29 protein-coding genes and 1 pseudogene (1 of these 30 running past the window's edge) are annotated in these 57,671 nt (G+C 59.4%); 10 read left to right on the plus strand and 20 right to left on the minus strand.

All coding sequences use genetic code 11. The features are described from left to right. From CKF42_RS02965 to apbE, 3 genes and pseudogenes are all read right to left on the minus strand, one after another. Nucleotides 1-1,021: pseudogene (locus CKF42_RS02965) on the minus strand (multidrug ABC transporter permease/ATP-binding protein); the annotation flags it as partial. Between the two features lie 96 nt (nucleotides 1,022-1,117). Beyond that, a complete protein-coding gene (gene alkB, locus CKF42_RS02970; RefSeq protein ID WP_009089090.1) occupies nucleotides 1,118-1,759 on the minus strand; it encodes a DNA oxidative demethylase AlkB in 642 nt (213 codons plus the stop codon). Further along, nucleotides 1,759-2,808 carry an FAD:protein FMN transferase ApbE gene (apbE, locus tag CKF42_RS02975; protein ID WP_111207485.1) on the minus strand — a complete coding sequence of 350 codons (1,050 nt, stop codon included), beginning with the start codon at nucleotides 2,806-2,808 and terminating at the stop codon, nucleotides 1,759-1,761. Before apbE ends, alkB begins: the two co-directional genes overlap by 1 nt. A gap of 171 nt (nucleotides 2,809-2,979) precedes the next feature. On the opposite strand from apbE, the gene CKF42_RS21200 reads away from it, so the two are divergent. Together CKF42_RS21200 and CKF42_RS02980 are read left to right on the plus strand one after the other, a co-directional pair. Further along, the gene (locus tag CKF42_RS21200) at nucleotides 2,980-3,090 is read left to right on the plus strand and encodes a hypothetical protein (RefSeq protein WP_009089087.1); all 111 of its coding nucleotides are present in this window, start codon (nucleotides 2,980-2,982) and stop codon (nucleotides 3,088-3,090) included. 152 nt (nucleotides 3,091-3,242) lie between these two features. Further along, nucleotides 3,243-3,434: a hypothetical protein gene (locus CKF42_RS02980; protein ID WP_111207486.1), complete on the plus strand. Its 192-nt coding sequence runs from the start codon at nucleotides 3,243-3,245 to the stop codon at nucleotides 3,432-3,434. A 17-nt stretch (nucleotides 3,435-3,451) separates the two neighbouring features. Here CKF42_RS02980 and ompC read toward each other — a convergent pair whose 3' ends face one another. The 6 genes from ompC to CKF42_RS03010 form a co-directional block, all read right to left on the minus strand. Continuing rightward, on the minus strand, nucleotides 3,452-4,570 hold the full coding sequence (ompC, locus tag CKF42_RS02985; RefSeq protein WP_058957776.1) for a porin OmpC: 1,119 nt from the start codon (nucleotides 4,568-4,570) through the stop codon (nucleotides 3,452-3,454). A 598-nt stretch (nucleotides 4,571-5,168) separates the two neighbouring features. After that, entirely contained in the window at nucleotides 5,169-6,338 is a 1,170-nt protein-coding gene (locus CKF42_RS02990; protein WP_046102252.1) for an HlyD family efflux transporter periplasmic adaptor subunit, read from the minus strand. After that, on the minus strand, nucleotides 6,335-8,476 hold the full coding sequence (locus CKF42_RS02995) for a type I secretion system permease/ATPase (RefSeq protein ID WP_111207488.1): 2,142 nt from the start codon (nucleotides 8,474-8,476) through the stop codon (nucleotides 6,335-6,337). Before CKF42_RS02995 ends, CKF42_RS02990 begins: the two co-directional genes overlap by 4 nt. A gap of 16 nt (nucleotides 8,477-8,492) precedes the next feature. Next, nucleotides 8,493-9,848, minus strand: a complete 1,356-nt coding sequence (locus CKF42_RS03000; RefSeq protein ID WP_111207489.1) for a TolC family outer membrane protein — start codon at nucleotides 9,846-9,848, stop codon at nucleotides 8,493-8,495. Nucleotides 9,849-10,150: 302 nt separating this feature from the next. Further along, nucleotides 10,151-12,049, minus strand: coding sequence for an Ig-like domain-containing protein (locus CKF42_RS03005; protein WP_111207491.1), 1,899 nt, complete (start codon nucleotides 12,047-12,049; stop codon nucleotides 10,151-10,153). 350 nt (nucleotides 12,050-12,399) lie between these two features. Next, a complete protein-coding gene (locus CKF42_RS03010; RefSeq protein ID WP_111207493.1) occupies nucleotides 12,400-30,120 on the minus strand; it encodes an Ig-like domain-containing protein in 17,721 nt (5,906 codons plus the stop codon). A 739-nt stretch (nucleotides 30,121-30,859) separates the two neighbouring features. Between CKF42_RS03010 and CKF42_RS03015 the strand changes: the two genes are divergently transcribed. The 3 genes from CKF42_RS03015 to rcsB are packed head-to-tail and all read left to right on the plus strand — an operon-like array spanning nucleotide 30,860 to nucleotide 35,343. Next, nucleotides 30,860-32,014: an MFS transporter gene (locus CKF42_RS03015; protein WP_111207495.1), complete on the plus strand. Its 1,155-nt coding sequence runs from the start codon at nucleotides 30,860-30,862 to the stop codon at nucleotides 32,012-32,014. 19 nt (nucleotides 32,015-32,033) lie between these two features. Beyond that, a complete protein-coding gene (rcsD, locus tag CKF42_RS03020) occupies nucleotides 32,034-34,691 on the plus strand; it encodes a phosphotransferase RcsD (RefSeq protein WP_009089070.1) in 2,658 nt (885 codons plus the stop codon). Between the two features lies 1 nt (nucleotide 34,692). Further along, the gene (gene rcsB, locus CKF42_RS03025) at nucleotides 34,693-35,343 is read left to right on the plus strand and encodes a response regulator transcription factor RcsB (protein WP_009089068.1); all 651 of its coding nucleotides are present in this window, start codon (nucleotides 34,693-34,695) and stop codon (nucleotides 35,341-35,343) included. A gap of 43 nt (nucleotides 35,344-35,386) precedes the next feature. Here the strand turns inward: rcsB and rcsC are convergent, their stop codons facing one another. After that, nucleotides 35,387-38,239 (minus strand): two-component system sensor histidine kinase RcsC, encoded by a 2,853-nt coding sequence (gene rcsC, locus CKF42_RS03030; protein WP_111207497.1) that lies wholly within the window; start codon nucleotides 38,237-38,239, stop codon nucleotides 35,387-35,389. 816 nt (nucleotides 38,240-39,055) lie between these two features. Further along, nucleotides 39,056-41,722: a DNA topoisomerase (ATP-hydrolyzing) subunit A gene (gyrA, locus tag CKF42_RS03035; RefSeq protein WP_111207499.1), complete on the minus strand. Its 2,667-nt coding sequence runs from the start codon at nucleotides 41,720-41,722 to the stop codon at nucleotides 39,056-39,058. A 177-nt stretch (nucleotides 41,723-41,899) separates the two neighbouring features. Here gyrA and ubiG point away from each other — a divergent pair, with 177 nt between their 5' ends. From ubiG to yfaE, 4 genes are all read left to right on the plus strand, one after another. Then, on the plus strand, nucleotides 41,900-42,625 hold the full coding sequence (gene ubiG, locus CKF42_RS03040) for a bifunctional 2-polyprenyl-6-hydroxyphenol methylase/3-demethylubiquinol 3-O-methyltransferase UbiG (RefSeq protein WP_009089062.1): 726 nt from the start codon (nucleotides 41,900-41,902) through the stop codon (nucleotides 42,623-42,625). Between the two features lie 494 nt (nucleotides 42,626-43,119). After that, nucleotides 43,120-45,405 carry a class 1a ribonucleoside-diphosphate reductase subunit alpha gene (nrdA, locus tag CKF42_RS03045; protein ID WP_111207501.1) on the plus strand — a complete coding sequence of 762 codons (2,286 nt, stop codon included), beginning with the start codon at nucleotides 43,120-43,122 and terminating at the stop codon, nucleotides 45,403-45,405. A gap of 75 nt (nucleotides 45,406-45,480) precedes the next feature. Beyond that, the gene (nrdB, locus tag CKF42_RS03050) at nucleotides 45,481-46,611 is read left to right on the plus strand and encodes a class Ia ribonucleoside-diphosphate reductase subunit beta (RefSeq protein WP_009089058.1); all 1,131 of its coding nucleotides are present in this window, start codon (nucleotides 45,481-45,483) and stop codon (nucleotides 46,609-46,611) included. 2 nt (nucleotides 46,612-46,613) lie between these two features. Then, nucleotides 46,614-46,874, plus strand: coding sequence for a class I ribonucleotide reductase maintenance protein YfaE (yfaE, locus tag CKF42_RS03055; RefSeq protein WP_009089055.1), 261 nt, complete (start codon nucleotides 46,614-46,616; stop codon nucleotides 46,872-46,874). 256 nt (nucleotides 46,875-47,130) lie between these two features. On the opposite strand, the gene CKF42_RS03060 is transcribed toward yfaE, so the two are convergent. Next, nucleotides 47,131-48,327, minus strand: a complete 1,197-nt coding sequence (locus tag CKF42_RS03060) for a nicotinamide mononucleotide deamidase-related protein YfaY (RefSeq protein ID WP_111207503.1) — start codon at nucleotides 48,325-48,327, stop codon at nucleotides 47,131-47,133. Nucleotides 48,328-48,524: 197 nt separating this feature from the next. Further along, entirely contained in the window at nucleotides 48,525-48,836 is a 312-nt protein-coding gene (gene elaB, locus CKF42_RS03065) for a stress response protein ElaB (protein WP_009089050.1), read from the minus strand. Nucleotides 48,837-49,170: 334 nt separating this feature from the next. Between elaB and CKF42_RS03070 the strand changes: the two genes are divergently transcribed. Further along, nucleotides 49,171-50,829: a glucan biosynthesis protein D gene (locus CKF42_RS03070; RefSeq protein ID WP_033736167.1), complete on the plus strand. Its 1,659-nt coding sequence runs from the start codon at nucleotides 49,171-49,173 to the stop codon at nucleotides 50,827-50,829. Nucleotides 50,830-50,861: 32 nt separating this feature from the next. Here the strand turns inward: CKF42_RS03070 and CKF42_RS03075 are convergent, their stop codons facing one another. The 7 genes from CKF42_RS03075 to nuoI all read right to left on the minus strand — a co-directional run. Then, nucleotides 50,862-51,320, minus strand: coding sequence for a GNAT family N-acetyltransferase (locus CKF42_RS03075; RefSeq protein ID WP_111207505.1), 459 nt, complete (start codon nucleotides 51,318-51,320; stop codon nucleotides 50,862-50,864). Between the two features lie 128 nt (nucleotides 51,321-51,448). Then, nucleotides 51,449-52,906: an NADH-quinone oxidoreductase subunit NuoN gene (gene nuoN, locus CKF42_RS03080; protein ID WP_046102270.1), complete on the minus strand. Its 1,458-nt coding sequence runs from the start codon at nucleotides 52,904-52,906 to the stop codon at nucleotides 51,449-51,451. A gap of 6 nt (nucleotides 52,907-52,912) precedes the next feature. Beyond that, nucleotides 52,913-54,433 (minus strand): NADH-quinone oxidoreductase subunit M, encoded by a 1,521-nt coding sequence (nuoM, locus tag CKF42_RS03085; RefSeq protein ID WP_009089040.1) that lies wholly within the window; start codon nucleotides 54,431-54,433, stop codon nucleotides 52,913-52,915. Nucleotides 54,434-54,643: 210 nt separating this feature from the next. Next, complete coding sequence (gene nuoL, locus CKF42_RS03090; protein ID WP_009089038.1) at nucleotides 54,644-56,479, minus strand: NADH-quinone oxidoreductase subunit L; 1,836 nt, start codon at nucleotides 56,477-56,479, stop codon at nucleotides 54,644-54,646. Then, nucleotides 56,476-56,778, minus strand: a complete 303-nt coding sequence (nuoK, locus tag CKF42_RS03095) for an NADH-quinone oxidoreductase subunit NuoK (RefSeq protein ID WP_003854236.1) — start codon at nucleotides 56,776-56,778, stop codon at nucleotides 56,476-56,478. The genes nuoL and nuoK overlap by 4 nt, the downstream gene beginning before the upstream one ends. Further along, the gene (gene nuoJ / locus CKF42_RS03100; protein WP_009089036.1) at nucleotides 56,775-57,326 is read right to left on the minus strand and encodes an NADH-quinone oxidoreductase subunit J; all 552 of its coding nucleotides are present in this window, start codon (nucleotides 57,324-57,326) and stop codon (nucleotides 56,775-56,777) included. The genes nuoK and nuoJ overlap by 4 nt, the downstream gene beginning before the upstream one ends. Nucleotides 57,327-57,336: 10 nt before the next feature. Beyond that, on the minus strand, nucleotides 57,337-57,671 hold the 3' portion of the coding sequence (nuoI, locus tag CKF42_RS03105; RefSeq protein WP_009089021.1) for an NADH-quinone oxidoreductase subunit NuoI. It continues 208 nt past the right edge of the window; the window shows 335 of its 543 coding nt (coding positions 209-543); its start codon lies beyond the right edge, outside the window; its stop codon occupies nucleotides 57,337-57,339.

Here is a 57,671-nt window from a genome sequence, read left to right on the forward strand (position 1 = left end):
GCCCGACCTTAAAGCCGTTGTCGCCGTAGTGGAAGGAGACATCACGTAACTCCAGCGTCTGCCACGCCGCGGTGGCGGCTGGCGCGTGGAAGCCGGGCTGATAAGGAGCGAGATCGAAGGCGTTAAGCTTACGGAACGCCACCTGCGCGCTGAGCAGCGTAGGCAGCGCACCGACCGCCGAGAGCAGCGGCGTGCGCAGAAACAGCAGCGTCAGGGAGAAGGTCGCGGCGACGGCCGTGTCAGCCCAGCCCAGGCTGTTAGCCATAAAAAAGACGATGCCGATAGCGCCTAAGGTCATGATGTTCGACCAGTTAACCGCACTGAGATGATAGGTGTCGGCCCGCACAATATGATGACGCCAGGCGCGGGCATCTTCCTGATAAACCGTGTCGTAGACCTGCTGAGCGCGCGACCGGTTAAGCTGCAGCTCTTTACGCCCCTCTATCACCGTCTGGTAATCGCGATAGAGGCTATCTTCGATGTCCCGCAGCTTCGCCATATGCTGATAGACCCGCGAGACCAGCAGCCAGCCGCCCACCAGCGTGACGGCCATCCAGAGACTGGTCACCAGTAACATCTCCGGAGAGAGCCAGGCGAGATAGATCGCCGAACCGAGGGTAATGATGACGCCCTGAAACAGCTCCGGCAGCCGCACAAAGGCCAGCGTAATGGCGCGCACATCGCTGGTCAGCCCGGCCAGCAGCTGGGCACTGCCGAGTTGCTCAATGCGCTCAACCCGGGTGTCGAGAATACGTTTGATAAATTCACCGCGCAGCCGCCAGACAAATTGATGGCCGAGCGTTGTCAGCGCCAGCTGCGAGGCGAGCGTGACCGCCATCAGCACCACCAGCTGCAACAGGAACTGCGGCAGCACCGCAAAAGAGGTGTTGATGGCGACAATCATTTCGCGGTTGATGAAGGCGATCATCCCGATGCCCAGCACTGCGCTTAACAGCGTCAGGGCAATCACCCCAATGAAAGGCCAGCGGAACTGGCGAAAAACAACGTGTAGCAACGTCATGCAGGCAATCCAGCAGTCAAAAAACAGCCTGCAGTGTAATGGGATGCGGAATGATAGCAATAGTTATTCTCACCAGGCCGTCCCGCGCCCCAGGGCTCAGAAGGCGCGGCGGAACGTGAGGTTATAACGCCAGGCGCCCACCAGCGGATGCACGCCGGGCTTGAGCGGCAGGATACCGTGATAACGCAGGCGTGACGGCCCGCCCCACACCACAATGTCGCCATGTTCCAGCAGCACCCGCTGAGTAGCGTCGCCCCGCTCAAAGCCGCCAAACTGAAACACGGCCGGTAGCCCCAGCGACACGGAGACAATGGGCTGGCGCATATCTTTTTCATCTTTGTCCTGATGCAGCGTCAGCTTTGCGCCCGGTTCATAGCGATTAAGTAAACAGGCATCCGGATTGAAGCCGGGAAAGCCCGCTTCAAGGGCGGCCTGTTGCGCCAGGGTGCGAAACAGGGGCGGCATCGGGGGCCAGCGGCGGCCATTAAGATTGTCCTGCTGCTCATACTGATAGCCGCGCGAATCCACCGACCAGCCAAAGTCGCCGCAGTTGGTCATCGCGACCGACATGCGGTGCCCGCCGGGCGTAATGCGATGGGCAAACGGATTCTGTTCTGCAATCGCCATCACCTGCTGATAGAGCGTTTCCGCATCCTCACGCGCGCGGCGGCGCAGGATCACGGCGCCTTCTGCCAGCGGCTCCTGCCAGGGTTGCTCTTCACTAAAGAGATCTAACATCAGGGTTCTCCGGTCGTTTCAGCGGGGATCAGGAAAGCAGCAAACTGCGGCGACATCCAGCTGACAAATTTATCGCCCTGTTTGCTGATCAGATAGACCGCCAGATGCTGTTCGAGTGCCAGCGCTTTGGCTTTCTCCGTGCCGAGTACCATCAGGCCCGTATCCCAGCCATCCGCTTCCAGCGCCGTGGTGGCAATCACCGTGGCGGAAACCAGCTTATGCTCAATAGGCCGTCCGGTAACGGGATCGATGACATGAGAAATCCGTTTGCCGTCCAGTTCATAATAGTTGCGATAGCTGCCGGAGGTGCTGATGCCGTGCCCCTGCAGATCAACGCGCGCCTGAACGGCATTCTCGCGGTCGGTAGGTTTCTGGATCGCCACCCGCCAGGGCTGCTGCTGCGCATTCAGCCCGCGGCTCAGCACCGCGCCGCCCACCGACACCAGATAGTTGTTGATGCCGAGCTGCTCCATCAGTCGCGCCAGATGATCGGTCGCAAAGCCCTCGCCGACGGTTGAGAGGTCAACATAGAGCCCCGGCAGATCTTTCTGCAGCCACTGTCCCCCGGCGCCCTGCACCACCCGCAGATGCTGCAGACCGGTCTCCGCCCGGGCGGCCACGATCTGTGCAGCATCGGGCGTGTGGACGGGCTGTTTCGTCGGGCCGAAGCCCCACAGATTGACCAGCGGGCCGACGGTGATATCCATCGCGCCACCGGTTTTACGGCCAATCCGCAGTGCGGTGGTGACAATATCTGCCATGTTTTCACTCACCGGCTGCGGTGTGAGATCGCGGCTTTGGTTAAAGCGTGACAGCGCGGAGTCCGGCTTCCACGTCGAGAGTTCCGCATCGTCAGCATCCAGCCGCTGCTGAATACGCTGCTGCAGTTCCGCCTTGCGCGCCTGATCGACACCCGCAAGGCTCACCCGCCAGACGGTTCCCATCGTTTTCCCTTCCAGCACCAGCGCCGGTTCAGCCGCAGGTTTATCGCAGGCCACTAATGACAGTGCCAGCACTGCTGTAAGCAGCAGATTAGTCTGATAACGCATCCTTCCTCACTTGTAACACTTTATTCCGACCTGCTACAAAGCATAAACTTCGGGTAAAGACGCTTAAAGAGAGTTGAATCTCTCTGTTAAGCCCCTCAAACTTGACCCGTCATCTACCCTCTGCCCGCCTTTAATCAGGCGATCGACATTCATTTAATAAAGGAGCAGCAGATGATCTATCTGATTCTCGCCATTGCCCTGGGGCTGTTTGTTTTCAGCACCTATAAAGTTCTGCATCAGCGTCGTCATCGTCACATGCTCCCTTCCCGGCCGCGCCATTAACAGGCTGCACTGCACCGCCGTGGGGCAATCTGCTCCCGTCAGGCGCAGCAAGTGTATCAAAGCAGGCGTAAAGTCTGTGGCTGTGAGAGCGGTTAAGCTGGCATGAATTCTGCACTGTTGAAACAGTGTTTATCTCTGATGAGAGGTGCAGAATGAAAAATTCCGGATGGCAGGCAGCCTGGCAGCACTGGCTGAGCTTTTCAGCTTTCACCCTGGCGGGTGTAGCCTTTGAAGGTGCGCGATTTGGCAGCGTGGTATCGCCAGAAACCACGGTGGCGGAACCGGCAAAATGGCGCAAGGCTGACGTGATCAGCCCACAGGGTCACGCAGGAGCGCAGCGGTAACTGCGCTCCCTGTTGACTCAGAACTGGTAAACCAGACCCAGTGCCACCACGTCGTCGGTGTTGATACCGGCTGCGTCGGTGAAGTCGTTGTCGTCCAGCAGGTTGATCTGGTAATCAACGTAGGTGGACATGTTTTTGTTGAAGTAGTACGTCGCACCGACATCAACATATTTTTTCAGGTTCTGTTTGCCCCAGTTCTGCACATCGGTGCCGCGTGAGGTCACGTAGGCCAGAGAAGGACGCAGGCCAAAGTCGAACTGATACTGGGCAACCAGCTCCCAGTTGTCCGCTTTATCGGCATAACCGTAGGCTGAAGAGCTGTCACTGCTGTCGCCGAAGCGGGTGGCGTTGTAAGAGCGTGAGTACATGGCCGCCAGGTAGACGTTGTTGGCATCATATTTCAGACCACCGGTGTAAACTTCCGCCTTATCACCCCGTCCCAGGATACCTTCTGATCCGCCATTCTGGCGGTTCGTGCGATCGGACTGGAATGCGGCTGCACCGATACCGAAACCTGAGCCCAGATCATAGGTGGTGCTCAGACCCCAGCCGTCACCATTCTCACCCAGCACGTCGCGGCCACCAGCCGACTCGGTGTTGTTATCATTTTTGCCCTGATACTGAACCGCAAAGTTCCAGCCATCCACCAGACCAAAGAAGTTATTGTTACGGTAGGTCGCCATGCCATTGCCGCGCTGGAACATGAAGTTATCAGCGCCATAGGTATCCCCGCCGAACTCTGGCAGCACGTCGGTCCATGCGCCGATATCGTAGGCGACACCGTAGTTACGGCCGTAGTCGAATGAACCGGCATCACCGAACTTCAGTCCGGCAAAGCCCACGCGGGTATAGCTGTCGGCGGTGCCTTCATCCTCGGAGTTGTTCAGCGCAGCCTGATATTCCCACTGACCATAACCGGTCAGCTCGTTGCTGATCTCCGTTTCACCTTTGAAGCCAAAACGAACGTATGACTTGTCACCGTCAGAGCCGTCGTTGTCAGAGAAGTAGTGCAGACCGTCAACCTTACCGAACAGATCCAGTTTGTTGCCGTCTTTGTTATAAATTTCAGCTGCGTTTGCTGATCCTGCTGCTGCCAGCAATGCAGGGATCACCAGGGAGAGAACGCGACGTTTCATTTTATTACCCTCTGTTATGTGCCTTTATAATTTGCCACTGCTAACTGAATGTTTAAAATTCAGCCGGCAGGCCATTGTTCTTTTATAACGGGTAATAATCCACCTGGAAAATGCTACTAAATTTCCAAAAGTGTTACACAAGTCGAAACAGTTATTTCATAATGTAAATTTCGGGGAACTAATAACCAGCACAGATCGATAAAAATTGCCGCACAAATCGCTAAACCCATTCAGATTCATTGATTATCAATGAGTTATTTCAGATCATTCCGAAGCACTGAATGATAAAACTTATGACGCATCTGGGAATAGAATAGTCCCCGCTATCATCATTTATTCCATTATTACCTTCATTCTCCCCGAATGAGATGTACAACTTATTATTTCCCGCCGGACAGTTTGTCCGGCTTTTTTTTGCCTGCGACTTACCGTTTCGCTATATCTGCGTAAACTTTCTTAAGTGGGTTAAATTAACATCCGGCGGTTACCGCACAGAGGGGTAAATTTCGCCCCCTTTTCCCGCCTGAATGCTGAAATAACCGCCATGTTAATTTATCACCGTAATTAAGCAGGCGGTCAGAGTGGCTTCAGAAAAGTCTCAGCGCTCCCGCAGCGATTCTTTGACTTTATTCAGGGGCTTAATCAGATAATCCATCACCGATTTCTGACCGGTTTTGATCTCCACGTTGGCCACCATACCGGGCACAATCGGGAATTTTCGCCCGGCCCGGTTGGTCAGCTCCGCTTTCCGGGTGCGCACGTAGACCCGGTAGTAATATTGATCGCGTTTTACCTCATCCTGCAGGGTATCCGGTGAGACCGTCTCGACTTCACCCGGCAGGTCGCCATAGATAGAGGAGTCGTAGGCCGTCACCTTGACAATGGCTGCCAGGCCAGGCCGGATCCAGGCGATATCGCGCGGGTTGATGCGCGTTTCAATCAGCAGCTGATCCTCCAGCGGAACGATCTCCATCAGTTTGCCACCCGGCTCCAGTACGCCCCCCACCGTCGTAACCTGAATATCTTTGACGATGCCGCGCACCGGCGAGTAGAGCGTGGCGCGGGTCAGCTGATCCTCTTTGCCGGCGGCCACCTGCAGTTGCGCATCCAGTTCCGCATTGTTTTTCACCTGCTCTTCGTGCGCACGAACCAGATAGTCATTGCGCGCCTCATCGATTTTGCCGCGCAGATCGCTGACCTGACGGCGCAGACGAATCACCTCCACCTGGCCGGCCGCGCCTTTGGCTACCAGCGGCTCCGTCAGCCGCAGCTCATCCTGCACCAGCCGCAGCGACTGCTGCAGATTGCTGATCGTTTCGGTGAGGTTGCGACGTCGCGACTCATAGAGCTGACGTTCCCGCGTCACCAGCTGCGGCTCTTTAAGGGTCTCTGCGCTGAAGGTCAGCGGCGTGCCGGAGAGCTCCGCCTCCAGCCGCTCGGCAGAGGCGCGCAGCGTGCGCACCTTCGCCTGCGCCTCGCCGAAGTTCGACTGAAAGCGCGTAGGATCGAGCGTTGCCAGCACCTGCCCTTTCTCAACGATGTCACCCTCATGAACGTTAAGCTGCTTGACGATGCCCCCGTCCAGGCTGTCGATCACCTGTGCGCGGCTGGAGGGGGTGACTTTGCCGGTGCCGACCGTGACCTCATCCAGAATGGCGAAGTGCGCCCAGATGAGAAAAAGGGCCAGCGCGGCGGTGCAGAGCCAGATAATCGCCGATGTGCGGCGCTCATGGCGGGCAAGATCTTTATCAACAATCACCAGACTCATGCGGCACCTCCTTTACCGGGCGACGGCGGCGTCGCGCGGCGCAGAATGTCGTCGCGCGGGCCATCGGCCACAATCCGGCCGTTATCCATGACGACAATACGATCGACCATTTTCAGCAGCGCCGGACGGTGAGTCACCAGCACCAGCGTTCGCCCGCTGATCCAGCCCTGCAGCTGCCGGATCACCTGCTCCTCCAGCTGTTCATCCATCGCCGCGGTGGGCTCATCCAGCAACACCACCTGCGGCTGACGCAGGATCATCCGGCTCAGCATCACCATCTGTCTCTGTCCGCCCGACAGTCCGCGTCCCCCCTCATTGATAATGCGATCCAGGCTGGCGGCATCCTGCTGCACCAGCGACAGCGCGCCGCTGATGCGCAGCGCCTGCAGCATCTCCTGCTCACTGGCGTGGGGATTGCCCAGCATCAGGTTCTGCCGCAGCGTGCCAAAGAAGAGGCGGGAGTCGTGTGACAGCCAGCCGAGCTGACGGCGCAGGTCGACGGGATCGATGCGTTCGATGTCGACGCCATCCACAATCACCTTGCCCTGGGTCGCCAGTGCCTGACCCGCCAGGATCTTCAGCAGCGTCGACTTTCCGGCCCCCACCTTGCCGAGGATCGCCACCTTCTCGCCCGGCTTGATCTGCAGCTGCTGCACGCTGAGCACCGTTTTTTCATTCTCTTCGTCATAGCTGTAGTGCACGTTGCGCAGATCGTAATGGCCGGTCAGCGTCGGACAGTGCGCCAGCGTGCTGGCTTCCGGTTGATCCAGCGGCTTCTTCAGCAGCTCATCCAGCCCTTTCATCGCCATTTTGGCGTGCTGCCAGCGTGAGAAGACCATCGTCAGCTGCATCAGCGGGGCGATGGTCCGTGAGGAGAGCAGACTACAGGCGACCAGGGTCCCGGTGGTGATTTGCGAATCGAGCACCAGGTAGACGCCAAAGACCAGCATGCCCGCGTAGGTGAGCTGCTGCACGGTCGCCGCCCAGCCGGTCAGACGCGCACCCCAGAGGCGCTGCTGATTGCTGATTGAAGCGCTGACTTCATGCGTCTGTTCCCACTGGCGCTGAAAATAGGGCTCGGCCTGCAGAGCCTTGATATCCTCAATGCCTTCGATGGTCTCCACCAGCACCGCATTGCGCAGCGCCCCCTCACGCAGCCCCTCTTTCGCCAGCCGCGCCATCGGGATCTGCACCAGCAGACCGGGGATCACGATCAGCGGAATGGCCGCCAGCGGAATCAGAACCAGCCAGCCGCCGACAAACGACATGATAAACAGGAAGAGAATAACAAAGGGGAGATCGGCAGCCGCCCCCACGGTGGTGGAGGTCAGCAGCTCGCGCACCTGGTCAATCTCACGCAGCTGCGAGATAAACGAGCCGGTCGATTTTGGCCGCGCTTCATTGCGGATGCTCATCGCCCGGGCAAACAGCATGGCGGAGACTTTCAGGTCGATCCGTTTGCCCATCAGGTCCGACACCTGGGTGCGCATCAGCCGGATCAGATACTCAATAGCCGCCGCAATCAGCACGCCGACAAACAGCACCCAGAGCGTCGACTGCGACTGCGCCGGGATCACCCGATCGTAGACCTGCATCGAAAAGAGGATGCCGGCCAGCGCCAGAACATTGCTGACCACCGAGGCCAGCGAGATCTCCGTGATGCGGCGTCCCATGCCACGAAAATTTTTCCAGAACCAGTGCGGCTCATAGGGCTGGATAAACTCATCTATGCGTGCATCCCGGCCCCGCGCCGCGACGCCCGTGACCCCCACATCCCCCTGCGCACGCGCCAGCAGTTCAGTTAACGGGCTTTCCCGCACCACGTCGCCGCCTTCACTCAGCCAGTAGCGCGCGCTGCCCTCTTTATCGATGCTCTCCAGCACCGCCACGCTGGCATTTTCCAGCACCAGCACCACAGGGGTGATCTCCTGACGCCAGCGCAGTTTATTCTGGGGCACCATTGTCAGATGCAGTCCCAGCAGACCGGAAAGCCGCTCCAGCTGCTGGGACACCGGCAGATGTTCAAACCAGCGCATCTGCTGTCGCAGGGTTTTGCCATCGGCCGGTTTACCGAATCGCGCGGCCACGCGCAGCATGGCGGCAATCCAGTTTTCAGTGTTCAGGGTGGCTGTACTCATTATTACTGCCTTATCGCTATTGCAGCGAAGGAAGAAGATCGCCGCTGCTCTGCTGGCGATCGATACCCATGATATCCAGCAGATTGTCGACTGCGGCGGCGTAGCGGACGGTGGCATCCCAGCCATCATAAAGCGCGGTGATCCGCGAACTGTCGGCCTGGAATACATCCTGCTCCACACTCAGGAGATCGTTCAGGCTGCGCTTGCTGAGGCGATATTCGTCGGCGTAGACGGCGCGGGTATGATCGGCACTGGCCAGCTGTACTTCTCCGGCAGCCTGCCGCTGCTGCGCGCCGATCATATCCGCATAGGCCGTTGAGGCGTTCTGATTGATGGCGAGTTTGGCCTGCTGCACGGCCGCCTGCGCCGCCTCACGATCGCCCTCGGCTGAGGCCGTTTTCGCATTCACCATGCCCCCCTGGTAGAGGGGAGCTTCCACCTGAAGCTGCACTTCGTCATCCCAGTACGACTGGCGATCGTTTTCATAACGGGTCCGGCCCGCCTGCACTTTGATCGTCGGCCAGTGACCCGACTGCGCCTGACGCACCCGTTCACGGGCTGCTTCCTGTTTAGACTGGGCGCTGCGAACCGCAGCGCTGCTTTCATAGGCGATTTTGTCGAGGGTAATCTGCTGTTTCAGCAGCGCCTGCGGCAGCTCCGGCAGCGTGGCGGGCACCACGCCGGTCAGCACGGTCAGCTGGGCCGTGGCAGAGCGCAGCTGGGCGCGATACTGCTCCAGCGTGGCCTGCATGGCGGCGATGCGGGTTTCCGCCTGCAGCACATCGGATCGGGAGTTGAGTCCGGCGTCGGCGCGCAGTCCGGCAATATCCCGCACCCGCTGCAGTGAGGCGATATTGGTGTGCGCCGTTTCAGCCAGCGCCTGATAACGTTTGACTTCGAGGTAGGCCTGCAGCGTATCTTCCGCCACGGTGGTCATTGCGTCGAACAGGCCGTAACGATAGGCATCCGACAGGGCATGCTGCTCGTCGATGGCACTGCCGGTGCGACCAAAGTCGTAGAGCAGCTGACTGAGCGTGATGCCGCCGGAGCCATTATTGTTCAGGCTGCCTGCAGAGTCGGTCTGATGCGAACGCCCCGCCGCGCCCTGCAGTGAGATTTGCGGATACCAGGCACTGCGGGCGGCGTCGAGATCGCCCTCACCGACATGGATTTGTGCCGCGGCTTCCGAGATTTTTGGATTACGGGCGAAGGCCCGGAGGATGGCGTCGCGCAGCGTTAAGCTGGCAATCTGCTCTTCGCTGGGCGCGGCGCGCCAGTTAAACTCCGCCTTCGGTAACGGTGCGGCCCAGGCCGCCGGGAGTGCCACGCCACTCAGGGCGCACATCAGAAAAGTTAATCGTGCTTTGTTCATTATCCATACCAACAGGCGTTCTTATGATCATGGTTTTTTTCCTGGTGAACAAAGCAGACAGAAAAGGCGTTACGGCGCACTTAAAGGTTTTATTGCGTTATTTTATTTATGTTTTACAAGCCAGAGCCTGAATAACCCTTAACATTATTAGATCATAATCTGCACCGAGTCCTGTTAAAAACTGATGAAATCTTTCATCTTTCTGCCGATTGCATAAAAAAACGCCACCTTAACAGCCTGAGCCACTCCAGACAGACTGAACAGACCTGTCCGGAAGGTCCTGCCTTTCTTAATGTTCCGCATCAGGCTAGGGGATGCGCTGCCGGATGCTGTAACAGGTGATCGGCCAGGGTATAGGGCATGCCAGAGACGATCACCCCTTCGAACGCAGACGACACCTGCGCCTCCGGCGCGTGCTCCGCCGTCACGCTGAAACTGTCGAGCAGCCGATCCACCGTCTGCGCAGGCAAGGTGCCGGCGCTTTCCGTATGGGAGGCCACCCGCACGCTCTGACTGGCCGTGGCCAGATTCCCGGCGCTGTCCTGGCCGCTGACCGTCATCGTGTAGTCACCCTCCTCCAGCGGAGCCAGCTGTCCGGCCAGAATGGTCAGCGCCCAGCCGCCATCGGCCTTCACACTGGCGCTGTAGTGCTGGTCACCGAGCGTCAGCTGCACCAGGCTGCCCGGCTGCAGATGGCTGGAACTGCCCTGAATCAGATGCCAGCTGTTCACATCGGCGGCATCAATGACGTTATCGCCAAAGGCGGTCTCCAGCGTCAGCGTCGGCCGCTGATGCACAGCGACGGTAAAGAGCGCATCCTGGGTCTGGCTGTCGCTGTTGCCATACTGATCCCAGCGATGAAAGGTGGCGGCAACCGGGCCATCCGCCAGCGCCATCAGCTCGGCGGAAGTCAGCGTCACCATTCCCCCGCTATCGGGCTGGTAAGTTATGCCGTTGATCTCAACGGTGTTGCATCCCTCAACGTAAAAGCTCAGATCGTGCTGCGCCTCCTGATAGTTAAGCGTCATGTCACCGCCGATATTCATCTCGGTGTAAACCGGAATAAACCCGGTGTGGATATTCAGCACATGCGTGACGTCGGTGTAGTTGCTGGCCCCGTCGACCGACCAGGCGCGGATCTCACCCACGTTGATGAAAGCGTTCACTTCTGCTGCCGGGATCACCACCTGCCAGTGCCCGCTTTCGTCCAGTGTGGCAGCGTAATCTTTCTGATTCGCACCGGTGATCACCAGCCGATGACCCGGCATAACCGTCGAGAGGGTGCCGCTGAGCAGCAGGTCCTGCTGGGTTTCCGCCAGATTGATCACATCATCCGGCGTCACGTTGTCGAACGTAATGAGTGGCAGGCTGCTCAGGTGCGTGATCAGCGTCAGATCGTGATAGTCGGTTGCGGTTTTCCCGTTGGGATCGGTCGCGGTCACTTTCAGGCTGTAGACGCCATCCTGCAGCGCCTGCATATCGCTTTCAGAAAATGTGCCAGACCACCTGCCATCCCTTCCCATGGTGGCGGTGGTCGTTTGCGTGCCCAGGGTTAATTTGAGCACGGACCCCACCGGCAGGTGGGTTGCGCTGCCGCTGATCTCAACACCGTAGATGCTTTCAGCGATATTCACCGCATTGTCACCGCTGACCGTGTCGATGGTCAGGGTCGGACTGAGGGTGCGGTCAGCATAGAGACCAAACCCCACCTCAGTCGTGGTGCTGTGGCCTGCTTTATTGGTCAGGGTCAGCGTCAGCGTGTGATTGCCATCCGGCACCCCTTTCAGCGCCTCCGCCGGCATTGAGGCGTTCCAGTAGCCCCACTTGTTGACGGTGCTGTACCAGCTCTGGTCGTTGAAGGTGAGTGTGACGGTCGAACCCGCTTCGCCTTCAGCCCGGCCGCGCAGATGCACCCGCTTTTGCGCTTCCCAGCCAGCGATCACGCCATCGGCAGCGACAGGTTCGTAGGGCCGAAGGGCTGCGGGTGGCGCACTCTCAACCGCACTGACGGTGCGGGCGCTGTCGGCGGTCGCCAGGGTAGGGGCTGTTTCGGCGGGCAGCGGGTTTATGGGCAGGTTCAGGCGCGGCGTGGCCACGGACGGCACAGCGGGCACGGCGCTGTCGGCGACGGCAAAGTCGCTGACTGCCGCCTGGAAAATGGCGTCGAGCCGGGTGGTACGAAACGTATCGCGTGTTGACATCGGTCACCTCAGTTCATAACAGATCAGAAACGCAGAGCAAAACCGTCGGATAGCCCGAGAGTTGACTCTGACAACGTGGTAGTGAGTCAGCCGAAGCTGCCCGTTTCCGCTGGTCTGAACCGGTTACCCGCAGGTAACAGGGCGTGATGAACAGGACGCGAATAACGCGTCAAATAAGATCAGAAGCGTGATTGACGGCGTGGCGCCGTTTGCTGCGCCTACCCTAAGCTTTCATTCCGCTAATGAATAGTGGCGAAAATCTGGAAAGTGAAATTATCACGGGGCTGACGCAAAAAAAGCGGGTGCTTTCGCACCCGCGCCTCATAACCGCCGGACAGACAACGTCGTGGCTACATCACATGGACCTGCAGGTTCTGCTGTACCAGCACATCCCCCAGGGTGTTATCACTGGTCAGCGCCGAGTTGTGGTATATCTCAAAGACTCTGCCATCCACCGTCCGTTCGCCGGTCACTTCCCAGATACCGCCATTGCTGTTAGCCAGAGTCACCTGACTGCCGTCCGCGCCTTTGATCAGCAAATCGTCACTCTGTTTATCCGTCAGATTGAGTGCCTCATTGAGATCGAGTTTCACCGAGTTGGTGCCGGTTTTACCCAAATCGAGCACTTCAATGTGTTCGACTTTCAGGCCCAGCGCGGTGAGATCCAGAGTGAGGTTCTCACCGTTCAGCACCAGGGTATCGGTGCCTGCGCCGCCATCAATATGGGTAAAGCTGAGGTCACTGACCGTCACGGTATCCGCGCCGCTGCTGCCGGTAACCGAGGCTCCCTGCGCCGTGCTGCCATCCGCCAGCGTAATGACTACCCCGCCAATGGTGTAACCCGCCTCTTCAGCCGGGGCAGATGCCACCGCGGTGTCACTGACCACGGCACTCTGGCTGCTGGTGACCGGCGTCGCAACATCCGCGTCGGTCACCAGCGTAGAGGCCACGGCCACATGGGCGCTGCCGTCATCGCTGCTGGTGCTGCTGTTGTGCTGCGTCTCCGTGCTGGCCACCGTGGCGCTGTCATCCACCACCGAGAACAGGGCCACGGACTCGGTAGCGGCCAGGGTGACCGGCAGGACAGAACCCAGCAGCAGGGTGTTGGTGGTGGTGTAGCTGTTACCCGCCACGTCGGTGATCGACACTTTTGCCAGCGTGTTGAGCGACAGCAGCAGGCCACCCACCGACAGCAGTGACGGTGAGAAGTTGACAGCATAACGCCCCAGCGCGTCGGTGGTGGTATTCAGCGTTGGGCCGTTGCTGCCGTTGGCGAGCAGCAGCGTCACGCTGACTCTTGATCCCTGCGCCGCATTGAGCGATCCGCCCTGCACCACCAGACCGGTGAGCAGCGAACCGACGAGGCTGAGCACCGGATCGACCCCCACGACCGGCTGATTGTGCGACAGCGCGGTAAAGCTGCTGGTGCTGGTGGCGGTGTTACCGCCAATATCCGTCACCGTCACCGTCAGAGGACGGCTGCCATCGGGGATGCTTTGCAGCGTCGCTGACGGCACGCTGACGCTCCATGCGCCATTGGCACCAATGGTGGTCGTGAGAATGTTACCCGCCACGTTTACCGTCACCGTGCCGCCCGCCGCGTTGGTGCTGGTGCCTCTGATGGTTTCCGCCGCACTGGCTTCCGCGATATTGAGGTAGCCATCGCCGCCAAAGAAGCTGCTTACGCTGACCGTTGGCGTGGTGTGGCTGACGACACCCAGCGACGCGGAGATGGTGCCGCTGCTGCCCGCGCCGTTGGTGACGCTGGCCGTCACGGTCTGCAGACCATCCGCGATGGCGGCGAGGCTGGCCGCCGGAACCGACAGGCTCCAGTTACCGTTGCTGCTCACCGTGGTGCTGTAGGTCTGCCCCCCCAGCGTGACCCGCACCACCGATCCCTCGGCGTTACTCGCGGTGCCGCTGATGGTCTGTGCCGTTTTCACATCCGCCGCGCTGAGCGCGCCGTCGCCAAACAGCGAGGTAATCGCCACCACCGGCGTCGACTGGCTGATGACGTTCAGCGAGCCGCTGGCATTCGCCACGTTGCCGTAGGCATCCGTACCGGTCACCGTCACGGTTTTGCTGCCGTCCGTCAGCGCAACCAGATCCGCTTTCGGCACGCTGATGCTCCAGTTACCGCCGCTGGCCACCTTGGTGGTGTAGGTAATGCCATTCAGCGTGGCGCTGACGGTTGACCCCGCAGAGAGGCTGGAACTGCCGCTCAGCGTCTGGTTTGAGGCCAGATCGGCCGCGCTCAGCACGCCATCGCCGAATACCGTGTTAACCGAGAGGGTCGGCTGAACCAGCCCCAGCGAAACGCCTGCACTGGTGCTGCTGACGTTGCCGACCGGATCGGTGACCGAGGCGCTGACGGTGAAGTTACCGTTCAGCAGCGTCGAGAGCACGGCCGGTGAGACGGTGGTTGAGAAGGTGCCGTCGGCGTTGACCAGCGCGGTCGCGGTGGTGTTACCAATCGCCAGCCTGACGCTGCTGCCCGCGGCCACGCCGGAGACGGTGCCGCTGATGGTCTGCGTGACCAGCGACTCGGCCAGGTTGAGCACCCCGTCACCAAACAGCGGATTGAGCGTCACTTTCGGCACGTTGTGAATGCCGACCAGTGCCCCCGCCGTGGCGCTGCTGGTGTTACCGGCGCTGTCGGTGACGCTCACCCCCACCGTGAGATTGCCGTCCGCAATGCCCTGCAGCAGCGTCGGCGTCAGCGAGACGTTAAAATTACCGTTCGCATCGGTCGCCGTCACAAACTGCTGGGCGCCTACGGAGACCACCACGCGCGAGCCCGCTTCCGCGCCACCCACCACGCCACCGATCACCTGGGTGACCAGCGCATCCGCCACGTTCAGCAGACCGTCACCAAACAGCGGATTGACGGTGATGGTCGGCAGCAGCGTGTCGACGCGGATGCCGGCGCTGGTGCTGGCGGTGTTACCCGCCGCATCGGTCACCGATGCCCCTACCGTCAGGTTCCCCTGCGCCAGGGTGCCCAGGATATCCGGTGTGACCGTGGCGCTGAAGGCCCCGCCCGCGCCGACGGTAGCCGTCAGCTGGCTGTTCCCCACCGAGAGTGTGACGACACTGCCCTGGGCGACGTTATTAACCACCCCGCTGATCACCTGCCCGGTCGCGATATCCGCCAGATTAAGCACCCCATCCCCGAACAGCGAAGTCAGCGAGATGGATGGCGTCTGGGTGAAGATGCCGACAGTTGTACTGCCGGAGGCGACGTTACCCGCCACATCCCGGACGCTGACGCCCAGCGTCAGGTTGCCATCCAGCAGCGAGGTGAGATCGCTGGCCGGCAGGTTAACGCTCCAGGTACCGCCCGCCTGCACGGTAGTGCTGTAACTTCTGCTGCCCAGGGTCACGGTGACCTGTGAACCCACCGCGGCATTTTCGATGACGCCACCCACCACCTGTCCGGCAGCGGCTTCCGCGATGTTCAGCAGGTTATCACCGCCAAACAGTCCGGTGAGCGCGCCGACGACCGGCACCGCATCAACAATCGCGGTGACGGTTTCACCCACGGTACGGGTGTTGCCTGCCGCATCCGTCAGCGTGACGTCAACGTCCAGCTGACCATCGCTTAACAGACCCAGCACCGACGGCGGCACCACGATAGCCCATTTACCATCCTGCCCCACGGCGGCCGAGAGCGCTGTACCGCCCAGCACCACGGAGACCGTCGCACCGACGCCCGCCGAGGTCGCCACCCCGGAGATGGTCTGCGCCACCGTGGTATCCAGCGCGCTGAGTGTGCCGTCGCCGAAGACCGAATCGACGACCAGCGTCAGCGCACTGTTGACCACTTTGTTGACCGTCAGCGTGGCATCCGTCTGGTTCCCGGCGGTGTCACTGACCCGCACGCCAAAGACCAGCGCGCCCTCAGTGAGGTTCGTCAACACCTCCGGCGTCAGATCGATACTCCAGCGGCCGTCAGCTCCGACAATGGCGGTGGCAATAGGTGCGGCATCGCCCAGGTAGAGGCCGATGGTCTGGCCTTCTGCGCCCTGCGCACTGCCGGTGAGCACCTGCGTGGTCACCAGGTCCGTAGCATTGAGGACGTTATCGCCCGCCAGGGCATCCACCTGCAACACGGGCGCCCCGGTATCCACGGTGACCGTCTGTGTCGCCGTAGTCACGTTGCCCGCCACATCCGCCAGCTGCGCGGTGATCTGCAGCGAACTGCCACTGGTGAGCGCCTGCATATCGCTGGCGGGCACCGTGGCCGACCAGCTGCCATCCCCCTGCACCACCGCGTTGTAGGTTTTGTTGTTAAAGGTCACCAGCACCGTGCGACCGGCTTCGCTGACATCGGCGGTGCCGCTGATGGTCTGACTGGTGGCACTTTCACTGCCGTTGACCTGATTGTCGCCTGCAAAGGCATCCAGGTTCAGCGTCGGTGGCGTCAGGTCAATCACGATGTTATTGCTGACGCTGACGGTATCCGTGCCGTTCGTCGCATTCACCGTGACGGTCGCACTGCCATCTGTTTCGCCAAACGCGCTGACCGGCAGGGTTGCCGTTGACCAGTTGCCTGAGGCATCCAGCGTGGTGGGGTAGCTCGTGCCATTGATCACCACCGTCACCGTGCCCCCGGTGCCGAGATTGGCCGAGGTGCCACTCGCCACCACGCCCCCCGCGACATCCTGGGTGCTGATGATGTTATCGCCTGACACGGTGCCCAGCGTGACCAGCGGGCCTGGCGGTGGGGTCAGATCGACCGTCAGCGGAACGGAGCCGGTGGCGATGTTGCCTGCCAGATCGGTCACCGACAAGGCCAGCGTGGTGGAAGGCCCGAAGGTGGCCATCTGCTCTGGCGTCAGCGTCAGACTCCAGTTGCCGTTGGCCGCCACTATCGCCGTGCCAAGCGGGGTATCATTCAGCGAGACGGTGACCACTGCGCCCGTCCCTGCTCCCGTTGCGGTGCCAGTGAGCGTCTGCGGCTGAATGCTCTCCGCGTAGTTCAGCACGTTGTCGCCGGTGAACTGCGAGGCAGTGAGCACGGGTGGGGTTTTGTCCAGCACAAAGGCGCTGTTAAGCGTCGTGCTGTTACCCGCCGCGTCCGTGGCCGTGATGAGAACCGGATAGGTGCCATCTGCCAGCGCGGAAAGCTGCGCCGCCGTCAGCGGCACCGACCAGTTGCCGTTCTCATCCGCAGTCGCGGTATAGACTGTGCCTGCCAGCGTGAGCTGCACCGTTTCATTGACACCCGTGGTGCCGCCCAGGGTAATGCCGCCTGCCACATCAGCCGCATTAACATAGCCCCCGAAGTAGTCCGGATTGAGCACAGGCTGAGGTGCGCTGAGATCGGCGGTGAACGGCAGCTGCGCCGAGGCGCTGTTGCCTGCCGCATCCACCACGTTCACCGTCAGCGTCTGCGCGCCATCATCCAGGGCACTCAGCGCGTTAGCAGGGATCGTGACGCGCCAGTTCCCGTTACTGTCAACGACGCCCGAATAACGGCTGCCATTGAAATCAACGGTAATGCTGGCCGCCTGGTTTGCTCCGACGCTGCCGGTGGTGCCGGTCAGGGTCACGCCAGCCGCCGCTTCACTGATGTTAAGCAGGCCGTCGCCGCCAAAGGCATCCGGGCTGAAGGTCGGCACCGGCACCGCCACTTCCGTTACCACACTCAGCGCCGTCGTGTCGCTGTTACCGGCGACATCGGTGGCGGTCACGGTGATGGTGTGCGCCCCGCTGGTGAAGGTGCTTAACTGCGCAGGCGACAGCGCCAGAGACCAGCTGCCATCGTCCTGCACCGTGGCCGTCAGCGGCGCATCGCCGTTAAAGCCTGAAATCAGTACCGAGACCGTCTGCCCGGCACCGGTAATGCCGGTGGTGCCACTGAGCGTCTGTTCACTGAGCGCTTCTTCAGCATTCAGCGCACCATCCCCGAACGGCAGGTTCAGGGTGACGTCCGGCAGCGCGTTAACGGCGACCAGCAGGCTGCCGCTGGTGCTGGCAATGTTGCCGACCTCATCGGTGACGGTCACCGTCACCGGCCAGCTGCCATCCGGCAGGGACTGCAACAGCGCCGGTGACAGCGCCAGCGACCAGCGCGTCCCATCCTCGCTGAGCTGGGCGGCGTAGACGGAGCCATTCACATTTACCGTCACCGACGCCGCGTTATCAATGCTGACCGCGCCGCTCAGTGAACCCCCTGCGGCCGCCTCATCCGCATTGAGCCTTCCATCGGTAAAAGGCGTGTCCAGCGTGGGCGCCGCAATCGGCGTAATCGCCGAGACAAATGTCTGGGTCGTGACGCTGGTATTGCCTGCCCGATCGGTGGTGGTGAGGGTCAGCGTCTGTTCACCCGCCCCCAGGCTGGCGATCACCTCTGGCGTCAGGCTGGCTGTCCAGTTGCCACTGGCATCCACCGTCACGGACAGCGGGATGTTCTGATCGCCCACCGTCACGCTCAGGGTCTGGCCCGGGAGAGGGTCCGATGTGCCGGTAACAAGCTGAACGACACCCGCTTCACTGATGTTAATGATGTTGTCGCCGAACAACGTGCTGTCAAAGGTGGCGTTATCCGGCGCAGCCTGCAGGATCTCAACCCCGGCGGTCACCTGGGCCGGATTGCCCGCTGCATCGGTGGCAGTCACCACCACGTCGGTCACGCCATCGTCCAGCCCTGACAGCGCGCCCGCGGCCAGATTCAGCGTCCAGTTGCCGCTGGCATTGGTCGTGGTGCTGAAATCCAGCCCGCCAATGGTGATGCTAATCAGGCTGCCCTCCGGCAGATTGGTGCTGTCGCCGCTCAGTGTGAGCGCGCCCGCAGCGTCCGCAGCGCTGACCAGCGCATCGCCAAACGGCGTATCCAGCGTCAGCGCAGGCAGCGTATTAAACGCCACGTCCAGCGAGGTGGTGGTATCCGTGGTGGTATTGCCCGCCGCGTCGGTGACGGAAACCGCGATCGCGTTAGCACCATCTGCAAGCTGCTGCAGATCGGCTGACGGGATGGTGACGGACCAGTTACCGTCGGCATCGGCCGTGGTGGTGTAGCTGACATTATTCAGCGTCACCGTCACCGGCAGGGCCCCCGTGGTGGAACCGCTGACGCTGATATCCTCCAGCGACTCTGCAAAGTTCAGGGTGTCACCCGTACTGACGGTGATCGCCGTCAGTGCTGGCGGTGTGGTGCTGAACGTCACCGTCTGGCTGGCAGTGGCCGGATTCCCGGCAATGTCGCTGGCGGTCACGGTAAGGGTCTCCGTGCTGCCCGCCGTCACGCCGGCAAAGGCGGTGGAGGGAAGAGTCACCGTCCAGTTGCCGTCAGCGTCCAGCGTCGTCTCATAGTCCGTGCCGTTAAACGACACGGTCACCGGGGTGCCCGCGGCCAGCTGGGTGCTGCTACCGCTGACCACCACATCCGAGGCTGCCTCGCTGGCATTGATCACATCATCCCCTGCCACCACGTCCAGAGTCAGCGTCGGCTGCGCCTGGGCGCTGGCCAGCACCACCAGTGAGGCGCTGCTGCTGGCCGGGTTGCCGGCGGCATCCGCAGAGACCACCACCAGCAGCTGATCGCCATCCGGCAGCGCGCCCAGATCGTCGGCAGGTACGGTCACCGTCCAGCTGCCATCCTGGGTCACCGTGCCGCTGTACTGAACGTTGTTCAGCGTCACCGTGACCAGCTGGCCCTCGGCCAGATTGGTGCTGCTGCCGCTGATGCTCAGATCCTGCAGCGACTCAGCCTGATTCAGGAAATTGTCGCCGCTGATCGGCCCGATCGTCAGGGTCGGCAGGCCGGCACTGTCTGCATCACGCGTCAGGGTGGTGGTCGCGCTGCTGCTGTTGCCCGCCGCGTCCGTCAGCGTCACGCTGACCGGGTAGCCGCCATCGGTCAGCCCCTGCATCACACTGGCCGGCAGCGTCACCTGCCAGCTGCCATCAGAGAGCACCAGAGTGGTGTAATTACTGTTCTGGAAAGTGACGGTGACCGTCTGTCCGGCATCCTCCGCTGACGCGCTGCCGCTGATGGTGACGGCTTCCAGCACTTCCAGAGAATTAACAATATTATCATCACTGATCGGGTCCAGGCTCAGCGCAGGCGGCGTCCGATCCACCGTGACCGCACTGGTCAGCGAACCGCTGTTTCCGGCCCCATCGCTGGCATTCACCACCAGGGTATTCACCCCTTCATCCAGCGTCTGCACCGCCTCCGGCGTCAGGGTCAGCGTCCAGTTGCCCTGTGCATCCACCGTGGCGGGATACTCTTCGCCACCCAGGGAGACGGTGACCGTCTGGCCCTCACCGGTGACGCCGGTGCTGCCACTCAGGGTCTGACTGACGCCGGTCTCACTCTGGTTCAGATAACCGTTGCCGAACGGGGTATCAATCGTCACCGACAGCGCGCCGGTCGCCAGCGTAATGTCACGGGTTTCCGTCACCGGATTACCCGCCGCATCACTGACCGTTACCGTCAGGGTATAGGCCCCGGCCGGGATACCGGCCAGCGCACCGGCTGGCAGCGTCAGGCTCCAGTCGCCATCCTGAGTCACGGTGGTGGTATAGCGCTGGTTGTTGAGGGTGATGGAGACCGTCTGTCCGGCTTCGGCACTGGTCGTCCCGCTGAGCACGATCGGTCCGGTGCTCTCTGCGATATTCACGATGTCATCATCCGCGACGGCCGCCAGCGTCAGCGTCGGTGGCGTCAGATCCACCGTGACGCTGCCCTGGGTGCTGCCTGTGTTACCGGCGGCATCCTGCACTGTGACGGTGTAGCTGAGGGTCTCTTCCGGCAGGTCAGCCAGCGCCGTCGCGGGAACGGTCACCAGCCAGTTGCCATTGCCGTCGACGGTGCCGGTGTAGGTCACGCCATTCAGCAGCACGCTGACGCTCTGTCCATCGCCCGTTACGCCGGTGGTGCCGCTCAGGCTCTGTGCCGCGGTAACGTCGCCGCTGTTGAGCGCGCCATCACCAAACGCCGAGGCGATGAGCGGTTCCGGCAGGCCGGTCGCCAGCACGCTGAGCGTGGCTTCGCTGCTGAGAGTTGCTCCGCCGCTGTCGGTCGCGGTGACCGTCAGCGTGTAAGGTCCATCGGCGAGCGCCGTCAGTGCCTCCGCCGGAACGATAACGCTCCAGCGCCCGCTGGCCGAAACCTGGGCGGTGTAAGCGGTGTCGTTGAACAGCAGCGTGACGGTACTGCCCGCCGGCACGTTTACCGCGGTGCCGGTGACAATCAGCGGCTGACTCAGCTCCTGCGCATTGAGGTAGTTATCTTCGCTGATGGCATCCAGCGCCAGACCAGACGCGTTGCTGTTGACGTCAAAAGCGAGGTTGCTGGTGGTGGTGTTACCCGCCACGTCGCTGACCGCCACGGTAAACGTGGCGCTGCCATCGGCAAGCGCAGCCAGCGCGCCGGCTGGCACAATCAGACTCCAGGCCCCGCTGGCCTGGACGGCGGCGCTGTAGACCGTTCCGTCAAGCGTGACGGTCACCAGCTGGCCCGCCTCGACATTGGTTGTCGTGCCGCTCAGCCGCTGGTCGGTGAGGCGTTCCGCGCCATCGACCACATTGTTGCCGGCAAAGGCATCCAGGGTCAGCGTCGGCAGCGTGCCTGCCTCCACTTTCAGCGCCAGATCGCGGCTGGTGGTGGTGGCGTTGCCGGCCGCATCGCTGGCGGTAACCGTCAGTGGATAGCTGCCGTTACCCAGCCCGCTGTAGACCGTGGCGGGCAGCGTCAGCGACCAGTTGCCGCTGGCGTCAGCGGTGGTGCTCAGGCTGGTGCCGTTGAAGCTGGCGACAATCAGGGCATTGGCTTCGCTGCTGCCGTTCAGCGTCAGCGGCTGCTGACTTTCAGCGGCGTTGATGATGCCGTCGGACGGCGTGACAACGGTCAGCACCGGCGGCAGCGTATCGACCCGCAGCGTGCCTGTCGCCTGGCTGCTGTTGCCCGCCACATCACTGACCACGACGTTGTATGCCGTGTCGCCCTGCGGCAGCGCAGCGAGTGCGCCAGCCGGAACCGTGACCTGCCAGTTACCCGCAGCATCGACCGTGCCGCTGTAGCTGACGCCATCCAGCGTAATGGTGACCGTCTGACCGTCACCCGTTACGCCGGTGTTACCGGTGATAGCTCCCCCGGTTGCGGCTTCCCCGCTATTCACAATGCCATCATCAAAGGCCACACCCGGCGTCGCGACCGGCAGCGCGCTGGCCACGACCGTCAGGGTGGTGTCAGTGGTCGCCAGCGGCTGGCCGTTTGCATCGCTGACGGTGGCGGTCAGGGTCTGCGGCCCATCCGCCACGCCGCTGAAGGTGCCTGCCGGTAATGTCAGGCTCCAGCTGCCATCGGCGTTAAGCGTGGTGGTGAACGGCGTCCCGTTGGCGTCAACGGTGACCAGGCTTCCGGCAGGCAGACCGCTGCTGCTGCCGCTGACGACGACGGGGCCGTTCAGCTCGCCTGCATTCAGATAGTTATCGTCGCTGACGGGTGCCAGCGCAATCGCGGGCAGTGTGTTGTCCACACTGAAGTTAAGCGGCGCGCTGGCGCTGTTTCCGACGGCGTTGTTCACGCTGACAATCAGCGTCTGACTGCCCTCGCCCAGATCCGCCAGCGCGCCCGCGGGCAGAATGATGCTCCAGTTGCCACTCGCCTCAACCACCCCGCTGTAATCGGTGCCGTTCAGTGAAACCGTAACCTGCTGACCTGGCTCAACGTTGAGGCTGCTGCCGCGCAGGGTAATCGGCTGTAACTGCTCCGCCGCGGTGACGATGCCGTCACCGGCAAAGGTGCTGCTGTCGACGCTCAGTTGCGGCTGCACCGCTGGCGAGGTGGCCACATTGAGATCCACCACCTGGCTGCTCTGATTTCCGCTGGCGTCCGTTTCGGTCACCGTGACGGGATTCGGGCCGGACGGCAGCGCTGCCAGATCGCCAGACGCGATCTCCAGCGTCCACTGACCGTTCACTCCGACGGTGGTGCTGTAAGTCTGACCATTAAGCTGAACCGTCACGAGGTCGCCGTTCTGTCCGCTGCCGCTGACCACCAGCGGCTCTGCCAGTTCGCCGACGCTCAGCGCGTTATCCTCGCTGATTGGCGCAACCACCAGCGGAGGCGGCGTCGTGTCGACGGTCAGCGAACTGTTCTGGCTGCTGCTGTTACCGGCTGCATCGGTCACCGTCACCACAACCGGATAGCTGCTGCCGCTGGCCAGACCGGCCAGTGCCGCAGGCGGCACGGCCAGAGTCCAGAGACCGTCTGCGCCGACGGTGCCGGTGTAGGTCACGCCATTCAGGGTCAGGCTGACCTGGTCGCCCTCACTGCCTGCACCACTGAAACTGAACCCGGCCGCCTGTTCAGCAAGGTTCAGCACACCATCGCCCGCTGGCGGATTGATGCTGAAGTCCGGCACGCTGGTGTCGACGGTAACCGGCACCGGCGTGGTGGCGACGTTGCCGCCCACGGTGGTTACGGTGACGCTGAGATCGTAACGGCCATCGGCCAGCTGACTCAGATCGTCGGAGGGCAGCGTTGCACTCCAGCTGCCATCGGCGGCCACGACGGCGTTATAGGTTTCGCCGCCCAGCAGAAGGCTGACGCTGCTGCCCGGCGCAGCGGTACCGCTGACGATCAGGTCGGCGGCGGCTTCCGCCGCGTTAATGACGCCATCGGTGGCAATCGGGTTCACGGTCAGCGCCGGTGTGCCGGTATCCACCGTCAGCGGTTCACTGATGCTGGTGCTGTTACCCGCGCTATCGCTCACCGTTACGGTAATCGGGTTGCTGCCCTGAGCAAGGGCCTGCAGCGCTTCCGGCGGCAGCGTGACGCTCCAGGTGTTATCCGCCGCGACCGTTGCCGGATAGCTGACGCCGCCCAGAGTGACGCTGACGGCCTGGCCTTCCGTGACGGAACCGGTCAGGGTCTGCGGCGCGGTGACCTCGTTATTGCTGAGGATGCCGTCAGTGAAGGGGGTATCAATCTGCGGGGCTGCCAGCGGTGTGGTTGCCACCAGCAGCGTCTGGCTGCTCTGCACGTCGCCGGAAGTAACGGTCACCGTGGTGTCACCCTGCGACAGGTTCGCCAGATCGGCGGCGGGCACGGTAACCGTCCAGTTACCGTCCGGATCGATGGTGGTGCTGTAAACGGTCCCGCCCGGCACCAGCGTCACGCTGACCGGGCTGCCTTCAGGCAGGCTGGCGGAACTGCCGCTGAGGATCAGATCGCTCTGCGCTTCCAGTGCATTCAGCGCGTTATCTTCACTTATCGGCGCAATCGACAGCAGCGGCGTGTCGCTGGTGACCACGGTGATCAGCCCCTGCGCGGGCTGCGCCGGGTTGCCAGCCACATCGGTGATCGCCACGGTAAAGGGCTTATCGCCCGCGCCTCCCAGCGATCCGGCAGGCAGCGTCACGCTCCAGCTTCCGTTTGCCTGCACCACGCCCTCATAAGACTGGTTATTGATGGTTACCACAACCGGCTGGCCTGCCGGTACGCCGGTCACACTGCCGGTAATGAGTGTATCAACACGCTGTTCCGCGCTGTCGATCTGGTTATCGCCGGTTACAGGATCCAGGGTCAGCACCGGCGATGCGGCCGCCAGCACCGTCACGCTGGAGGCGACGCTGCTGCTGTTGCCATACGCGTCGCTGAGCACCACCTCCACCGGATAGCGGGCATCGCCCAGCTGGCTGACGACCGCCGCAGGCACCGTAACCTGCCACGCGCCGCTGGTATCCACGGTGGCAGTGTAGGTTTCGCCATTGAAACTCACCGAAACCGTGTCGCCCTGCACGCCTCCGCGCCCGTCAATCGTCAGATCCTGGCTATGTTCCGCAATATTGATGTAACCATCACTGCCCGGTGTGGAGACGGTCAGCTGCGGCGGCGTGGTCGCAAAGATCGGGGCACTGTTGATCAGCGTGGTATTCCCGTCACCATCCGTTGCCACCACTGCCAGCGGCTGTGTTCCGTCAGGAACAGCGGCCAGGTCGGATGCCGGAATGGTGACGCTCCAGCGGCCCCCCTCCGCCACAACGGCGGTGTAGGTCTGGTTATTCAGCGTCACGCTGATCGTATCGCCCGCGTCGCCGCTTCCGCTGACGATCAGCGGCTGCTGTGCATCAATGACGTTGATGACGCCATCGTCGCTGATCGCATCCAGCGTCAGCGCAGGCACTGCGGTGGCAACCCGCAGTGACGTGTTCTCTACGCTGCTGTTGCCCGCCGGATCGGTCACGGTGACCGTCACCGGGTAGGTCTGACTGGTCAGCGTGCCCAGATCGGCCACCGGCACCTGCGCACTCCAGTTGCCATTGTCGTCAACCAGCGCGCTGTAGGTTTTGTCGTTTAACTCAACCGTAATCCGATCGCCCGGGGTGCCGGTTCCGCTGATCAGCAGCGGCTGGGTCAGTTCATTACTGGTCAGCACACCGTCACCGCCCGGCGCGTTAACTGACACGTCCGGCGACAGGGTGCTGACGGCCAGCGTCTGCGACTGGCTGACCGTATTGCCGCTGGCATCCGTCAGGGTGACCACCAGCGTGTAACTGCTGCCCTCAGCCAGCGTCTGCAGATCCTCCGCGGGCAGATCCACCGTCCAGTTGCCCTGTGCATCTGCCGTGGCACTGTAGATCAGGTTATTCAGCGTGACCGAAACGACATCGCCCGGCGCGGCACCTGAACCGCTGACCGGCACGCCCGCCGCCACTTCAGCGCCGTTAAGAATGCCATCTCCGCCTGCCACCGCCGCCACAATCAGATTCGGTGGCAGGGTATCGACGCTGAAGTCCAGGGTCTGGTCGACACGGTTACCCGCCTCATCAATCGCGGTCAGCGTCAGCGTGTTAGCGCCCTGCGGCAGTAAGGCGAGATCGGCGGCGGGCAGCGTCAGGCTCCAGCTGCCGTCCTCATTCACCGTGGTGCTGTAGGTTTTCCCGTTGAGTTCCAGGGTGACCTGCTGGCCCGGCACGGCTTTACCGGTGTTTCCGCCGATCGTCAGGTCGCTGCCTGCTTCCGCCTGATTCAGAATGCCATCGCTGATCGCACTCTCATCCAGGGTGATTTGCGGCAGCGTGTTCACCACCACATTGAGCTGTGCGGCGTCGGTCAGCAGCGCTCCACTGGCATCGGTGGCCGTTGCGGAGATCAGTTTTGTCCCGTCGGTGATGCCGGTGAGGTCGCTGGCCGGAACGGTGACGCTCCAGAAGCCGTTGCTGTTTACCACCGCGCTGTAGGTGTTGTCGTTAAAGGCCACCAGCACCGTCTGGCCGGGATTAACGCCCAGTGCCGAGCCGCTGATGATCAGATCGCTGGCGGCCTCCTGCTGGTTCAGGAAACCGTCGAGACTGAGTGGTTCAGCGATGGTGAGCACGCCCGGTTCGCCTGCGGCAGGTGCGACGTTGATATCCCTGCTGCCGCTGGCTGAAACGCCCGCCGCCGTGGTTACGCTGGCGACCAGGGTGGTGGTGCCCGCCGCCAGTGCGCTCAGCGCAGCGGACGGGATCGGCAGACTCCAGCTGCCATCCGCCTGAACGGTGGTGCTGTAGGTCTGCCCGTTCAGCGTGAGGGTGACCGTCTGGCCCGCCTCTACGTTGCTGGTGCTGCCTGACAGCGTCTGATCCAGCGCTTTTTCGCTGTTGTCGAGCAGGTCGTCGCCGGCAAAAACAGCGATCGTCAGCGTTGGTGCGCCCGGCTCCGGTGAGGCTTCCACCACAATGACCCGATCTTCACTGGCGACCACACCCGCCTGGGTGGTTACGCTGGCGCTGAAGGTCGCGTTGCCCGCCGCCAGGGCGGCCAGGGCGCTGGAGGGGATGGTCAGGCTCCAGCTGCCATCGGCCCCGACGGTGGCGCTGTAACTCTGGTCGCCCAGCGTCACCGTCACCACCTGACCCGCCTCGACATTGCTGGTGCTGCCGCTCAGCAGCTGGTCGCTGGCTTTCTCGTCGTTGCTCAGCACATCATCACCGGCGAACTGATTGAGTGTGATGACGGGCTGGCCCGGTTCGGTCACCGGGGCTTCAACGACGATACCCAGCGTGTCGCTGACAGAGGTACCGGCCGCATTACTGACCGTCACCACCAGTGAGGCCGGGCCTGCTGCCAGTGCGCCCAGCGCATCGGCCGGAATCGCAATATTCCAGCTGCCGTCAGCGCTGACCGTTCCGCTGTAACTCTGTCCACCCAGCGTAACCGTCACAATCTGGCCCGCCTCGACGTTGGTGGTGCTGCCGGAGATGGCCTGCGCCTCCAGCTTCTCCTCGTTGCTTAACACGTTGTCTTCCGCAAAGGCATTCAGGGTCAGTGTCGGGTTGCCTGGTGCGGTGCCCGCTGACTCTACCAGGAAGTCACGCGTTTCGCTGACCGGGTTCCCCGCCTGATCCGTTACCGTGGCGCTCAGGGTGGCGCTGCCTGCCGCCAGTGCTGCCAGCGAACTGGCCGGAACCGTGAAGCTCCAGCTGCCATCCGCGCCGACCGTGGCGGTAAAGGTTTCCCCGTTCAGGGTGACGGTAACCTGCTGGCCCTCTGCGATATTAGTGGTCGTACCGGTCAGCAGCTGGTCGCTGGCTTTTTCGCTGTTGCTGAGGATGTCATCCCCGGCAAAGGCGTCGAGGGTCAGTGTGGCGGCTCCCGGCTGCGTCGCCGGGGCGTCTACCGTGATCGGCTGCGTTGCGGTCACGCTGTCACCCGCCGCATTGCTGACGGCAACCGTCAGCGTGGTTGTGCCCGCTGCCAGCGCGGAGAGCGCCGTGGCGGGCACCGTGACGCTCCAGCTGCCATCCGGCTGCACGGTGGTGCTGTAGGTCTGGCCGCCCAGTGTGACCGTGACCACCTGCCCGGCTTCGATATTGGTGGTGGTGCCACTGACCGCCTGGTCGACCGTCTTCTCGTCGTTGCTCAGCAGGTTATCGCCGGCAAAATCATTCAGGATCAGCCCCGGCACGCCAGGTTCAGTGGCGGGCGCTTCCACCGCAATATCGCGGGTTTCACTGCCGGTTGCCCCCGCGAGGTTGCTGACCGTAACGCTGATGGCATTGCTGCCCGCAGGCAGGCTGCTCAGAGCAGCGGCCGGGATAATCACACTCCAGTTTCCGCTGCCATCCACGGTGCCGAGGTAAGTCTGTCCCCCCAGGGTAACGGTTACCGTCTGCCCCGCTTCGACATTGGTGGTGCTGCCTGAGAGAGTCTGCGCCGTGCCTTTTTCGTCGTTGCTCAGGATGTCATCCCCGGCGAACTGATCGATGGTCAGGGTAACGTCGCCCGGCTGTGTCACCGGGGCTTCTACCGTAATCGGCAGGCTGCTGGTCACGGTGTTACCGGCTGTATCGCTGACTGACACCGTCAGCGTGGTTTCTCCGGCCGCCAGGGCGCTCAGGGCCGCCTGGGGCAGCGTGACACTCCAGTTGCCCTGCGCATCCACGCTGCCGCTGTAGGTCTGACCGCCCAGCGTGACGGTAACAATCTGTCCGGCTTCAACATTGCTGGTGCTGCCGGTCACGGTCTGATCGCTGGTTTTTTCTGCGTTAGTCAGCTGATTGTCGCCGGTAAAATCATCCAGCGTGAGGGCGGGCACGCCCGGCACGGCGGGTGTATCGACGCTGATCGCGCGGTTTTCACTGGCCTCAACGCCCGCCTGGGTGGTGACTACTGCGGAGATCGTGACCGTTCCGGCGGCCAGGGCATTCAGCGCGGCGGGCGGCAGCGTAATGCTCCAGTTGCCCTGGGCATCGACCACAGCGCTGTAGGTCTGGTCGCCCAGCGTCAGCGTGACAACCTGTCCCGCTTCCACATTGGTGGTGGAACCGCTCAGCGTCTGGGCGCTGTTTTTCTCCGGATTACTGAGAATGTCATCGCCGGCAAACTGATCGATGGTAATGACAGGCGTCCCCGGCTGAGTCAGAGGGGCTGCAACACTGACGCTCAGGCTGCCGCTGGCGGAGGCACCGGCCTGATTCGCGACCGTGGCCGTCACCGTGGTGGTGCCTGATGCCAGCGCTGCGAGCGCATCAGCAGGCACGGTCACGCTCCAGCTGCCATCACCGGCAACGGTGCCGCTGTAGGTCTGACCGCCGAGCGTGACGGTAACAATCTGTCCGGCTTCGACATTGCTGGTGCTGCCGGATAAGGTCTGCGGCGTGGTTTTTTCCGTGTTATCCAGCAGGTTATCGCCAGCGAAAGGATTCAGGCTGATGGCGGGCGTCGCAGGGGTGCCCGGATCGGCAGCAGCCACGGTAATGGGCAGCGACCCGCTGGCGGCGGTGCCTGCTGCGTTTGTCACGCTGACCGCGATCGTGGCAGAGCCGGCGGCCAGGGCCGCCAGCGCGGCAGCAGGCACGGTCACGCTCCAGCTGCCGTCAGCGCCCACCGTCGTGTTGTAGGTCTGGCCGCCCAGGGTCACTGTGACAACCTGTCCCGCTTCGACATTGCTGGTGGAACCGCTCAGCAGCTGATCGGTGGTTTTTTCGGCATTATCCAGCACATTATCGCCGGCAAAGGTGTTGAGCGTGATGGCGGGGCTGCCTGGCGTACCTGGCGTGCCGGGGTCAGTGCCAGGGTCGGTACCGGGATCCGTGCCGGGATTCGTACCGGGATCGCTGCCGCCGTCATTTCCGCCGCCACCGCCTCCGCCGCCACCCCCCAGACCCACGGCCAGCCCGGCTAAGCCAAGTACGCCGAGACCGCCCGCGGTGATCACACCCATCGAGGCGTTGGTGTTATCGGCCAGCAGCAGTGGCTCGACGCTCTCCAGTGATTCGTAGGTTGGTGTGACGGAACCGGAGGCCAGTTCAGTGCCTTCTGCGGTCTGCGGGAACAGGGCATGTTCCGGTGGATTGACCCCATCATCGAACACCAGCTCACTGTGATTACCCTCGGCATCATCAACAAAAAATCTCTGATAGCGGACGGTGCTGCCGTCACGCATGTGCAGAACCAGATCATTTCCCTGGCGCTCATATTGCGTGACCAGTTCGCGGGTGCCATTGATGCGCACGACGCTGGGCTCGGTGAGGTTAATGGATTGTGATGAACCGGGAGTGGCCTGCGAGATGAGCGTGCCGTTTTCGCGCGAGATGATGTCTACACGGCCTTGCGTGAGTTCTGCCATTTGTAACCTCTACTCCACCAGATTAGCTAATATACTGAATCCGTAAACATAAATTTATTTTACGTTTACGATATTCACACTTAGTTCCACCCACTGAAAAACAGCGGGCGCGTTAACCTGGTGTATGTAGTAAGGGCAAAGCCAAGCGGCGCCGCAGATCCTGGTCCGGGCAGAAAACAACGCTTTTATTGTTAGATTAAGTTGTACAGACGGACGCGAAACGTAGCGGTTCTGACAAAATAACTTTTATCCTAAACGTGCTGAAAATCAACACCAATGTACAGATTTAATTATGATTTAATCTTTATTACATAAGTCAGTCTTGCTATAAAACGTTCATGAAATAACGCTTTGCCCTTGATTTTTCATGTCAATTTGTGGCGGGATGTTTCCATAAATGTCACAAAACGGCTAAAATATCGCCATTCTGAGAACTTCAGGGCGCTGAAAAGATTTTTTTAGTTATGCGATTCAGCCAGCATTTCCCACCGGGACGACAGCTTCGTTTAAGCAGACAACCCGTTGAAAACGGCACTGAAATTTGAGTTAAGTCGACTTGCGCGGCGTCCCGTCCTGCCAGGAAAGTTCTGGAAAAAATCCGCAGCGCATTAAAAATCGGTAAACTCCCGGTTTTGTCATATTGATGAGGGTGCTGCACCCCTGCTGATAAGAGGCGCGACGGCCACAGATTGCCGGCCGGTGCTACACTTTTTCCCTTTATCACTGATGAATCTGACCTATGACCGCACTGGACGCTGCACAACAACATCAACAGCAGAGCCGCCTGAACTGGGGCACCCGCACCATCTTCCTGATCAACGGGTTAGGCATGTCAGCCTGGGCACCGCTGGTGCCGTTTGCCCGTGATCGTCTGCAGCTGAGCGGCGCCTCACTGGGTGCGTTGCTGCTCTGTCTCGGCATCGGTTCACTGGCGGCGATGCCGGTCACCGGCACGCTGGTTGCGCGCTTTGGCTGCCGTCGGGTGATGTGTTTCTCCACTCTGTTGGTGCTGGTCATGATGCCGCTGCTGGCCACGGCGGACTCGCATCTGCTGATGGCGGCCGCGCTGATGCTGTTTGGTGCCGGGCTGGGCATGCTGGATGTCGCCATGAATTATCAGGCGGTTCAGGTTGAACAGGCGGCGGGTCAGCCGATGATGTCCGGCTTTCATGGCTTCTTCAGCCTTGGCGGCATTCTGGGTGCGGGGACGGTCAGCCTGCTGCTGAGCCAGTCGTTCTCACCGCTGGCCGCCACGCTGGTGGTGATGGCCGTGATGCTGCTGCTGTTACTGTGGCGCATCCCGGTATTAATGAATGAGCGTCTCCATCAGCCCGACCAGCCCTGGCTGGTGATACCGCGTGGCTGGGTGGCGTTTCTCGGCCTGCTCTGCTTTATTCTCTTTCTGGCAGAGGGCGCGGTGCTCGACTGGGGCGCGCTGCTGCTGCTGCAGAACCCGGCGATGTCAACGGCCTATGCCGGCCTCGGCTATGCCACCTTCTCCGTGGCAATGACGCTGGGGCGGTTCAGCGGCGATAAAATCATCCAGCGCTTTGGTCGCTATCCGGTCATGATAACCGGGGCGCTGACCGCCGCAGCGGGCATGACGCTGGCGGTGTGGCTGCCGTGGCCGGAGATCGCCCTGCTGGCTTTCCTGCTGGTCGGCTTTGGTTTATCCAATACGGTGCCGATGTTGTTCAATGCTGCCGGGAATCAACAGGATATGCCCGCGAACCTGGCGATTTCTGCCATGACAACGCTGGGATATGCGGGTATTCTCTCAGGTCCGGCTTTAATCGGATTCATTTCGCAATGGATCAGCCTCAGCGGCGCGTTTTTAGTGATCGCCCTGCTGCTGTTAGTGGTAGCCGCCAGTGCGCGAAGAGTTGCGCGATAATTCAGGTACCTGACACGCTATGTTGTATAAGTTTCCACTGACATCCGGCAATGTCACCCGCTTTTTTGTGGTTTTCAATCTGGTGCTCCTGCTGGCGCTGGGCTTTATGGTGCAGAACTCCGTGAATGCCTGGCTCACCGGAAAACGCTATGCCATGGACGATCTGGCCCGCGACGTTCAGAAGCGTATCGACGCCTATCGCTTTGCCACCTGGCAGATCTATGAAAACCTCTCCACCAGTGCGGCAGGAACGCCTCCGGGCAGCAGCCTGCAGGAGACGCGCCTGCGTCCTGACGTCTACTATCTGGAAAAAACCCGCCGCAAGACCGAAGCGCTGATCTTCGGATCGCATGACAGCAGCACGCTGGATATGACCATGCGGATGTCCAACTATCTGGATACGCTCTGGGGCGCGGAGAACCCGACCTGGTCGATGTACTTTTTAAATGGTCAGGACAATAGCCTGATCATGATCTCCACGCTGCCGCTGAAGGATATGGCGACGCGCTACAAAGAGAGCGCCATCAGTTCAATGGTGGACAGCCGTCGCGCTGAAATGCTGCAGCAGGCGAACGCGCTGGACGAGCGTGAGAGCTTCTCGCCCCTGCGTCACCTCGCCTTCCAGAACGATCACTACTTCACGCTGCGCACCACCTTTAATCAGCCGGGCCACCTGGCCACCGTGGTCGCCTTTGATCTGCCGGTGAACGATCTGGTGCCGCAGAATATGCCGCTGGAGAATTTCCAGCTGCGCCAGGACAGCTCACTGCCCTCTGCCAGCAGTGAACAGCAGGAGGTGGAAAATACGCACATCTCGCTGGTTAACCCGAACGTCGAGATTGCTGCCACGCTGCCCAGCACCCCGCTGCAGCTGGTCTATCAGGTGCCGATTACCCGCCTGATCGTCGACACACTGCACAACCTGCTCTGGCCGCTGCTGATCAACCTGCTGCTGTTCCTGCTGTCGCTGGGCGGTGTGATGCTGCTGCGTCAGCAGTCCCTGCGCCCCAGTGAGAACCAGAGCGCAGAACTCGACTCGCTTCGGGTACTGAATGAAGAGATTGTGGGCAGCCTGCCGGTGGGCCTGCTGGTCTATGACTTTGCCAGCAACCGCACCCTGCTGAGCAACAAGATTGCAGAGCATCTTCTGCCGCACCTCAATCTGCAGAAGATTATTAATATGTCCGACCAGCATCAGGGCGTTCTGCAGGCTACCATCAATAACGAAGTGTATGAGATCCGCCACGCCCGTAGCGTGCTCTCACCCCATACCCAGCTGTTTATGATGCGTGACCAGGATCGCGAACTGCTGGTGAACAAGAAGCTGCAGAAAGCGCAGCAGGTTCTGGATCGCAACCATCAGATGCGTCAGCAGCTGCTGCACAATCTTGGCCATGCGCTGAATCAGCCGCTGGAGAAGATCGTGGCGCAGCTGGTGCAGCTCAGCCAGCGGGATGCCGATGAATCCGTACTCGACCTGCTTGATGAGAGCCAGGGGCTGGCGCGGCTGGTGGATGATATCGTGCTGCTGAACCGGCTGGAGGCGCACGACTGGTCACCGGATGCCACCATCTTCAACCTGCAGGAACTGCTGGATGAGATCGCACTGGAAAGCCTGCCGCTGATGCGTCGCAAAGGGTTGTCACTGGTGGTCAATAACCATCTGGCCAATGATGAGATGCGCTTTGGCGACCGTCGCGCCTTGCGTAAGGTGCTGACCACCCTGATGCACTATGCGCTGACCACCACCCGCTGGGGAAAAATTACCCTGGAAGTTAAGGTTGCGAATAAACAGGCCGATAGACTCATCATCGAACTGGTTGATACCGGCGCGGGCCTGACCGTGGATGAGCTGGCGAATGTCGATTTCCCGTTCCTGGGCGACACCAGCCAGGATCGATATGGTCAGGCGTCAGGCATGGCCTTCTTCCTCTGTAAACAGCTTTGCAAGCAGATGGGGGGCAGTCTGGATATCGTCGCGAAAGCGGATATCGGCACCCGCTATAATATGCAGCTGCCGATGGCACTGGAGCAGAAGCAGGAAGAAGAAGAGGAAAAAATTCTGGATGGGGTCACCGCCCTGGTGGAGATCACCGTGGAGGACGTCCATAAAATCGTCTGCCGCCATCTGGAAAACTGGGGAGCGCGCTGTCTCACTCCGGACGAGCGTATTTCCGGACAGGATCACGACGTGCTGGTAACCGACGATCCGTCGAAGCTGAGCGGCTGGGCACTGCTGCTGGCGGAAGATGAACTCGGTCATCATGCACTGAACGACCAGCAGTATCGGGTCAATTTCAATCTCAGTAATGCGCTGCTGGATGCATTGCTGGCCCTGATTGAGAAGCAACTGTCGCATGATGTGATGGATAATGACAGGGAAGACGACACAGCCACGCCACTGATGAGCGGCGGCTATTTCCAGCTGTTTACCGAGACAGTACCGGTTGATGTGAAGAGACTGTATACTGAGTCAGCAGAAAAGGACTACGACTCGCTTGCTCAGACAGCGCATCGCCTGAAGGGCGTGTTTGCCATGCTCAACCTGTCTCCCGGCAAACAGCTTTGTGAAGAGTTAGAACACCACATTAAAGCGTGTGACGATTCAAACATTACAAATACCACCAGTGATATTGACGCTTACGTCAATCAACTGCTGCAGCAAGGTAACCAATAAGATGAATAACTTAAATGTAATTATTGCCGATGACCATCCAATTGTCCTTTTCGGTATCCGAAAGTCTCTGGAACAAATTGAATGGGTCAACGTTGTAGGTGAGTTCGAAGACTCAACAGCACTGATCAACAATCTGTCCAAGCTGGATGCTAACGTCCTGATCACCGACCTCTCCATGCCTGGTGAGAAGTATGGCGACGGCATCACGCTGATTAAATACATCAAACGCCACTATCCGGATCTCTCCATTATTGTTCTGACGATGAACAATAACCCGGCGATCCTGAGCTCTGTGCTTGATCTCGACATCGAAGGCATCGTGCTGAAACAGGGCGCGCCAACCGACCTGCCAAAAGCGCTGGCAGCCCTGCAGAAAGGCAAGAAATATACGCCGGAAAGCGTGGCGAAACTGCTGGAGAAAATCAGCGCGGGCGGTTACGGCGACAAGCGCCTGTCACCGAAAGAGAGCGAAGTGCTGCGTCTGTTCGCAGAAGGTTTCCTGGTGACAGAAATTGCCAAGAAACTGAACCGCAGTATCAAAACCATCAGCAGCCAGAAGAAATCAGCGATGATGAAACTGGGCGTGGATAACGATATTGCCCTGCTGAACTACCTCTCCTCTGTCAGCCAGACTCAGGTCGAAAGAGACTAATCGATCGCTGAGGCGGTGCAGCCTGCACCGCCTCCCCTCTGCCCTACTTCATGCGCGTTTTACGCACCCGCTCAGCATAGATTGCCAGCGTGCTTTTCAGCACATCTAACGTCACCGGTTTCGACAGGCAGTTATCCATGCCCGCGTCCATACAACGTTGCTTCTCTTCGGCCAGCGCATTTGCCGTGACGCCAATGACCGGGAAGAGATGCCCCAGCTGACGCAACCGCTGCGTCAGGCGATACCCATCCATGTTAGGCATGTTCACGTCGGTCAGTACGATGTCGATCTCATTGCGGCTCAGCACGTTAAGCGCATCGACGCCATCCTGGGCGGTTTTCACCTGATACCCCAGCGTGCCGAGCTGTTCTGAAAGCAGCATACGGTTAATCGGATGGTCATCGACGATCAGAACCATGATGTCATCGTTGTGAATCTTCTCTTCCACCGGGCCAGCCAGCAGCAGCGCATCTGCCGCGTCGTGGCCGAGCGAGATGCGATAGATACGCGCCAGCAGCGCCGGTACTTCATGCAGTGTGGCGGTCGAGTGAACCCAGCGTCCAGGCTGACGTTCACGCGGCATATCCACATGCGATCCATCAAATGTGACCAGCGCCCGCAGCGGTAGATCGAGCTCCAGCTCGTAATCGGTCATCACCACATCGTCGGGGCCCGGTTTGCCGTTATAATCCGCAACCTGAATCCCCTGCTGCTGCATCTGACGCGTGATAAACGCCGCCAGGTAATCATTGCGCATCGCCAGCCAGATTTTCTTCTCCTGCAAATCCTCCAGCAGCATCAGCGACGGCTTCTGCCCTTTGTAGACGGGAATACGCACAATGAACTGACTGCCCATGCCCGGCTCTGAGTCGACCTCAATGTCGCCGTCCATCATATTGATCAGCTTTTCACAGATCGCCAGTCCCAGCCCGGTGCCCTGGAAATTACGCTGCACGCCATTCCCGACCTGGAAGAAGGGATCAAACAGGCGCGGCAGCTCTTTCGCCGGAATCCCGACCCCGGTATCGCGCACCCGGAAAGCCAGATAGCCCTGCGAGACATAGGCGTGCAGGATAATACAGCCGGTGTGGGTGAACTTAATGGCGTTGTTCAGCAGGTTGGAGATCACCTGTTGCAGACGCAGCGGATCGCCATCCAGCACCTGCGGAACGTCATGTTCGATAAAGCAGTAGAGCGTCAGTCGCTTCTTCACCACCAGCGACAGATAGTTGCCGACGATGTGGGTCACGATTTCACGCGGTGCAAACGGACGCGGCTCGATCTTCAGCTGCTCTGACTCGATTTTAGAGAAGTCGAGGATATCGCTGATGATTTTCAGCAGCAGGCTGGAGGAGTTGTTCATCGCCGTCACCAGCGAGTCGATCCCGCTGGGCAGTTGCCGGGTCTGCAGCAGATCGAGGTTACCGATAATCCCATAGAGCGGCGTGCGCAGCTCATGGCTGACGGTGGCAAGGAACATCGACTTCGACTGGCTCGCCTGCTCTGCCGCATGGGCCATCTCCTGCAGCGACTGCTCCATGCGAACACGGGCCGACACGTCCACCAGTACACAAATCGCCACGTTTTCATTGCGATAGCGCGAATGGACAAAGCTGATTTGCAGGTTGGTGTTGCTGCCGGTGAGCACATCGACGAAATTAACCTGCTGGCCGCCGATAATCTCATTCAGCCGCAGGCGATCTTCCTGGGTCAGCAGGGTCAGGTAATTGTGCGCCAGCTCGTTACTCAGAATATTGGTGCCGTCGCTGGTGCGTAAAATACAGATCCCCACCGGCGCCGAGGCCACAATCTTACGGTTGAACTGCTCATGCTCCTCCAGCCGGTGCGCATTCTCCTCGGCGGGCAGGAACATCCGGCGCTCAAACAGCCAGGCGAGCGTAAACAGAATGATGGCGCTGAACACATTGAGCAGCAGCGCATTAATGATCATCAGCTTCAGCTGATCCATCATCACGTCGGTGGGTATCGACCACACCACGTTGAGATCGGAAGGCGGCAGCGGCTTTTTCAGCACCAGCTGACGATAACCATTCAGATAACCGAACCAGGTTTTGTCATCGGGCAGACTGTCGAGCGAGAAGCCCAGCCCGCCCCGGCGCGAATTGAGCAGTGGACGATAATTTTCGTCGGTAATCGAGGCGATGATTGGCAGACTGCCCGGCTGAATAAACTCATCCAGGCGGATATTCTGTTCGACACCCAGCAGCGCCTGCAACTTGTTGGCCACGTAGACCGGCACCACCATGTAGAAGGTGCCGACACCCGGCTGAGCACTGCTGTTGATCCAGTACATCGGGTTGCGGCGCTCTTCTTCGTTGCTGTTACGGTAGCGCAGCACATTCTCACGCAGCGATTTCAGGCTGCGCTCCCGATCGGCGGTGCTGCTGCCAATCGTGAAGTCGGCCAGACACTGGCTTTCCCCTCCGATAAAGAACACCCGGTTCAGCTCATACGAGGAGGCGAAGTTGCTTTTCCAGTAGTTGATGTAATAACTGAGGGAGTCGAGCGAGTTGCGCCAGGTGTTGCTCATGGCGGTGCAGTCGCCATCTGAAAATAGCGGCGTAAACTGCGGCTGGGTCGTTTTACCCGGGATCATGCCGGTCAGCGCATCCATGCCGTTGCTGGCATTCGTCAGCCGGTTCTCCGTGATATATTTCAGCTCCCGCATCATGTCGGCGGAGTGCCGCACATACCACTGTATCGTGCCGTAATTGCTGGCAAACTCCTGACGAACCTGCGTCTCTTTATTGTGCAGCACGCTGATGATGTAAAACGCGGTAAGAACAGCGCCCAGCGTCCAGATTAGCAGCGCCAGCGCGCGGAAAAGATAGCGCGAGATGCGAAGCGTAGTGCGGAAAGAGACAGGATATTTCAAAGGGAACTCGCAGTTGGCAAGGTTAGTCGCATCATCAATTTTTATTGCCCATACACTAGCTTCATCGGGCGAAAAAAGCCAGCCAGCGGAAGGCCCGGCAGGCAGTTTGGGACGCTTTTCGGACAGCTTTTGCCGTCACGCCTGACGTCCCCCATCCCCCGCCTGAAGCGAAACCGTTTTCCAGCCAGAAAGAGCTGAAGCAACACCCTATCCCGGCGAGAAAGAGCTGAAGCGACACCCTATCCCGGCGAGAAAGGCCTTTCGATCGCAGCGGCCTCACCGCCACACCCACAAGAATCCGCATCCTCCAGTCCGCGCACTCACCCGCCTGAAGCGACACCTTATCCCGGCGAGAAAGGCCTGCCATGCCCGAAGAGCAAAGCGTCCACGCCAGGGATGGCGTGGCCGATCCGCTGGGATGCGGGAATCCTTTGCGATCGGGCATGGCGGGCCTTTCGATCGCAACGGCCTGAAGCGACACCATACCCCGCCGAGAAAAGCCTTTCGATCGCAGCGGCCTCACCGCCACACCCACAAGAATCCGCATCCTCCCGCCCGCGCACTCACCCGCCTGAAGCGACACCCTATCCGGCGAGAAAGGCCTGCCATGCCCGAAGAGCAAAGCGTCCACGCCAGGGATGGCGTGGCCGATCCGCAGGGATGCGGGAACCCTTTGCGGTCGGGCATGACGGGCCTTTCGATCGCAGCGGCCTCATCGCCGCCACAGGCTACCTTGCACACCGCATAAAAAAACGGCAGGCCGGGTTTCCCCTGACCTGCCGTTTCTGCAACGAACCTCAGCTTATGCCAGACAACTTACTCGTCGTCTTCAGCCGCGTCGTCTTCGTCTTCCGCTTCCGGTGCAATCTCTTCATCGTCAGAATCCGCTTCAGGCGCGATATCATCCTCGCCTTCCGCCACGCTGCCGTCGATTGAATCCAGCTCTTCCTCTTCAACCGGCTCGGCGACACGCTGCAATCCGACCACATTCTCATCCTCTGCGGTGCGGATCAGAATCACACCCTGGGTATTACGACCCACGACGCTGACTTCTGAAACGCGGGTACGCACCAGCGTACCGGCATCGGTGATCATCATAATCTGATCGCTATCCACCACCTGAACAGCGCCAATCACCGGACCGTTACGATCGGTCACCTTGATTGAAATCACACCCTGCGTCGCACGCGACTTGGTCGGGTATTCGCTGTTGGCGGTACGCTTGCCGTAACCATTCTGCGTCACGGTAAGAATCGCACCCTCTTCACGCGGCACAATCAGAGAAACTACGCGATCGCCTTCAGCCAGCTTGATACCGCGAACACCTGATGCGGTTCGGCCCATGGCACGCACAGCGCTCTCGGCGAAGCGCACCACTTTACCGGCGGCGGAGAACAGCATCGCTTCGTCATTACCGTTGGTCAGCGCCACACCGATCAGCTCATCGTCGTCACGCAGATTCACGGCAATAATGCCGGCGCTGCGCGGACGGCTGAACTCTTTCAGCGCGGTCTTCTTCACGGTGCCCAGCGCGGTCGCCATAAAGATATTGAAGCCTTCGGTATACTCGCGAACCGGCAGAATCGCCGTAATACGCTCGTTCGCTTCCAGCGGCAGCAGGTTGACGATTGGACGTCCACGCGCACCACGGCTCGCTTCCGGCAGCTGATAAACCTTCATCCAGTAGAGACGGCCACGGCTGGAGAAGCAGAGAATCGTATCGTGGGTATTGGCTACCAGCAGACGATCAATGAAGTCCTCTTCCTTGATGCGTGCCGCTGACTTGCCTTTACCACCACGACGCTGCGCTTCGTAGTCACTCAGCGGCTGATACTTCACATAGCCCTGATGCGACAACGTCACCACCACGTCTTCCTGATTGATCAGGTCTTCGATGTTGATGTCCGCGCTGTTCGCGGTAATCTCGGTGCGACGATCGTCACCAAACTGATCGCGCATCAGCTCCAGCTCTTCGCGGATCACTTCCATCAGACGCTCAGCGCTCGACAGAATCAGCAGCAACCCGGCGATCTGATCCAGCAGCGCTTTATACTCATCCAGCAGCTTCTCGTGCTCAAGGCCGGTCAGTTTCTGCAGACGCAGATCCAGAATCGCCTGAGCCTGCTGCTCGGTCAGGTAGTACTGACCGTCGCGGATGCCAAACTGCGGCTCCAGCCACTCCGGACGGGCGGCGTCATCACCGGCACGCTCCAGCATCGCTGACACGTTACCGAGATCCCACGCCTGCGAAATCAGACCCGCTTTTGCTTCTGCCGGCGTTGGCGCACGGCGGATCAGCTCGATGATCGGATCGATATTCGCCAGCGCAATCGCCAGACCTTCAAGGATATGCGCACGGTCACGGGCTTTACGCAGTTCAAAAATGGTACGGCGCGTCACCACTTCACGACGATGGCGAACAAAGGCTTCCAGAATCTCCTTCAGCGCCATAATCTTCGGCTGACCCTGATGCAGGGCAACCATGTTGATACCAAACGAAGTCTGCAACTGAGTCAGTGAATAGAGATTATTCAGCACCACTTCGCCGACCGCATCACGCTTAATCTCGATCACGATGCGCATGCCGTCTTTGTCAGACTCATCGCGCAGCGCGCTGATGCCTTCGACACGCTTCTCTTTCACCAGCTCTGCAATCTTCTCGATCAGGCGGGCTTTGTTGACCTGATAAGGCAGCTCGTGAATGACGATGGTCTCGCGGCCCGTTTTGGCATCCGCTTCCACTTCGCCACGCGCACGAATATAAATCTTACCGCGTCCGGTGCGGTACGCTTCTTCAATGCCACGGCGGCCGTTGATGATGGCGGCGGTCGGGAAGTCAGGTCCCGGAATGTGCTCCATCAGCCCTTCAATGCTGATGTTCTCATCTTCAATGTAGGCCAGGCAGCCGTTAATCACTTCGCGCAGGTTATGCGGCGGAATATTGGTTGCCATCCCCACGGCGATACCGGAGGAACCGTTAACCAGCAGGTTAGGGATTTTGGTCGGCAGAACTTCAGGGATCTGCTCTGTGCCGTCATAGTTCGGCACAAAATCGACGGTCTCTTTTTCCAGGTCAGCTAACAGATCGTGGGCGATTTTTGACATGCGGACTTCGGTATAACGCATCGCCGCGGCGGAGTCGCCATCGATGGAACCGAAGTTGCCTTGTCCGTCCACCAGCATGTAACGCAGGGAGAAAGGCTGGGCCATACGTACAATGGTGTCGTAAACGGCGGAATCACCATGCGGGTGATATTTACCGATAACGTCACCGACGACGCGGGCAGATTTTTTATAGGGTTTGTTCCAGTCGTTACCCAGTTCGCTCATCGCAAAAAGTACGCGACGATGCACCGGCTTCAGGCCGTCACGCACATCGGGTAAAGCTCGGCCAACGATGACCGACATGGCGTAATCGAGGTAAGAAGTCTTTAATTCTTCTTCGATATTGACCGGTGTAATTTCTCTCGCAAGGTCGCTCATGGAGCCGCTATCCCTCTACTTAATCCCGGATTTTAAAGGTGCGAAAGTATATCACACTGCAATGCTCTGGTGAACGTTAACCACCGATTTCACCCGCTTTTCCTTGTGCCTGAAAGGTGTGCCATCGGCGGTTAAGCGTTTATACTGTGGGGACATTTTGTCAGGAGTTACGATTCAATGAATGCACAACCGCAGAATCATCAGCAGAACGTCGATGCACAGGAAATTGCCAAGTTTGAGGCCGTTGCCTCGCGCTGGTGGGATCTGGAGGGTGAATTTAAACCGTTGCACCGCATTAACCCGCTGCGACTGGGCTATATCGCGGAGCACAGCAACGGTTTGTTTGGTAAAACCGTGCTCGACGTCGGCTGCGGCGGCGGCATTTTAGCCGAGAGCATGGCGCGCGAAGGTGCGGTAGTGACCGGGCTGGACATGGGAGCGGAACCTCTGGCGGTCGCACGTCTGCATGCCCTTGAGAGCGGCGTCACGCTGGACTACGTGCAGCAGACCGTAGAAGCGCATGCGGAAGAGAACGCCGGAAAATATGATGTGGTGACCTGCATGGAGATGCTGGAGCACGTTCCGGACCCGCGCTCGGTGGTGCACGCCTGTGCGCAGCTGGTTAAGCCGGGCGGCGAGGTCTTCTTCTCCACGCTGAATCGCAATCCCAAAGCCTGGCTGCTGGCGGTGTTCGGCGCAGAATATGTGCTGCGCATGGTGCCACGCGGCACCCATGACGTGAAAAAGTTTATCCGTCCCTCTGAGCTGCTCGGCTGGGTCGATGAAACCACTCTGCGTGAACGTCACATCATTGGCCTGCACTACAACCCGGTGACCAACCGCTTCAAACTGGCACCCGGCACCGACGTCAATTATATGGTGCACACCCACCGCGCCCGCTAAGTCTCCGGCCCGCCTCTTTCTCCGGCGGGCCTTCTCCCCGCTCAGACCACCACGCCATTCTGATATCTGCCAGTCACTTAGCTCAGGCTGGCCCTGACAGATTTCACCTGCCCGCCCGCCTTTTCTGCCAGAGCCGCAGAGCGCTAGCGGCTTTTGCGCAATTTTCATCCCTTTTTCTGCGCACATCTGAGGATTGAATAAGAAATACGCGTCCGATCAAATTAACAAAAAAAAGTGTGATCGGGTTGACAGGGTGTCAGGCCTTATAAGGCGTGGGCTAAGAATTTTCGCCAGAATTACAACCCCTCCCGTCATCATTTTTTGCTCTTGTTAACCCGCCGCAAAATACTAAAATATGCCTCCATGTAGTTGCAGGTTTTCCCATAACCCCCTAGATGTTGTGTTTATCCACATATTATTCACAATGAATATGCTGTGTATAAACCGGGATTTCTTTTAATTTTTGGATACTCACGCAAAGGTAAAAACGCGACATGAACCAGAGTCTGCTCGTTACTAAACGCGATGGCCGCCAGGAGCGCATTGATCTCGACAAAATTCACCGTGTGCTGGACTGGGCAGCTGAAGGGCTGAACAACGTCTCAGTGTCACAGGTGGAGCTGCGTTCCCATATTCAGTTCTATGATGGCATCAGGACCTCTGACATTCATGAGACCATCATCAAGGCCGCAGCAGACCTCATCTCTCGCGATGCCCCTGACTATCAGTACCTGGCTGCCCGCCTGGCAATCTTCCACCTGCGCAAAAAGGCGTATGGTCAGTTTGAGCCACCAAAGCTCTATGACCAGGTCGTCAAAATGGTGGACCTCGGCAAATATGACCGCCACCTGCTGGAAGATTACAGCCCGGAAGAGTTTGCGCAGATGGACGAGTTCCTCGACCACTGGCGCGACATGAACTTCTCCTATGCTGCCGTAAAGCAGCTGGAAGGCAAATATCTGGTGCAGAACCGCGTCTCCGGTGAAATCTACGAGAGCGCGCAGTTCCTCTACATCCTGGTCGCCGCCTGCCTCTTCTCTGGCTATCCGCGCGACACCCGCATGGATTACATCAGACGTTTCTATGATGCGGTTTCGACCTTTAAGATCTCCCTGCCGACACCTATCATGTCGGGCGTGCGTACCCCGACGCGTCAGTTCAGCTCCTGTGTCCTGATCGAGTGCGGCGACAGCCTGGACTCAATCAACGCCACCTCCAGCGCGATCGTGAAATATGTCTCTCAGCGTGCCGGTATCGGCATCAACGCCGGTCGCATCCGTGCGCTGGGCAGCCCGATCCGCGGCGGTGAAGCGTTCCACACCGGCTGTATCCCGTTCTACAAACATTTCCAGACTGCGGTGAAGTCCTGTTCTCAGGGCGGCGTTCGCGGCGGTGCCGCCACGCTGTTCTACCCGATGTGGCACCTGGAAATCGAAAGTCTGCTGGTGCTGAAAAACAACCGTGGTGTTGAAGGCAACCGCGTGCGCCACATGGACTATGGCGTGCAGCTCAACAAAATGATGTACCAGCGCCTGCTGAAAGGGGAAGAGATTACCCTGTTCAGCCCGTCAGATGTCCCGGGTCTGTATGACGCCTTCTTCGCCGATCAGGATGAGTTTGAGCGCCTTTACACCAAATATGAGCAGGATCAGAGCATCCGCAAACAGCGTGTCAAAGCGGTCGATCTCTTCTCTCTGATGATGCAGGAACGCGCCTCAACCGGCCGTATCTACATTCAGAACGTCGACCACTGCAACACCCACAGCCCGTTTGACGCCAGCATCGCGCCGGTTCGCCAGTCTAACCTCTGCCTGGAGATCGCGCTGCCGACCAAGCCGCTGGAAGATGTGAACGACGAAAACGGTGAGATCGCCCTGTGTACGCTCTCTGCGTTCAACCTGGGTGCCATTGACAGCCTCGACGATCTGGAAGAGCTCGCGACCCTGGCGGTGCGTGCGCTTGACGCCCTGCTCGACTATCAGGATTACCCCATCCCGGCAGCGAAGCGTGGCGCGATGGGTCGTCGTACCCTGGGTATCGGCGTGATCAACTACGCTTACTACCTGGCGAAGCACGGTGTGCGCTACTCCGACGGCAGCGCCAATGGCCTGACGCACAAGACCTTTGAAGCCATTCAGTATTACCTGCTGAAAGCCTCAAACGCGCTGGCGAAAGAGCAAGGTGCCTGCCCGTGGTTCAACGAAACCACCTATGCGCAGGGCATCCTGCCTATCGACACCTACAAAAAAGATCTGGACGCGATCAGCAACGAACCGCTGCATCTCGACTGGGAAAGCCTGCGTGAAGAGATCAAAACTCACGGCCTGCGCAACTCGACGCTGTCAGCGCTGATGCCGTCTGAGACATCGTCGCAGATCTCTAATGCCACCAACGGCATTGAGCCGCCACGCGGTCACATCAGCATCAAAGCGTCGAAAGATGGCATCCTGCGTCAGGTGGTGCCGGAGTATGAGCGCCTGAAAGATCAGTATGAGCTGCTGTGGGAAATGCCGAACAACGATGGCTATCTGCAGCTGGTGGGTCTGATGCAGAAATTCATCGACCAGGCGATTTCGTCTAACACCAACTATGATCCATCCCGCTTTGCCAACGGTAAAGTGCCGATGAAGCAACTGCTGAAAGATCTGCTGACGGCGTACAAGTTCGGCGTGAAAACGCTCTACTATCAGAACACCCGTGACGGTGCGGAAGATGCTCAGGATGACCTGGCACCTTCTATCCAGGATGATGGCTGCGAGAGCGGCGCCTGTAAAATCTAATGGCCAGGCGGGAGATTCTCCCGCCTCATTCATTTCACGAGGCCACTTCGCTTCCTCTTTTTTTGGACAACTTTTATGGCTTACTCCACCTTCTCACAGAACAAAAATGATCAGCTGAAAGAGCCGATGTTTTTCGGTCAGTCGGTCAACGTGGCGCGCTTCGACCAGCAGAAATATGACATTTTTGAAAAGCTGATCGAAAAGCAGCTCTCTTTCTTCTGGCGTCCCGAAGAGGTCGACGTGTCCCGCGACCGTATCGACTATCAGGCGCTGCCAGAACATGAAAAGCATATCTTCATCAGCAACCTGAAGTATCAGACGCTGCTGGATTCGATTCAGGGCCGCAGCCCGAACGTCGCGCTGCTGCCACTGATCTCGATCCCTGAGCTGGAAACCTGGATCGAAACCTGGGCCTTCTCTGAGACGATTCACTCCCGTTCTTACACCCACATTATCCGTAACATCGTGAACGATCCGGCGCTGGTGTTTGACGATATCGTCACCAACGAGCAGATTCTGGCGCGCGCTCAGGATATCTCACGCTATTACGACGATCTGATTGAGATGACCAACTACTGGCATCAGCTGGGCGAAGGCACGCATCAGGTCAACGGCAAAACGGTTGTCGTCAGCCTGCGCGCCCTGAAGAAGCAGCTTTATATCTGTCTGATGAGCGTCAATGCGCTGGAAGCCATCCGCTTCTATGTCAGCTTCGCCTGTTCATTCGCCTTCGCAGAGCGTGAACTGATGGAAGGCAACGCCAAAATCATCAAGCTGATCGCCCGCGATGAAGCGCTGCACCTGACCGGCACCCAGCACATGCTGAACCTGCTGCGCAGCGGTGAAGACGATCCGGAGATGAAAGAGATTGCGGCAGAGTGCCGTGATGAGTGCTTCGAGCTGTTTAAGAAGGCCGCCGAGCAGGAGAAAGAGTGGGCAGACTATCTGTTCAGCGGCGGCTCAATGATCGGCCTGAACAAAGATATTCTCTGCCAGTACATTGAGTACATCACCAATATCCGTATGCAGGCGGTGGGCCTTGATTTGCCGTTCCAGACGCGGTCAAATCCGATTCCGTGGATCAACTCCTGGCTGGTGTCTGACAACGTTCAGGTTGCGCCGCAGGAAGTGGAAGTGAGCTCCTATCTGGTGGGTCAGATTGACTCTGAAGTGGGCGCTAACGACTTCGACGACTTCCAGCTGTAATCATGAGCCGCGACGTTGTTATTCTGCGCAGCTCCGGCACCCGGCTGGAATGCACGGACGAGCACACGAATCTGCTGACGCTGCTGGAAGCCAACAATCTCTGCGTGGAGTTCCAGTGCCGCGAAGGTTACTGCGGCTCCTGCCGGATGCGGCTGCTGAAGGGTGAAGTGCACTACCCGCAGAAGCCGCTGGCCTTTGTGCAGCAGGATGAGATCCTGCCCTGCTGCTGTAAAGCCAAAGGCGAGATTGAGCTTGAGTTGTAACTGAGACGAAAAAAGTCTGACTTGATTTGCTTTGAGATCGCGTCAGCTCAGGGAACACGGTCAGATCGGAAAGACGCAAAAAGCGTCATCCCTGACAGCTCGGCCCGCGCCGTCCATGGCGCGGGACGCTTTCCTCCTCTGCCCGTGTTCCCTGCGCTTTAAGCCTATTTATTGCTGTCAGACTAACCCTGTATGGGTTGAATCCGTAGTCTGATCCAGACGGGCGCCTCAGGCGCCCGTTTTATTTTCCCTGTTCTCACTGTCTGATAGTTTCAAGCACATCAATCCAGCCGTGACCGGTGCTGACTTCGCTGCCGTGCAACCAGCGGCGCAGCATGTTCATCGCCATCATTGCCACCACCTTCTGCCGCGTCTCCAGGTTATGACGGCCGGTGCTGAATTTCACCCGCTGTCCGACACTGCCTTCCGGAGTATGCAGGGCAATCGCTATCTCTTCCTGATCCAGACTGCCGACAGAGAGCGCCAGCGCCGCCTGCTGCTGCGCGGCGAGCTGGCCGGTGCGGGTAACCTGCTGCTCAAGCGTCTCAGGGCGGGAAGGCAGAATGTCTGCACCGCGCAACGGCACACTGGCAGCAGCCAGTTGCCAGTAGAGCAGTCCGGCGGTGTACTGCTCACTGATTGCCAGCGCTGCACCGCGCTGCGTCAGTTCACGGGCCAGCAGGGCCGGTAAACCTTCGGTGCCTTCAAAAATGGTGCATTCCGCCAGCAGCAGCCGAACCTGCTGCCACGCCTGCTCCATCGCCACACGCTGACTTGCCGGGCCGGTGAGTTTGATCTCGATAATCGGCATGGAGGAGCGATAACCCATTACCACACCCTCGGGCAGCGGCAGCGACTCCAGTTCGGCGGCGATATCACTTTCGCCGCGACCAAAGGTTGTCAGTCGCAGACAGACCGGCGGCTCGGGCGGCGTAAACTTCGCCTTCAGGCGCGGAATGATCTGCTGCTCCACCATGACTTTAAACTCAGAGGGAACGCCGGGCGTGAAAAACATCCAGCAGCGATTGAGCTGCAGGGCAAAGCCACAGGCGGTGCCGACCGGATTATCAATCAGTTCTGCATTGGCCGGGATCTCGGCCTGCTTGCGATTACTCGCCGCCATCACCCGTCCCCGGCTGGCAAACCAGGCTTCCATCTGCTCCAGCCACCCCTGCTGCATCTCCAGTTCCACGCCACAGGCCTGAGCCGCCGCCAGCGCACTGAGATCGTCACTGGTCGGCCCCAGCCCGCCATTCACGATCAGCACATCCGCCTCGTGACTGCGCGCCTGCAGCGTCGCGATCAGCGAATCGAGAGAATCCCCGACCGTGGTGCGGCTGGTCATCGGCAGGCCGTGCTGAAATAGCACATCCGCCAGCCAGGCCGCGTTGGTATCGACGATTTGGCCATGCAGCACCTCATCCCCGGTTGACAGCATCTCTACTCTGATCACGTCGCATTCTCCTTTTTAACGTTTGCTTTACTTTAGGAACTCCATCAGAGAAACACAATGCGCATTCCCCACTGAGAGCACAGGGCGCTTCAGGCCGGAAAGAGAAAAATGAGGGTCTTCGGAGGCGGGCAGTACGTTCAGGAAAAACAAAAACGGCGGGTGAGACCCGCCGTTTGATGACTGTCAGGACGTCGCGATTAACGACGCGCCAGCAGCAGCCCCAGGATCAGACCGGCGGTAGCGCCGATGCCAACACCCTGCCAGGGTTTTTCGTGCACGTAATCGTCGGCACGGTAAGCGGCCTGTTTTGCACGATAGTAGTAGCTATCGGACGCCTGGCTGACACGGGATTTCACATCGTGCAGCGCCTGTTCGGCTTTGCTTTTAAGCTCAATGTACTTCTGGTCAGCCGGATCACCGGATGCCTTCAGTACTTCTTCCAGCGTTTCCGTCAGTAACGCAATATCGTCATCGAGGCCCGTTTCGAATTGATTTGTCTGGTTTACCATCGTTTCCTCCGTGTGAATTGCAAAGCAGTTCATTAACTATAGCCACAATCTGACGCTCTGCCGATTTCCTGCGCCAGGAATCACCTGATTTTTCATTTGTTAACCGGGGCAGCGTCAGGCAGCGCGCCCTTCCCCGTGCAAAGATGCGTAAGACGCAGCGGCAGAGACGCAATTTCGCTTCGCTTCTTTGATTAATCTGATAAATTTTAACGGAACTGAATTTTCCAGTTACCCTGCTGTCGTACCCCTCTGTTGCCTGTGATTATCGGGCCATGAAAGTGCATTTTGCACGACAGTCACGACACCCTCGAACAGCTAAGGAATGATCTCTGGCATGAATCGAAGAATGTTTATGAAAGCGTCAATGGCCTTCTCCGCCGTCAGCGGCATGACCGGCCTGTCAACGCTGTTTGCGCAATCCGCCTGGGCAGAAGATGGCATTGCTGACGGAACCGCAGTACGCTTCGATTTCGACGTATTGAAGAAAAAAGCGGCCGCGCTGGCGAAGCAACCCTGGGGCGGCGCACCAGGCGCACTGCCGGAGACACTGGCAACGCTGACGCCACAGGCGTACAACGAAATTCAGTATGACGCGAATCACTCGCTCTGGAACAACCTGCCCGACCGTCAGCTGGACGTGCAGTTCTTCCACGTCGGCATGGGCTTTAAGCGCCGCATCCGCATGTTCTCGGTTGACAGTGCCAGCCGCGAGGCGCGCGAAATCCACTTCCGTCCTGAACTGTTTAACTATAACGATGCGAAGGTCGATACAAAGCAGCTGGAGGGTAAAACCGACCTGGGCTTTGCCGGTTTCCGCGCCTTTAAGAAACCGGAACTGGCTCGCCGGGATATCGTCTCCTTCCTCGGCGCAAGCTATTTCCGTGCGGTTGACGATACTTACCAGTACGGCCTCTCGGCACGTGGCGTCGCGATCAACACCTTCAGCAACGGTCAGGAAGAGTTCCCCGATTTCACGGCCTTCTGGTTTGAAACGCCAAAGGCGGAAGATACCACCTTTACCTGCTATGCCCTGCTGGATGGCGCGAGCGTCACCGGTGCCTACAAGTTCATCATCCATTGCGAAGAGAAACGCGTGGTGATGGAGGTGGAAAACCACCTGTTTGCCCGCAAAGAGATCCGCCAGATTGGCATCTCGCCCATGACCAGCATGTTCAGCTGCGGCACGAATGAACGCCGCATGTGCAACACCTACCATCCGCAAATCCATGACTCCGATCGCCTGGCGATGTGGACCGGTAAAGGGGAATGGATTGCCCGTCCGCTGAACAATCCGCAGCGACTCCAGTTCAACGCCTACGAAGATGAGAATCCGCGTGGCTTTGGCCTGCTCCAGCTTAATCACGACTTTAAAGATTATCAGGATGTGATTGGCTGGTATGACAAGCGTCCGAGCCTGTGGGTGGAGCCGGTCGGCAAATGGGGCAAAGGTGCGATTAACCTGATGGAGATCCCGACGACCGGCGAAACGCTGGATAACGTGGTCTGCTTCTGGCAACCCGCAGAACCGGTCAAAGCGGGCAGTGAGCTGAACTTCTCCTACAAGCTCTACTGGAGTGGTCTGCCGCCGGTGCGCAGCGGTCTGGCGCGCGTTGACGCCACCCGCACCGGTATCGGCGGTTTCCCGGAAGGCTGGGCGCCTGGCGAACACTTCCCGGAAACCTGGTGCCGTCGCTTCGCCATCGATTTCATCGGGGGTGATTTGCAGGCTGCCGCGCCGAAAGGCATCGAGCCGGTCATTACCGTGTCATCCGGTAGCGTGAAACAGGTCGAGATTCTGTATGTCGATCCGCTGAAGGGTTATCGCATTCTGTTTGACTGGTATCCGAACAGCGACTCGACCGCGCCGGTCGAAATGCGCCTCTTCCTGCGCACCAAAGAGGAGACGCTGAGCGAAACCTGGCTCTATCAATACTTCCCGCCTGCGCCGGATCAGCGGAAATATGTCGATGACCGCCAGATGACGGTCGGCTGATGTCAACAGGCGAGGCTCCGGCCTCGCCTTTTTTATGGCGCGACCTTCAGCATATCGACGTGGGGGATCCCATCTTCCAGATAGACCTCCCCTGTCGCCACAAAACCATGCTGCCCGTAGAAGTTCTCCAGATGGGCCTGCGCAGAGAGAAACAGGTCGCGGCCCGGCCAGTGCTGCTGACAACGGCTGACCGCCTGCTCCATCAGACGACGTCCCAGCTGCGCACCGCGCACCCGATCGGACACGATCACCCTGCCGATTTTTACCGGGCCAGAGGCCTTCTCCGGAGACAGCAGACGCGCATAGGCCACCAGCTGGTCACCGGCCATCCCCAGCAGATGCCGGTTTTCTGCCTGTAAATCTCTGCCATCCACATCCAGATAGGCGCACTGCTGCTCCACCACAAAGACCTGACTGCGCAGCGCCAGCAGCGCGTAGAGTTCGGCGGGCGTGAGTTCACGATGGTGTTTATCGAGCCAGCAAATATCCATGATTTCTCCTGAGAAGGCCGGATGGGTTATAGCCACGAGGCCATAACGTCGCGGTTTACAGATGACAGGTCAATGGCAGACAAAAAAAATCAGGCCCGAAGGCCTGATTCATCAGAGCGTCATTCCGCTTACATCAGCGGCTGAGCCATCATTACCAGTCTGATCAGGGGCTGCGGGTAGACCCCTAACAGCAGCACCAGAATGGCGGAGATCAGCACGACCACACCACCGGCGGTAAACGCCCAGTTAGCTGGCGTATCACGGGTGTGCAGCTCCGGCGGGCTGAGGTAAAGACTGACCGTGACGCGCAGATAGTAGTAAAGACCAATCGCACTGCCCGCCACCACGGCGCCGGTCAGCCACCACAGGTGTGCACTGACGCCGGAAGCGATGACGTAGAATTTACCGATAAAGCCCAGCGTCATCGGGATACCCGCCAGCGACAGCATCATCACCGTCATGACCGCAGAGAGAATCGGACGATGCCAGAACAGGCCACGGTAAGAGTAGAGCGAGTCCGCATCCGGGCCACGATACGGGCTGGACATCAGACTGACCACACCAAACGCGCCCAGGCTGCTGAACAGGTAACCGGCCAGATAAACCCCGGACGTTTCCATCGACAGCTCATGATCTTTCACCGCAATCAGCGCCACCAGCAGATAACCCAGGTGGGCGATGGAAGAGTAACCCAGCAGACGCTTAATGTTGCTTTGCGAAATCGCCATCAGGTTACCGAACAGGATCGATACGAAGGCGATCAGGCCCAGTACCGTGCGAACGGCCTCGCTGTCGGTCACCGGCGCATACATGAAGAGACGCATGATGACACCGAAGATGGCGATCTTGCTGGCGGTTGCCAGGAAGGTCGACACCGGCGCGGGCGCACCCTGATAGACATCAGGCGTCCAGAGGTGGAACGGAACCAGCGAAAGTTTGAAGCCCAGACCGATGATCATCATGCCCAGCCCAACCAGCAGCAGGGGCTCCTGAATCATGCTGTCGGTCAGACTCTGACCCAGCGCAACGAAGCTCAGGTTACCGGAGTCGGCGTAGATCAGCGCGATACCAAACAGCAGGAACGAGGAGGCCGCCGCGGAAAGAATGGTGTATTTCAGCGCCGCTTCCAGCGAACGTTTCTGGCGGAACGCATAGCCGATCAGACCAAACAGCGGCAGCGACAGCAGCTCAATCCCGATGAACAGCGCCGCCAGATGGTTGGCACTGGCCAGCACGATGCCACCCAGGGCCGCAATCAGCACCAGCAGGTAGAACTCATCTTTGTTGTCCGGGAAACCGGCCAGCCACGGATAGGCAAAGGTGCAGGTCGCCAGACTCGCCAGCATCACCAGCGCGGTGTAGAACATTGAATAGCCATCGACACGCAGCAGCGGCGTGACATCCATTGCGCCGACCTGACCGACAAAATAGAGCGACAGCAGCGCCAGGTTCAGGCCAACGACCGTTAGCGTGGCGTTAACGAAGTGGTTGCGTCGCCAGGCAATGGACAGCATCACAACCACCACCGTCAATCCGACGATTAACAGCGGCAGCAACGCAATCAATTGGTGAGGAGTTATTGTCATGGCGAATTACGGCCTTGTAGTTGAAATTGAAGCGGTAAACCACTGCTGAATATTGCTCATGGCAGCGTGCGAAGTATCCAGAATCGGCTGTGGATAGACGCCCAGCAGCACCAGCAGGACCACCAGAACCCCGATGGTCATGAACTCACGCGGTGACATGCCTGGCAGCGGATCTTTTGATTTCGCTTCGCCGTAGTAGGCGCGCTGCATCATGACCAGCGAGTAAACGGAGGCGAACACCAGACCAAAGGTGGAGATGATGATAATCGTCGGCACCACCTGGAAACTGCCCGTCAGGATCATGAATTCGCCGACGAAGTTACCGGTACCCGGCATCCCCAGGTTGGCGACAGCAAAGAACAGCGACAGGCCCGGAATCCATTTGATGCGTGACCAGAGTCCGCCCATCTGACGCATATCACGGGTATGCAGACGCTCATACAGCTGACCACACAGGATGAAGAGCGCGGCAGCCGAGAGACCATGTGCAATCATCTGGATCACCGCACCCTGCAGCGCCAGCTGGCTGCCGGTGTAGATAGCAATCAGTACAAAGCCCATGTGTGAAATCGAGGTATAGGCAATCAGACGCTTGATGTCGGTCTGCGAAAACGCCATCCAGGCACCGTAGAAGATCCCGATGATGCCCAGCCACATAGCAACAGGCGCAAACTCTGCCGAGGCGTTCGGGAACAGCGGCAGGCTGAAACGCAGTAAGCCATACGCTGCGGTTTTCAGCAGGATGCCCGCCAGGTCAACAGAACCCGCCGTCGGCGCCTGACTGTGCGCGTCCGGCAGCCAGCCGTGCAGCGGCACCACCGGCATTTTCACCGCGAAAGCGATAAAGAAGCCCAGCATCAGCAGATATTCAACACCGTGTGTCATCGGCGTCTGCAGCAGCTGCTCATAGTTGAACGTCCAGACGCCGGTTGCGTTGAAGTGGACAAACACCAGTCCCAGAATCGCAATCAGCATCACCAGACCTGACGCCTGGGTGTAGATGAAGAACTTGGTTGCAGCGGTAATACGGGTTTTGCCGTCGGAGGCTTTATGACCCCAGAGCGCGATGAGGAAGTACATCGGCACCAGCATCATTTCCCAGAAGAAGAAGAACAGGAACATATCGATGGAGAGGAACACACCGATGACGCCGCCCAGGATCCACATCAGGTTGAGGTGGAAGAAGCCCTGATACTTTTCAATCTCATTCCAGGAACAGAGCACCGCCATCAGACCGAGCAGACCGGTCAGCACCACCATCAGCAGCGACAGACCATCGATAGCTAAATGGAAGCTGATGCCGAAGCGTGGGATCCACGGAACGGAGAAACTTGACTGCCACTGCGGAATGCCCGCTGCCTGCGTCAGTGAATAGCCTCCCTGCAACCAGAGTTGCAGTGAAAGCGCCAACGTCAGCCCCATGGTGATCAGCGCGATCCAGCGTGGCACCTTCGCGCCGAGGCGCTCGGTCAGCCAGCAGATCAGACCGCCGACGAAGGGTATGATAATTAGCCAAGGTAATAACACGGCACACTTCCCTTTTCTTTGTCTTAGTTCGGGCTATCTTACTGGCCATTTTGCTTCCCGGCAGTGCTCGCAATCCTCACATACTTCAGTATGCTGCGGTTGCTGCGCGCTGGCGGAAACCAAACTGGCTGCAACGATAACGCCCTTGCTCAGGACAATTTTTGACATTCTCAATGGGCAGATTAACTAACCTGCCCCGCTCATCAATCTTTACATCACCAGCAGCAGAGCCAGCACCAGCACGGCACCCACGCTCATTGACGCAACGTACCAGCGCAGGTAGCCATTCTCACTGACGACCAGGCCTTTGTTGGCAATACGTGACAGCAGTGCAGGCAGGTTCATCAGGCCATTCAGTGGGTCGCGCTTCAGCAGCCACGCAATACCCAGGTAAGGTTTGACGAACACTTTATCGTAGAGCCAGTCGAAGCCCCAGGCGGCAAACCACCAGGTGCCGAAGAAACGGCCAGGTGCACTGTTTGCAATCCGGGTAACCAGCTCACGTTTGCCCAGCCACAGCGCGGCAGCGATCAGAATGCCGACAATCGCGACAACGCCTGAGGTGATTTCCAGTCCCACTTTGCCCGCTTCGCCGAACTCACTGGCTGGCAGGACACCCGCCAGCGGTGGCGTGATCAGCGCACCAATAAAGGTGGAGAGCAGCAGCAGCACAATCAGCGGCAGATGATGGGTAATCCCCTTACCGGCATGCGCATGAATTTTCTCTTCGCCGTGGAACACGATAAAGATCATGCGGAAGGTATAGATTGAGGTCAGGAATGCCCCGACCAGTCCGGCCACCATCAGATTGATGTGACCGTTAGCCAGTGCGCCAAACAGGATCTCATCTTTACTGTAGAAGCCCGCGGTGACCAGCGGCAGGGCCGCCAGGGCCGCGCCACCCACCAGGAAGCAGGTGTAGACCAGCGGAATACTTTTACGCAGGCCGCCCATTTTGAAGATGTTCTGCTCATGATGGCAGGCCAGAATGACCGAACCAGAGGAGAGGAACAGTAACGCTTTAAAGAAGGCGTGCGTCATCAGATGGAAAATCGCCGCATCCCACGCCTGAACACCGAGTGCCAGGAACATGTAGCCAATCTGGCTCATGGTGGAGTAAGCGAGCACGCGTTTGATATCGGTCTGTACCAGCGCAGCAAAGCCCGCCAGCACCAGGGTTATCGCCCCGACAATGCCCACCAGATGCAGCACTTCCGGCGTCAGCAGGAAAAGACCGTGGCTACGGGCAATCAGGTAGACGCCCGCGGTGACCATGGTCGCGGCGTGGATCAGTGCTGAAACCGGTGTCGGACCGGCCATGGCGTCTGCCAGCCAGGTCTGCAACGGCAGCTGAGCCGATTTACCGACCGCGCCACCCAGCAGCATCAGCGTTGCCCACTGCAGCATATGGTTGTCTGCGGCAAAGTGCGCCGGTGCCAGCGCCATCATCTCACGGAAGTTCAGCGTGCCCAGCTCGTTGTAGAGGATGAACAGGCCGAATGCCAGGAAGACGTCGCCCACGCGGGTGATGATGAACGCTTTCATCGCCGCTTTGCCATTTTCCGGATTGCTGTAGTAGAAACCGATCAGCAGATAGGAGCAGAGCCCTACCCCTTCCCAGCCCAGATACATCAGCATCAGGTTATCGGCCAGCACCAGAACCACCATGCTGGCGATAAACAGGTTGGTGTAGGCGAAGAAGCGGGAGTAGCCCTCTTCACCCCGCATGTACCAGGAGGCGAACATGTGAATGAAGAAACCCACACCGGTTACCACAGACAGCATCGTCAGCGACAGGCCATCCAGCGCCAGGTTCACCTTCATGTCGAAGTTGCCGACATGCATCCAGGTCCAGAGCGACTGGGTATAAGCCTGCTGACCGTTAGCGAAGAAGTCGAAACCGATCATCGCTGTGGTCAGGGCCGCCAGGCCTACCGATCCCATACCAATCGTGGCCGACAGGTTCTCTGACCAGCGACCGCGGGAAAACGCTAACAGCAGAAAGCCGATTAGCGGAAACAAGACAGTTAAATAGAGAAGATTCATCCGCGCATCTCGCTCACAGTATCAATGTTCAGCGTCTGACGACGACGATAGAGCTGAAGCAGCAGCGCCAGACCAATACTGGCTTCCGCTGCTGCCAGGCTGATGGCCAGGATATACATCACCTGTCCGTCGGCCTGACCCCAATAGCTCCCGGCAACCACCAGGGCTAACGCGGCGGCGTTGATCATGATTTCCAGGCCGATCAGCATAAACAGCAGATTGCGGCGGATAACCAGCGACGTGAGTCCAAGGACAAACAGCACGGCAGCCAGAATCAATCCATGTTGTAACGGGATCATGCGCTCTCCTTTTTCGCCTGTGCGGCGTCAGCAGGACGGTTGCTCAGGACTTCACCCTGGCGCTCTTCACGACCGATATGGAAGGCCACGACCAGACCAGCCAGCAGCAGCATCGACGCCAGCTCTACCGCGAGGACGTACGGACCAAACAGGCTGATACCGACCGCTTTAGCGTCGATGATCGTGCCGTCAATACCCTGGTCATTGGCGGTCAGGATGGCATAGACCATCACCACCAGCAGCAGCAATGACACCAGGCCCGGACCGATCCAGAGTGAGGGGCTGAGCCACTCGCGCTCCTGTTTCTGCGTCTGTTTGCCCAGGTTCAGCATCATCACGACAAAGACGAACAGCACCATGATCGCGCCGGCATAGACGATGATCTCCAGCGCACCCGCGAAATAGGCTCCCATTGAGAAGAAGACGCCGGCGATCGATAACAGCGAAACGATCAGGTACAGCAACGCATGTACCGGATTGGTGTGGGTAATGACGCGCAACGTCGTCAGCACCGCCACCAGTCCGCAAAGATAAAACGCAAATTCCATGCCTTGCTCCTTAAGGTAATAAGCCTTTGACGTCGATTGGCTTCGCTTCGTTTTCCGCTTCGCCTTTATCTTTACCGTCAATCGCCATACCTGCCATGCGGTAGAAGTTGTACTCCGGATATTTACCCGGTCCCGAAATCAGCAGATCGTCCTTCTCATACACCAGATCCTGACGCTTAAACTCGCCCAGTTCAAAATCGGGCGTCAGCTGAATCGCGGTAGTCGGACAGGCTTCTTCACACATGCCGCAGAAGATGCAGCGTGAGAAGTTGATGCGGAAGAACTCCGGATACCAGCGGCCATCTTTGGTTTCCGCTTTCTGCAGCGAAATACAGCCCACCGGAC

This window comes from Pantoea sp. ARC270 (genome assembly GCF_003236725.1).
GTDB lineage: Bacteria > Pseudomonadota > Gammaproteobacteria > Enterobacterales > Enterobacteriaceae > Pantoea > Pantoea anthophila.

Excerpts from the sequence above, each read along its gene's own strand:
- elaB (WP_009089050.1), bottom strand. The coding sequence starts at position 48,836 with ATGGTAAACCAGACAAATCAATTCGAAACGGGCCTCGATGACGATATT.
- CKF42_RS02980 (WP_111207486.1), top strand. The coding sequence starts at position 3,243 with ATGAAAAATTCCGGATGGCAGGCAGCCTGGCAGCACTGGCTGAGCTTT.
- nrdB (WP_009089058.1), top strand. The coding sequence starts at position 45,481 with ATGGCTTACTCCACCTTCTCACAGAACAAAAATGATCAGCTGAAAGAG.
- nuoJ (WP_009089036.1), bottom strand. The coding sequence starts at position 57,326 with ATGGAATTTGCGTTTTATCTTTGCGGACTGGTGGCGGTGCTGACGACG.
- ubiG (WP_009089062.1), top strand. The coding sequence starts at position 41,900 with ATGAATGCACAACCGCAGAATCATCAGCAGAACGTCGATGCACAGGAA.
- CKF42_RS02995 (WP_111207488.1), bottom strand. The coding sequence starts at position 8,476 with ATGAGTACAGCCACCCTGAACACTGAAAACTGGATTGCCGCCATGCTG.
- nrdA (WP_111207501.1), top strand. The coding sequence starts at position 43,120 with ATGAACCAGAGTCTGCTCGTTACTAAACGCGATGGCCGCCAGGAGCGC.
- alkB (WP_009089090.1), bottom strand. The coding sequence starts at position 1,759 with ATGTTAGATCTCTTTAGTGAAGAGCAACCCTGGCAGGAGCCGCTGGCA.
- CKF42_RS03015 (WP_111207495.1), top strand. The coding sequence starts at position 30,860 with ATGACCGCACTGGACGCTGCACAACAACATCAACAGCAGAGCCGCCTG.
- apbE (WP_111207485.1), bottom strand. The coding sequence starts at position 2,808 with ATGCGTTATCAGACTAATCTGCTGCTTACAGCAGTGCTGGCACTGTCA.
- nuoK (WP_003854236.1), bottom strand. The coding sequence starts at position 56,778 with ATGATCCCGTTACAACATGGATTGATTCTGGCTGCCGTGCTGTTTGTC.
- CKF42_RS03010 (WP_111207493.1), bottom strand. The coding sequence starts at position 30,120 with ATGGCAGAACTCACGCAAGGCCGTGTAGACATCATCTCGCGCGAAAAC.
- ompC (WP_058957776.1), bottom strand. The coding sequence starts at position 4,570 with ATGAAACGTCGCGTTCTCTCCCTGGTGATCCCTGCATTGCTGGCAGCA.
- CKF42_RS02990 (WP_046102252.1), bottom strand. The coding sequence starts at position 6,338 with ATGAGTCTGGTGATTGTTGATAAAGATCTTGCCCGCCATGAGCGCCGC.
- CKF42_RS03000 (WP_111207489.1), bottom strand. The coding sequence starts at position 9,848 with ATGAACAAAGCACGATTAACTTTTCTGATGTGCGCCCTGAGTGGCGTG.
- CKF42_RS03070 (WP_033736167.1), top strand. The coding sequence starts at position 49,171 with ATGAATCGAAGAATGTTTATGAAAGCGTCAATGGCCTTCTCCGCCGTC.
- gyrA (WP_111207499.1), bottom strand. The coding sequence starts at position 41,722 with ATGAGCGACCTTGCGAGAGAAATTACACCGGTCAATATCGAAGAAGAA.
- yfaE (WP_009089055.1), top strand. The coding sequence starts at position 46,614 with ATGAGCCGCGACGTTGTTATTCTGCGCAGCTCCGGCACCCGGCTGGAA.
- CKF42_RS03005 (WP_111207491.1), bottom strand. The coding sequence starts at position 12,049 with ATGTCAACACGCGATACGTTTCGTACCACCCGGCTCGACGCCATTTTC.
- rcsB (WP_009089068.1), top strand. The coding sequence starts at position 34,693 with ATGAATAACTTAAATGTAATTATTGCCGATGACCATCCAATTGTCCTT.
- CKF42_RS21200 (WP_009089087.1), top strand. The coding sequence starts at position 2,980 with ATGATCTATCTGATTCTCGCCATTGCCCTGGGGCTGTTTGTTTTCAGC.
- nuoN (WP_046102270.1), bottom strand. The coding sequence starts at position 52,906 with ATGACAATAACTCCTCACCAATTGATTGCGTTGCTGCCGCTGTTAATC.
- rcsD (WP_009089070.1), top strand. The coding sequence starts at position 32,034 with ATGTTGTATAAGTTTCCACTGACATCCGGCAATGTCACCCGCTTTTTT.
- nuoL (WP_009089038.1), bottom strand. The coding sequence starts at position 56,479 with ATGAATCTTCTCTATTTAACTGTCTTGTTTCCGCTAATCGGCTTTCTG.
- CKF42_RS03075 (WP_111207505.1), bottom strand. The coding sequence starts at position 51,320 with ATGGATATTTGCTGGCTCGATAAACACCATCGTGAACTCACGCCCGCC.